At 64.0% G+C, this 54551-nt stretch carries 57 protein-coding genes (2 of these 57 only partly in view); 19 read left to right on the plus strand and 38 right to left on the minus strand.

Going from position 1 to position 54551, the window contains the following annotated elements:
* The 4 genes in view from A3AU_RS0119415 to A3AU_RS0119430 are tightly spaced (at most 25 nt apart) and all read right to left on the minus strand, a layout consistent with a single transcriptional unit that may run on beyond the window.
* Positions 1 to 882, minus strand: the 5' portion of a protein-coding gene (locus A3AU_RS0119415; protein WP_027054339.1) for an aldehyde dehydrogenase. 588 nt of this gene lie to the left of the window's left edge; 882 of the gene's 1470 nt are visible here — the first part of the coding sequence; the start codon lies at positions 880 to 882; its stop codon lies beyond the left edge, outside the window.
* Between the two features lie 25 nt (positions 883 to 907).
* Positions 908 to 1945, minus strand: coding sequence for an LLM class flavin-dependent oxidoreductase (locus A3AU_RS0119420; RefSeq protein WP_027054340.1), 1038 nt, complete (start codon positions 1943 to 1945; stop codon positions 908 to 910).
* The gene (locus tag A3AU_RS1000000140780; protein ID WP_027054341.1) at positions 1942 to 3744 is read right to left on the minus strand and encodes an alpha/beta fold hydrolase; all 1803 of its coding nucleotides are present in this window, start codon (positions 3742 to 3744) and stop codon (positions 1942 to 1944) included. Before A3AU_RS1000000140780 ends, A3AU_RS0119420 begins: the two co-directional genes overlap by 4 nt.
* Positions 3737 to 4324, minus strand: a complete 588-nt coding sequence (locus tag A3AU_RS0119430) for an amino acid synthesis family protein (protein WP_027054342.1) — start codon at positions 4322 to 4324, stop codon at positions 3737 to 3739. The genes A3AU_RS1000000140780 and A3AU_RS0119430 overlap by 8 nt, the downstream gene beginning before the upstream one ends.
* A 134-nt stretch (positions 4325 to 4458) precedes the next feature.
* Between A3AU_RS0119430 and A3AU_RS0119435 the strand changes: the two genes are divergently transcribed.
* The gene (locus A3AU_RS0119435; protein WP_027054343.1) at positions 4459 to 5133 is read left to right on the plus strand and encodes a GntR family transcriptional regulator; all 675 of its coding nucleotides are present in this window, start codon (positions 4459 to 4461) and stop codon (positions 5131 to 5133) included.
* 6 nt (positions 5134 to 5139) lie between these two features.
* Here the strand turns inward: A3AU_RS0119435 and A3AU_RS0119440 are convergent, their stop codons facing one another.
* Both A3AU_RS0119440 and A3AU_RS0119445 read right to left on the minus strand, forming a co-directional pair.
* Entirely contained in the window at positions 5140 to 6585 is a 1446-nt protein-coding gene (locus A3AU_RS0119440) for an ROK family protein (RefSeq protein ID WP_027054344.1), read from the minus strand.
* Between the two features lie 134 nt (positions 6586 to 6719).
* Positions 6720 to 7628, minus strand: coding sequence for a tagatose-bisphosphate aldolase (locus A3AU_RS0119445; RefSeq protein WP_027054345.1), 909 nt, complete (start codon positions 7626 to 7628; stop codon positions 6720 to 6722).
* A gap of 278 nt (positions 7629 to 7906) precedes the next feature.
* Between A3AU_RS0119445 and A3AU_RS0119455 the strand changes: the two genes are divergently transcribed.
* The 4 genes from A3AU_RS0119455 (at position 7907) to A3AU_RS0119470 (ending at position 12122) form a co-directional block, all read left to right on the plus strand.
* Positions 7907 to 8806 carry a sugar-binding transcriptional regulator gene (locus A3AU_RS0119455; RefSeq protein ID WP_027054346.1) on the plus strand — a complete coding sequence of 300 codons (900 nt, stop codon included), beginning with the start codon at positions 7907 to 7909 and terminating at the stop codon, positions 8804 to 8806.
* 434 nt (positions 8807 to 9240) lie between these two features.
* Complete coding sequence (locus tag A3AU_RS0119460; protein ID WP_027054347.1) at positions 9241 to 10218, plus strand: ABC transporter substrate-binding protein; 978 nt, start codon at positions 9241 to 9243, stop codon at positions 10216 to 10218.
* A gap of 94 nt (positions 10219 to 10312) precedes the next feature.
* On the plus strand, positions 10313 to 11374 hold the full coding sequence (locus A3AU_RS0119465) for an ABC transporter permease subunit (protein WP_027054348.1): 1062 nt from the start codon (positions 10313 to 10315) through the stop codon (positions 11372 to 11374).
* Positions 11367 to 12122, plus strand: coding sequence for an ATP-binding cassette domain-containing protein (locus tag A3AU_RS0119470; protein WP_027054349.1), 756 nt, complete (start codon positions 11367 to 11369; stop codon positions 12120 to 12122). Before A3AU_RS0119465 ends, A3AU_RS0119470 begins: the two co-directional genes overlap by 8 nt.
* 14 nt (positions 12123 to 12136) lie before the next feature.
* On the opposite strand, the gene A3AU_RS0119475 is transcribed toward A3AU_RS0119470, so the two are convergent.
* The 5 genes from A3AU_RS0119475 to A3AU_RS0119495 all read right to left on the minus strand — a co-directional run bounded on the left by A3AU_RS0119475 (position 12137) and on the right by A3AU_RS0119495 (position 17316).
* Complete coding sequence (locus A3AU_RS0119475) at positions 12137 to 12925, minus strand: ATP-binding cassette domain-containing protein (RefSeq protein WP_027054350.1); 789 nt, start codon at positions 12923 to 12925, stop codon at positions 12137 to 12139.
* Positions 12922 to 13716, minus strand: a complete 795-nt coding sequence (locus A3AU_RS0119480; protein WP_027054351.1) for an ABC transporter ATP-binding protein — start codon at positions 13714 to 13716, stop codon at positions 12922 to 12924. The genes A3AU_RS0119475 and A3AU_RS0119480 overlap by 4 nt, the downstream gene beginning before the upstream one ends.
* A complete protein-coding gene (locus A3AU_RS0119485; RefSeq protein WP_027054352.1) occupies positions 13713 to 14543 on the minus strand; it encodes an ABC transporter permease in 831 nt (276 codons plus the stop codon). The genes A3AU_RS0119480 and A3AU_RS0119485 overlap by 4 nt, the downstream gene beginning before the upstream one ends.
* Complete coding sequence (locus A3AU_RS0119490) at positions 14540 to 15526, minus strand: ABC transporter permease (protein ID WP_027054353.1); 987 nt, start codon at positions 15524 to 15526, stop codon at positions 14540 to 14542. Before A3AU_RS0119490 ends, A3AU_RS0119485 begins: the two co-directional genes overlap by 4 nt.
* 179 nt (positions 15527 to 15705) lie before the next feature.
* Complete coding sequence (locus A3AU_RS0119495) at positions 15706 to 17316, minus strand: ABC transporter substrate-binding protein (RefSeq protein ID WP_027054354.1); 1611 nt, start codon at positions 17314 to 17316, stop codon at positions 15706 to 15708.
* A 363-nt stretch (positions 17317 to 17679) separates the two neighbouring features.
* On the opposite strand from A3AU_RS0119495, the gene A3AU_RS0119500 reads away from it, so the two are divergent.
* Positions 17680 to 18870, plus strand: a complete 1191-nt coding sequence (locus A3AU_RS0119500; RefSeq protein WP_027054355.1) for a M24 family metallopeptidase — start codon at positions 17680 to 17682, stop codon at positions 18868 to 18870.
* A gap of 105 nt (positions 18871 to 18975) precedes the next feature.
* On the opposite strand, the gene A3AU_RS0119505 is transcribed toward A3AU_RS0119500, so the two are convergent.
* The 3 genes from A3AU_RS0119505 to A3AU_RS0119515 are packed head-to-tail and all read right to left on the minus strand — an operon-like array spanning position 18976 to position 21469.
* Positions 18976 to 19392 (minus strand): cupin domain-containing protein, encoded by a 417-nt coding sequence (locus A3AU_RS0119505; RefSeq protein WP_027054356.1) that lies wholly within the window; start codon positions 19390 to 19392, stop codon positions 18976 to 18978.
* 3 nt (positions 19393 to 19395) lie between these two features.
* Complete coding sequence (locus A3AU_RS0119510) at positions 19396 to 20262, minus strand: phosphoenolpyruvate hydrolase family protein (protein ID WP_027054357.1); 867 nt, start codon at positions 20260 to 20262, stop codon at positions 19396 to 19398.
* A 10-nt stretch (positions 20263 to 20272) separates the two neighbouring features.
* Positions 20273 to 21469, minus strand: coding sequence for a Tm-1-like ATP-binding domain-containing protein (locus A3AU_RS0119515; protein ID WP_027054358.1), 1197 nt, complete (start codon positions 21467 to 21469; stop codon positions 20273 to 20275).
* Positions 21470 to 21520: 51 nt separating this feature from the next.
* Between A3AU_RS0119515 and A3AU_RS0119520 the strand changes: the two genes are divergently transcribed.
* The 7 genes from A3AU_RS0119520 (at position 21521) to A3AU_RS0119550 (ending at position 28338) form a co-directional block, all read left to right on the plus strand.
* Positions 21521 to 22216 carry a TetR/AcrR family transcriptional regulator gene (locus tag A3AU_RS0119520; protein WP_027054359.1) on the plus strand — a complete coding sequence of 232 codons (696 nt, stop codon included), beginning with the start codon at positions 21521 to 21523 and terminating at the stop codon, positions 22214 to 22216.
* Between the two features lie 358 nt (positions 22217 to 22574).
* Positions 22575 to 23891, plus strand: coding sequence for an ABC transporter substrate-binding protein (locus A3AU_RS0119525; protein WP_027054360.1), 1317 nt, complete (start codon positions 22575 to 22577; stop codon positions 23889 to 23891).
* Between the two features lie 68 nt (positions 23892 to 23959).
* Entirely contained in the window at positions 23960 to 24865 is a 906-nt protein-coding gene (locus tag A3AU_RS0119530; protein ID WP_027054361.1) for a carbohydrate ABC transporter permease, read from the plus strand.
* 3 nt (positions 24866 to 24868) lie between these two features.
* Positions 24869 to 25825: a carbohydrate ABC transporter permease gene (locus tag A3AU_RS0119535; protein ID WP_027054362.1), complete on the plus strand. Its 957-nt coding sequence runs from the start codon at positions 24869 to 24871 to the stop codon at positions 25823 to 25825.
* Positions 25822 to 26046, plus strand: a complete 225-nt coding sequence (locus A3AU_RS0119540; RefSeq protein ID WP_027054363.1) for a hypothetical protein — start codon at positions 25822 to 25824, stop codon at positions 26044 to 26046. Before A3AU_RS0119535 ends, A3AU_RS0119540 begins: the two co-directional genes overlap by 4 nt.
* Positions 26043 to 27146 (plus strand): ABC transporter ATP-binding protein, encoded by a 1104-nt coding sequence (locus A3AU_RS0119545; protein ID WP_027054364.1) that lies wholly within the window; start codon positions 26043 to 26045, stop codon positions 27144 to 27146. The genes A3AU_RS0119540 and A3AU_RS0119545 overlap by 4 nt, the downstream gene beginning before the upstream one ends.
* Positions 27147 to 27252: 106 nt before the next feature.
* The gene (locus tag A3AU_RS0119550; RefSeq protein ID WP_027054365.1) at positions 27253 to 28338 is read left to right on the plus strand and encodes an ABC transporter ATP-binding protein; all 1086 of its coding nucleotides are present in this window, start codon (positions 27253 to 27255) and stop codon (positions 28336 to 28338) included.
* Between the two features lie 12 nt (positions 28339 to 28350).
* Here A3AU_RS0119550 and A3AU_RS0119555 read toward each other — a convergent pair whose 3' ends face one another.
* The 4 genes from A3AU_RS0119555 to A3AU_RS0119570 all read right to left on the minus strand — a co-directional run bounded on the left by A3AU_RS0119555 (position 28351) and on the right by A3AU_RS0119570 (position 30825).
* Positions 28351 to 28782: a DUF4437 domain-containing protein gene (locus A3AU_RS0119555; protein ID WP_027054366.1), complete on the minus strand. Its 432-nt coding sequence runs from the start codon at positions 28780 to 28782 to the stop codon at positions 28351 to 28353.
* Between the two features lie 150 nt (positions 28783 to 28932).
* Positions 28933 to 29904 carry an AraC family transcriptional regulator gene (locus tag A3AU_RS0119560; protein WP_027054367.1) on the minus strand — a complete coding sequence of 324 codons (972 nt, stop codon included), beginning with the start codon at positions 29902 to 29904 and terminating at the stop codon, positions 28933 to 28935.
* 71 nt (positions 29905 to 29975) lie between these two features.
* Positions 29976 to 30083, minus strand: a complete 108-nt coding sequence (locus tag A3AU_RS1000000140425; protein WP_418001072.1) for a helix-turn-helix domain-containing protein — start codon at positions 30081 to 30083, stop codon at positions 29976 to 29978.
* A 163-nt stretch (positions 30084 to 30246) separates the two neighbouring features.
* Positions 30247 to 30825: a TetR/AcrR family transcriptional regulator gene (locus A3AU_RS0119570; RefSeq protein ID WP_027054368.1), complete on the minus strand. Its 579-nt coding sequence runs from the start codon at positions 30823 to 30825 to the stop codon at positions 30247 to 30249.
* A gap of 97 nt (positions 30826 to 30922) precedes the next feature.
* Here A3AU_RS0119570 and A3AU_RS0119575 point away from each other — a divergent pair, with 97 nt between their 5' ends.
* Positions 30923 to 31831, plus strand: a complete 909-nt coding sequence (locus A3AU_RS0119575; protein ID WP_027054369.1) for an SDR family oxidoreductase — start codon at positions 30923 to 30925, stop codon at positions 31829 to 31831.
* A 16-nt stretch (positions 31832 to 31847) separates the two neighbouring features.
* Here the strand turns inward: A3AU_RS0119575 and A3AU_RS0119580 are convergent, their stop codons facing one another.
* Positions 31848 to 32195 (minus strand): GFA family protein, encoded by a 348-nt coding sequence (locus A3AU_RS0119580; protein ID WP_027054370.1) that lies wholly within the window; start codon positions 32193 to 32195, stop codon positions 31848 to 31850.
* Between the two features lie 115 nt (positions 32196 to 32310).
* Between A3AU_RS0119580 and A3AU_RS0119585 the strand changes: the two genes are divergently transcribed.
* Entirely contained in the window at positions 32311 to 33624 is a 1314-nt protein-coding gene (locus A3AU_RS0119585) for an amidase (protein ID WP_027054371.1), read from the plus strand.
* On the opposite strand, the gene A3AU_RS0119590 is transcribed toward A3AU_RS0119585, so the two are convergent.
* The 5 genes from A3AU_RS0119590 to A3AU_RS0119610 are packed head-to-tail and all read right to left on the minus strand — an operon-like array spanning position 33625 to position 37882.
* The gene (locus A3AU_RS0119590; RefSeq protein ID WP_027054372.1) at positions 33625 to 34014 is read right to left on the minus strand and encodes a hypothetical protein; all 390 of its coding nucleotides are present in this window, start codon (positions 34012 to 34014) and stop codon (positions 33625 to 33627) included.
* 40 nt (positions 34015 to 34054) lie between these two features.
* Positions 34055 to 35041, minus strand: coding sequence for a hydroxyacid dehydrogenase (locus A3AU_RS0119595; RefSeq protein ID WP_027054373.1), 987 nt, complete (start codon positions 35039 to 35041; stop codon positions 34055 to 34057).
* Between the two features lie 2 nt (positions 35042 to 35043).
* Positions 35044 to 35763: a FadR/GntR family transcriptional regulator gene (locus A3AU_RS0119600; RefSeq protein ID WP_027054374.1), complete on the minus strand. Its 720-nt coding sequence runs from the start codon at positions 35761 to 35763 to the stop codon at positions 35044 to 35046.
* A gap of 2 nt (positions 35764 to 35765) precedes the next feature.
* Positions 35766 to 36935 (minus strand): mandelate racemase/muconate lactonizing enzyme family protein, encoded by a 1170-nt coding sequence (locus A3AU_RS0119605; protein WP_027054375.1) that lies wholly within the window; start codon positions 36933 to 36935, stop codon positions 35766 to 35768.
* 59 nt (positions 36936 to 36994) lie between these two features.
* Positions 36995 to 37882 carry a sugar phosphate isomerase/epimerase family protein gene (locus A3AU_RS0119610; RefSeq protein ID WP_027054376.1) on the minus strand — a complete coding sequence of 296 codons (888 nt, stop codon included), beginning with the start codon at positions 37880 to 37882 and terminating at the stop codon, positions 36995 to 36997.
* 401 nt (positions 37883 to 38283) lie between these two features.
* Here A3AU_RS0119610 and A3AU_RS0119615 point away from each other — a divergent pair, with 401 nt between their 5' ends.
* From A3AU_RS0119615 to A3AU_RS0119625, 3 genes are all read left to right on the plus strand, one after another.
* Positions 38284 to 39339 (plus strand): sugar phosphate isomerase/epimerase family protein, encoded by a 1056-nt coding sequence (locus tag A3AU_RS0119615; RefSeq protein ID WP_027054377.1) that lies wholly within the window; start codon positions 38284 to 38286, stop codon positions 39337 to 39339.
* A 147-nt stretch (positions 39340 to 39486) separates the two neighbouring features.
* The gene (locus A3AU_RS0119620) at positions 39487 to 40674 is read left to right on the plus strand and encodes a Gfo/Idh/MocA family protein (protein ID WP_027054378.1); all 1188 of its coding nucleotides are present in this window, start codon (positions 39487 to 39489) and stop codon (positions 40672 to 40674) included.
* Positions 40675 to 40868: 194 nt separating this feature from the next.
* A complete protein-coding gene (locus tag A3AU_RS0119625) occupies positions 40869 to 41720 on the plus strand; it encodes a sugar phosphate isomerase/epimerase family protein (protein ID WP_027054379.1) in 852 nt (283 codons plus the stop codon).
* 88 nt (positions 41721 to 41808) lie between these two features.
* Here A3AU_RS0119625 and phnE (A3AU_RS0119630) read toward each other — a convergent pair whose 3' ends face one another.
* From phnE (A3AU_RS0119630) to phnG, 13 genes are all read right to left on the minus strand, one after another.
* Positions 41809 to 43176 (minus strand): phosphonate ABC transporter, permease protein PhnE, encoded by a 1368-nt coding sequence (gene phnE, locus A3AU_RS0119630; RefSeq protein WP_027054380.1) that lies wholly within the window; start codon positions 43174 to 43176, stop codon positions 41809 to 41811.
* Between the two features lie 110 nt (positions 43177 to 43286).
* Positions 43287 to 44258 (minus strand): phosphonate ABC transporter, permease protein PhnE, encoded by a 972-nt coding sequence (phnE, locus tag A3AU_RS0119635; protein WP_027054381.1) that lies wholly within the window; start codon positions 44256 to 44258, stop codon positions 43287 to 43289.
* Between the two features lie 159 nt (positions 44259 to 44417).
* Positions 44418 to 45326, minus strand: coding sequence for a phosphonate ABC transporter substrate-binding protein (gene phnD / locus A3AU_RS0119640; protein ID WP_027054382.1), 909 nt, complete (start codon positions 45324 to 45326; stop codon positions 44418 to 44420).
* A gap of 102 nt (positions 45327 to 45428) precedes the next feature.
* Positions 45429 to 46286 carry a phosphonate ABC transporter ATP-binding protein gene (gene phnC, locus A3AU_RS0119645; protein WP_027054383.1) on the minus strand — a complete coding sequence of 286 codons (858 nt, stop codon included), beginning with the start codon at positions 46284 to 46286 and terminating at the stop codon, positions 45429 to 45431.
* A gap of 129 nt (positions 46287 to 46415) precedes the next feature.
* On the minus strand, positions 46416 to 47126 hold the full coding sequence (locus tag A3AU_RS0119650) for a DUF1868 domain-containing protein (RefSeq protein WP_027054384.1): 711 nt from the start codon (positions 47124 to 47126) through the stop codon (positions 46416 to 46418).
* 86 nt (positions 47127 to 47212) lie between these two features.
* On the minus strand, positions 47213 to 47830 hold the full coding sequence (locus A3AU_RS0119655) for a DapH/DapD/GlmU-related protein (protein WP_027054385.1): 618 nt from the start codon (positions 47828 to 47830) through the stop codon (positions 47213 to 47215).
* Positions 47827 to 48534 (minus strand): phosphonate C-P lyase system protein PhnL, encoded by a 708-nt coding sequence (gene phnL / locus A3AU_RS0119660; protein WP_027054386.1) that lies wholly within the window; start codon positions 48532 to 48534, stop codon positions 47827 to 47829. The genes A3AU_RS0119655 and phnL overlap by 4 nt, the downstream gene beginning before the upstream one ends.
* Positions 48535 to 48602: 68 nt before the next feature.
* Positions 48603 to 49379: a phosphonate C-P lyase system protein PhnK gene (gene phnK / locus A3AU_RS0119665; protein ID WP_027054387.1), complete on the minus strand. Its 777-nt coding sequence runs from the start codon at positions 49377 to 49379 to the stop codon at positions 48603 to 48605.
* Positions 49376 to 50293, minus strand: a complete 918-nt coding sequence (locus tag A3AU_RS0119670) for an alpha-D-ribose 1-methylphosphonate 5-phosphate C-P-lyase PhnJ (RefSeq protein WP_027054388.1) — start codon at positions 50291 to 50293, stop codon at positions 49376 to 49378. Before A3AU_RS0119670 ends, phnK begins: the two co-directional genes overlap by 4 nt.
* Positions 50290 to 50709 carry a FosX/FosE/FosI family fosfomycin resistance hydrolase gene (gene fosX, locus A3AU_RS0119675; RefSeq protein WP_027054389.1) on the minus strand — a complete coding sequence of 140 codons (420 nt, stop codon included), beginning with the start codon at positions 50707 to 50709 and terminating at the stop codon, positions 50290 to 50292. The genes A3AU_RS0119670 and fosX overlap by 4 nt, the downstream gene beginning before the upstream one ends.
* Positions 50706 to 51818 carry a carbon-phosphorus lyase complex subunit gene (locus tag A3AU_RS0119680; protein WP_027054390.1) on the minus strand — a complete coding sequence of 371 codons (1113 nt, stop codon included), beginning with the start codon at positions 51816 to 51818 and terminating at the stop codon, positions 50706 to 50708. Before A3AU_RS0119680 ends, fosX begins: the two co-directional genes overlap by 4 nt.
* 1 nt (position 51819) lies before the next feature.
* On the minus strand, positions 51820 to 52431 hold the full coding sequence (gene phnH, locus A3AU_RS0119685; protein WP_027054391.1) for a phosphonate C-P lyase system protein PhnH: 612 nt from the start codon (positions 52429 to 52431) through the stop codon (positions 51820 to 51822).
* Positions 52431 to 52892, minus strand: a complete 462-nt coding sequence (phnG, locus tag A3AU_RS0119690) for a phosphonate C-P lyase system protein PhnG (RefSeq protein ID WP_027054392.1) — start codon at positions 52890 to 52892, stop codon at positions 52431 to 52433. Before phnG ends, phnH begins: the two co-directional genes overlap by 1 nt.
* Positions 52893 to 53012: 120 nt before the next feature.
* Between phnG and phnF the strand changes: the two genes are divergently transcribed.
* Entirely contained in the window at positions 53013 to 53765 is a 753-nt protein-coding gene (gene phnF / locus A3AU_RS0119695) for a phosphonate metabolism transcriptional regulator PhnF (RefSeq protein ID WP_027054393.1), read from the plus strand.
* A gap of 140 nt (positions 53766 to 53905) precedes the next feature.
* Here the strand turns inward: phnF and A3AU_RS0119700 are convergent, their stop codons facing one another.
* On the minus strand, positions 53906 to 54551 hold the 3' portion of the coding sequence (locus A3AU_RS0119700; RefSeq protein WP_027054394.1) for a zinc-binding alcohol dehydrogenase family protein. Its footprint extends 371 nt past the window's final position; the window shows 646 of its 1017 coding nt (coding positions 372-1017); its start codon lies off the right edge, out of view; it ends in the stop codon at positions 53906 to 53908.

The following is a 54551-nucleotide window of genomic DNA, read 5'->3' on the forward strand; positions in this document are numbered from 1 at the left end:
ACGTTCGACCAGCAGCCGCGAGCCGGCGACGCAACTCTGGCCGGTCGCCGCGAAAATGCCGGCGATCACCGCATTGGCGGCGCTGTCGAGGTCGGCGTCGGCAAAGACGACGACCGGGCTTTTGCCGCCGAGCTCGAGCGTGGTGTAGGCGAGGTTCTCCGCCGTGTTCCTGACGATGGCGCGCGCCGTCGACGGACCGCCGGTGAAGGCGACGCGGGAGACCAACGGATGGCTGGTCAGGCGCCGGCCGCACTCGTGGCCGAAGCCGGTGAGGATGTTGACGACGCCCGGGGGAAAGCCGGCTTCCCGCACGAGCTCGGCAAAGGCGAGCAATGGCGCCGGGCCATCCTCGGAGGCCTTGAGCACGACCGTGCAGCCGGCGGCGAGCGCCGGGCCGAGCTTGACGGCGGACAGGAAGAGCTGCGAATTCCAGGGTACCACGGCGGCGACGACGCCGATCGGTTCGCGGCGGATGGTGACGTCGAGATCCGGCTTGTCGATCGGCACGTGCGCGCCTTCGTGCTTGTCGGCGAGCCCGCCATAATAACGGTAGTAGTCGCCGACATAGGTGATCTGGGCGCGGGTCTCGCGGATGATCTTGCCGGTGTCGCGCGTCTCGAGTTCGGCCAGGCGTCCGGCATTGGCGGCGACGAGGTCACCGAGCTTGACCAGCAGCTTTCCACGCGCCGTTGCGGTTGTCGTTCGCCACGGTCCCGACTGCAGCGCACGGTGCGCGGCCTCGACGGCGCGGTCGACATCGGCTTCGCTCGCCGCCGGCAGTTTCGCCCAGGCCGTCCCGGTCGACGGGTCGATGCTGTCGAAGGTGGCCGATGGCTCGTCGAAGCGGCCATCGATAAAATTTCTGAATGCAGCGTCGGTCATTGGCTCGTCAGTCAAGGGCTCGCGATCAGAGGAAGGCCGGCATCACCCGGTCGATGAACAGTTGCAGCGATTTTTTCTTGCGCTCATGCGAAAGGCCACTGTCGATCCAGATCGAATACTGGTCGTAGCCGAGTGCCTCATAGGCCTTCAGCCGGGCGACGACCTCGTCCGGCTCGCCGATCACCAGGTTCTGCCGGATCTTGTCCGGCGCGTATTGCGGCATGGCCGCGATCTCGTCCGGGGTGAGCGGCTCCAATATGCCCTGATGCACCGGCTTCTTGTTCTGGAACCAGGCGCCGAACTGGCAGTAGAAATTCGACAGGTCCTGCGTGAGGCGATCGGCATCGGCCGCGTCCTCGGCGACGAATGTGTGCATCAAAAGCATGATTTCCGGTCGTTCGATGTCCGGGTGCGCGGCGCAGGCGGCGTTGAAGCGCTGCATCAGGCTTTTCACCTCGTCGTCGCCGGATGCCAGCGGCGTCACCTGAACCTTGCAGCCATTGGCGACGGCGAAATCGTGCGAGTTCGGGTCGCGCGCCGCCACCCAGACCGGCGGGTAGGGTTTCTGCAGCGGCTTTGGCGAGGAGGTGGTCGAGGGGAACTGCCAGAATTCGCCGGAAAGCTCGAAGTCGCCGTCCCAGAGGCCACGGATCGCCGGGATGATCTCGCGCATGCGCTGGCCGGCGCCCCAAGCGTCGAGCCCCGGGAAGACGCGTTGATATTCATAGCTGTAGGCGCCGCGCGCGATGCCGATGTCGAGCCGTCCGCCGCTGATGACGTCGGCCATCGCCGCCTCGCCGGCAAGCTTGATCGGGTGCCAGAAGGGGGCGATCACCGTTCCGGTGCCGAGGCGGATGCGGCTGGTCCTGGCCGAGAGATAGGCGATGTTGATGAAGGGATTGGGCGAGATGGTGAATTCCATCCCGTGATGTTCGCCGATCCAGGCGGTTTCGAAACCGGATCGCTCGGCCATCAGCACCAGCTCTTCGAGCTCGGCTACAAGCTCGGAATGCGGCTTGGCCAGATCCGACCGTTCCATGTGCACGAAGAGCGAGAACTTCATTCCTGGTCACCTGTGTTGGCGGCGGAGAGGGCGGTCTGGGCGAGTGGCCTGACCTCACCTTCGACCTCGTTGCCGACATAAACGCCGAATGCGTCTTCCCTGCATTCCTTGATGTAGCGGGCAAGCATCGAACGAACCGCCGGATCGGCGATCTTCAGCTGTTGGATCGCATCGATGTCGATGAGGCGGATGCCGCGATCACTGGAGGCGGGCACATCGAAAGTGCCGCGATAATAGACATGTGTGCGCGCGACATTGCCGGCGTCGTCCCAGACGGCGAAGAGGAAACCGAGCTGCGCCTCGATGGCTTTCGCTGCAAGAAGCCCTTTGAGGCTTTTGCCGTCGCTTGGCGAGCCAAGCCCGCGGCCGCGTGGCAATTCGTAGAAGCCGGCAGCCGTTTCGAGGAAAAGGACCCTGCCGCCATTCTCGAGGACAGCGCCGACATCGGTGCCGGGCTGGGCCGCGGCGAGTGCCTCCTGGCTGAGGCCGGGTGTGACATAGGCGCCGCGGCAGTAGCCGAGAGGCTGCGCGGCGTTGTGCGCGAAATCGCGGACGCGGCCGATCAGGATGGAATGATCGCCGGCATCGACCAGCCGCTCCATGTCGCAGTCGAAGGATGCGACCGAGCCGTCGAGCACCGGGCTGCCGGTCCGGCCCGGCTGCCAGGCGACGGCGGCGAATTTGTCCGTCGCCTTCGAGGCGAAGATGCCCGAGGCAGCCTTCTGATCCTCGTTGAGCACGTTGATGGCAAAGCTCTTGGCGGTGGCGAAGACGGGATGGCCAAGCGCCTTGTGGGCGATGCAGACCAGCACCAGCGGCGGGTCGAGCGAGACGGAAGTGAAGGAGTTGGCGGTGAAGCCGCGCGGCTCGCCTTCCGGGCCGATCGTGGTGACGATGGTGACGCCGGTGAGGAAGGAACCCAGCGCGCGGCGGAACTCGCTGCTGTCGAAACCGGTTTCCGAGCCGTTGCCCTGCCGAGCTGCTTCGCTTTCCCCAAGAAAATCGACGATATGGCGCGTTGTCAGATCGGGGGCCGCCACGGCCATCATGTGTTTCTCGCCCGGCAACACCGTGCAGCGGCCACGCAGCGCCAGGCGTGCCATGGCGGCCGACATTGCCGGCGAAGAATTCCTGTCCTCGGAGCCGGTCATGAACAGCGCCGGGACGGCCAGCGTCGGCAGGCGCTCCGCTTGATCGCCGTCGGCACGGGCGAACAGGCGATAGGTGCGGGCGTAGCCTTCCGGGTCGACCGCACTCAGTGCGGATGCCGTCTTCCGAGCCGCCGTTTCCAGCTCGGCCGGCACCGGATCTCCGAACCAGCGCGCGATGGTCTGCGCGGCACCGGCAGCGTCGCCACGGCCGTCGAGAGCGGCCGCGCGTTCGCGAACCGCCTCGGCCAACTCAGGCGGGCGACGGAACACGGCATTCAGGGACACGATGCGGCGGACGCGCTCCGGTGCGCGCAGCGCGAGCTCCTGGGCAACAAGCGCACCCATGGAATGGCCGACGGCGGACACCTGGTCGAGGCCGAGATGATCGAGTAGGCGAATGGCTTGATCGGCGTAGTCGGCCAGTTCCGGGTGCCGCGGCGGCAACGGCGACTGGCCATGGCCGAGCATGTCGATGGCGATCACGTCGAAACGGTCGGCCATCCGCTCGATCTGCGGCTGCCAGATCGCGGCGTTCATGCCGACGCCGTGGATGAACAGCACCGGCATGCCCGCGCCGGCGCGGATGAAGCTGGTCCCGTCGGGGGCCTTGCCCTGTCGAGCCCATGCCGATGCCGAAGCGTCAGTCATGCAGGCCCCCGAGTTCCTTGAGGTCCTGGTAGCGATCGCCGATCCGGTGGTGCGGGCGGCCGCCGATCGATGCTCCAAGCGCCACCACCAGTTCGTCCGGCGCCGGCGCGTCGCCGATCTGAAAGTGCACCGTCAGGTAATGCGAGCGCCGCCCCTCGTCATTCTTGTCCATCAGCGGGATCATGATCGGGGTGTTCGGCCCGCCGCGCAGATTGGTGAAGGCGAGATAGGTCTTGGCGCCGACGGCACGGCGAAAATGATTACCGAAATGCAGGGTGTGGATCAGTGCCGAAGCGTGCTCGATCTCGCCCGATGTGCCGCAGAGGGCGGCCTTGCCGTAGCCCTCGATCGCCTCGCCTGAACCGGCGATGGCAATGATCTCGCGGGTCAGGATTTCGCCGAGCACCGGCGCACAGGCGCGGATCTCTGGCGACAAATCCTCGGTGAAGCCGCGTCCTGCCCAGGGGTTGGTCAGCACCGCGGCGACGCCGATCAGGCGCAGTGGCCGGGGTGCGGCCTTGCCGCCTTCGATCAGCGTGTTCTCGGTATAAGTCACAATCTTGCGAATGGCAGGCTGCATGGAAATCCTCGATCGGCGACGTTACAGGGCTGTGCAATCCCTGCATCATCTTATGGTATACCATGCTATGGAGTGCCAAGTGCCTTGTCAACCGGGTATCGAATCTGTTTTCGTGACGGCGCAGGAGACGACACATGCCAGACGACACGCTTCGCATCGACCGCAGCGCCAAGACCTTGAGGACTCTGGCGCTGGAGCGCATGCGCGAAGCGATCATGGATTTTCATTTCCAACCCGGCGAAAGGCTGGTCGAGCGGCCGCTCTGCGACCAGCTTGGCGTCAGCCGTTCCGTCGTGCGCGAGGTTCTGCGGCAGTTGGAGGCCGAGGGGCTGGTGCAGATGATCCCTGGGCATGGGCCGGCGGTGGCCAGGCCCGATCTCGGCCGCACCGACGAGATATACGAGCTGAGGGCCTTGCTGGAAGGCATCGCGGCGCGCGCCTGTGCGCTGTCGGCCACCGGTGAACAATTGGCGACGCTTGAACGCGCCCTGGGCGACCTGTTCGCGGCGTGGGCGTCGGGGATGCCCCCGGCGGTGATGCGGGCGACGACGAAATTCTACGAGGCACTGTTCGAGGCCGCCGACAAGCGTGTGGCTTGGGAAATCGTCAGCGGGCTGAATGTCCGCATCAACCAGCTCCGTTCGATGACCATTGCCTCGGCCAAGCGGCGCGAAGCGGCGATCGCGGAGATGAACGAGATCATGGATGCGATCCGCGCACGCAAGCCGGAAGAGGCGGAAGCCGCGGCGCGGCGCCACGTCGAATCCGCCTGGCAGATCGCCCGCACCGCGCTGCGGCCCCCGGCGTGAATTCGCCTATGCACCGCCAGCCATGACCGACCGCAGCCAGGCGGTGATGGCATCGAAGTCGATTGGTTTGGCCGTGTCGACGTCGAAGAGTGGTCCGCGCCGCAACGGCTCGGCACGCCTGGCGAGTTCGATCAATTCGGGGATATAGGCGGCGCCGGGATGGCCGGCGGGACGCTGGTCGAGCCGGGCTCCATAGCGCTCTGCGAGCACTTCGCCGGGCGCGTGGCACCAGATTTCCACAGTCTGTTCGACCCCAGCTTTTCGCAGATGATCCTCCAGAACCTCGCGCGGCTGGAAGCCGAACCAGGCGTCGACGATGACGGTCGTACCGGCGGGGGCTTCGCCGACGACCGACCATATCGCCTGGTAGCTGGCGCGGCCGAGTGTGCGGTTGAACAAGCGGTCGCCGCCGCCGAGCACTTCGAGGAACGGGTTCTTGATCGTGTCGAGCGCTAGCAACGGCCAGCCCATGCGGTCGGCAACGCCGCGCGAGACCGTGCTCTTTCCGCTGGCGGGAATGCCGTTGACGAGCACGGCGCGCCTGACGTGGCCGGACTGGGCCAAGGGCGCAACCGTTCCGGCATCCGGCTCTGCCGCCAGTGCCTGCAGGCCGGCGCCGATCACGCCCGCGTCGTCGCCAAGCTGCGCGGCTTCGACCTGGCACTGATACCAAGGTGCCATCGCCGGCGCGCGGCCGAGGGCCGCTTGTGCAGCCCGGCCAAGACCGCCTCCAAGCAGCACCAGATCAGGAGCAAGCACGGCAACGGCTGTGTCGATGGCGGCCCGCAACGGCCTCGCCCAGGCGTCCAGTATGTCGCGTGCCTGGATGTCGCCGGCCGCATCACGGGCAAAGAGCTGATCGACCGAAATCTCGGCGCCGAGCCCGGCGCGTGCAATGTGCCGGCCGAGCGCCGTGCCCGAACTGGTGGTCTCGACGCAGCCGCGCCGGCCGCAGGCGCAGACCTCGCCATTGACGTCGACGGTGATGTGACCGAGCTGGCCAGCCGTTGCCGAGCCTCGCGTGATCCGCCTGTCTTGAGCGACGGCGCCGCCAATGCCGGTGCCGATGGTGAACATCACGATGTTGCCGTGGCCGCGCCCGGCGCCGAGCGCCATCTCGGCGGCCAGCGCCATGTTGCAGTCATTGTCGATGACGACAGCCTTGCCTGTCATGTCTTCCAGGCGTTGCGCCAGCGCAACCGAGGCGAGGTTGACATAGCCGCCCGACAGGACCGCGCCACGCCGCGCGTCGACGCGGCCGGGAACGCCGACGCCGATGGCTTTCACATCCGGCGTGTCGAGAAGGCGCACCATGTCGGCGATCCGGCCGAGCACCAGCTCCGGATCGGGCGCGCTTCTTTCGAAAACACGCTTGAGGATTTCACCGGTCTCGGAGATGCGTGCGGCACGCAGATTTGTGCCGCCGATGTCGATTCCTATGCTGAGAGGCATGGCGTCCTGCGCGTGATCCAAATTAAAGCGCGTTGCGCTGAAACGGATTCAGGCGACGCGCTTCAAGTTCCTGTTTTGATACATGTCGTTGTCCCGGAACCGCTCCACACTTCTGGGCGACATGCATTAGATTATCAGGCGGCGGCTTTCTGCCGATAGTGCCCGATCACGGCCTGGATCTCACGCAATCGCGGCACTGCGATGGTCTTAAGCCTTTCGCGCTGGATGTCACGGTCGAGTGAGATGCAGTCCTTCCACAGCGAACGGCCGGCGATGACGCCAGAGGCGCCGTTCTGCATGGCGATCTCGACCTGGCCAAGGAAGGTCGCGTGGTTGACGCCGGCCGAAAGCACCGCCCACGGCACGTCGCCGGCCATTTCAGTGATGTTGGCGCAGGCCTGCGGGGTTCCCGGGTAGGGAAGCTTCAGCACCTTGGCCCCGCACTCCAGCGAGATCCTGGTGCCTTCCTCGACAAGCCATGGCGTCTTGGCCGCATAATCCTCGGGGCTTTCCCCATCGAGCTGATAGGTCAGGAACTCGACGACCAGCAGCAGGTCCTCTTGCCCGAAATCGGCGATGCACTGGCGCAGGATGGCGATGTTGTGGTCATTGGCTTCAGGCTTGTCGGCCCGCAGATACACCATGATCTTGCCGCCCGTGCCGCCGAGCTCGCGAACGCGGCGCGCGTCGACGCCGGGAACCAGCCGTGACAGGCGGTAGCCCTCGGGCGAGACGTCGAAACCGGAAGCGTCGAGGCCGATGAGCAGCGCCGTATCGCGGTTCAAGACACCCTCGTCGACAATGCGCGGCACCGCGCAGAGCGGGTCGAGCAACACGCAAGACGCCGCACTGGCGAGGTAGCGGGTGATATCGGCCTTGGTGTCGCCGAGCATGTCGTTGGTGATCTTGGCCTGTTCCGCGGGGTCGGACGCCAGCAAGGTCCGCATACCGCCGCGCTGGTCGCAGGCGATGGCCACCATGGCCCCATCCTTGCCGCATATCTGCTGATAGCCGCGCAGCTCGGCGGTGGTCATTTTCGTCATGGTCTCAATCCGATGTTGGCGCCTCTCACGAAGGGGCGCGGATCCAGTGGAAACAACGATGTTCAGTTCTGCCTGCCTTGCCGGCAGGACGCCGTGATCCGCGCTTCGCCCTCGAAGAAAGCCGCCTCGTCGACCTCGCGGCCAGGGAGCCGCCGCACGTTGCGAGTTGGCTGGATTTGCGCGATAACTCCCATCGGCATATACGTGTGTAACACGTTGCTGAAAGGAATTGCAAGCTGTCTGTTTCCCCCATACAGGACGCGACCGCATCACGGACGATGCTGCACACCGTGGCCAAGCTGCACTACGTGGAAGAGATGTCGCAGGTCGACATCGCCCGGCGGCTTGGTGTCTCCACCGCAACGATTTCGCGCTTGCTGCAGCGGGCGCGGGCCGAGGGCATTGTCCGCATCGAGGTTCTCGACCTGGCAACGCCGGAGGACATCACCAGGCAGCTGATCGAAGGTTTGAAATTGCGGGATGCCGCCGTGGTCGAGACACCGGCGGCGGGCACGCTGGCCGCGCTCGCGGCGCCGCTTGGCGGTCTGCTCAGGCAGGCGCAGTTGGTGGCCGGCTCCGTCGTCGCCATAGGCTGGGGACGCGCCGTGCGCGAGGTGATTCGAGCCGGCTTGCCGCGCATCCCCGGCGTGCTGACCGTGGCCGCCACAGGCGGCATGCAGCAGCAGGCGGCGCATTTTCAGGTCAACGAATTCGTGCGGCTCGCCGCCGAGGAGTTCGGCGGCACCCCGCATTTCATCCATGCGCCCTATCTGCCCTCCACCGAGTTGCGCGAGGTTTTCCTGCGCGACGCCGCCATCCGCGATGCCGTGGCCTTGTGGGAGAGGACCGATGTCGCGATCGTCGGCATCGGCCTGCCGCATGCCATCAATGCCCCCGAAGCAAGTGCCGCGACGCCGAGCGAGCAAGCGCTGGTTCATGCCGCCGGCGACGTGCTTCGCCATTATTTCGACGCCGAGGGGACACTGATCGCCTGGGAAGGGGAGAGCCGGATGATCGCCATGTCGCCGGCGCAGTTGCGTGCCGTGCCGCTTGTCATCGGCCTTGCAGCATCGCCGGAAAAGGCGACGGCAATCATTGCCGCCGTTCGCGCCGGGCTCATCAACACGCTGGTGACGGATACCAAGACAGCGCAGGCCATCCTCGCCGCGCTCGCATAGCACTGCCGCGATTGGCGGCTCTCGGCGGAGCCCCTTGGCGCAGCCACGAAAACCAGTTGTGCCGCCGAAAGCCACGGGCGATAGTTGACCGGGGCTCCGCGGAGCAGTCGTATGTTGTACGGTGTGAAAAACCCGGCGCTGCCAGCTCGGAAAAACCGAGTTGCAATTTATTTCTGCAAAGTGTTACAAGTTCGAACGCCCGCCTGCACGGCGAGGCGTCGGGCATAGTTGGCCGGGCTTCGCGGAGGCGGAAGAACCGGGCTGTGGCCAGGTGCGCCGGTCGGTTGACCGGCTGACATATCGACTGGAGGGCGCTTGGGAGGAGCTGCCCACGAAAGGCAAACAGGCGTTCCCGGCCGTCGGCATCCGAAACGGATGACGGCCATTCCAATGTCACTTGCAACGGCAGATCTGCCAACAATGAGGAGGATGTCATGAAGAAGATTGTTGCCGCGCTCGCGGCGCTTGCCGTCAGTGCGACGGTGCTGATCGCGCCAGCGCAGGCGCAGGACAAGAAATACACCATTGCGCTCATTCCGGGCCTGACCACCGACGGCTTCTACATCACCATGCGCAAGGGCGCCCAGGCGGCCGCCGACGCGCTCGGCGTGACCCTGGTCTTCCAGGGTGCGCCGGACTTCAACCCGGTCACACAGGTGCCGGTGCTCGACGCGGTCATCGCCAAGAAGCCAGATGCGATCCTGATCGCGCCGACCGACAAGGTCCAACTGGTCGAGCCGCTGCGCAAGGCCAATGATGCCGGCATTCCGGTCATCACCGTCGACACGTTCATCGGCAGCGGCGTCTATCAGACCGGGGCCGGCGATGCCGATTTCCCGCTGGCCTACATCGCCTCGGACAACGTGCTCGGCGGCGAGATCGCGGCGCGGGCCCTGGCGACGTCCATCGGCGACAAGGGCAAGGTCTACGTCTCCAACGTCAAGCCCGGCATCTCGACCACCGATCAGCGCGAGGAGGGCTTCAAGAAGGAGATGGCCAAGCATCCGGGCATTACAGTGCTGGAGACCCAGTTCAATGACGACGACGCCAACAAGGCGGCCTCGCAGCTGCAGGCGGTGTTCGCCCGCAATCCCGACCTGGTCGGCGTGTTCGGCGCCAATCTGTTCTCCGCGCTGGGCGCGGCCAATGGCGTCAAGCAGGCGGGGCAGACAGGCACCGTCAAGGTTGTGGCTTTCGACGCCCCGACCAGCATCGTCGACAACATCAACACCGGCCTGGTCGACGTGGCGATCGCCCAGCATCCGGCCGAGATCGGCTATTACGGCGTCGTCTCGGCCTATGCCCATCTGACCGGCCATTCGATCCCGGTCACCATCGGCACCGGCTTCACGATCATGAACAAGTCCAACATCGCGGATCCGAACATCTCGAAGTATCTCTACTCCGAGTAAGTCCAGACCGGCTTGGCTCCTCCCGGTCCACCGGGAGGAGCCTGCACCGGGTCCTCGCCAATCGAGACCTGTTTGAAGGCGCCGCGGAGTATCCATGACCTCGACATCACCAGCCCAGCCTGCCGAGAAGCATGTCGCCCCTCAGGCTGATCACGGCGATCCGGCCAGGAGCCTGGTCGCGCGTATCGCCGAAGGGCGTGCCTGGCTGTTCCTGGCCGGGCTGCTCATCTGTTTCGAGGTCTGGTCGCGGCTCGCCTTCGGCGCGACTTTCGTGCTCAATCCATTCAACCTGCAGTCCATTGCGATCTTCGCGGTCGCGCCGCTGCTTCTGGCGACCGGCCAGACTTTCGTCATCATTTCGGGCGGCATCGATCTGTCGCTCGGCTTCATCATGGGCCTTGCCGCCGTCATCGCCGCGCACGCCACCAACATGGCGGGCGCCGCCATTCCCCTGCCGTTGGCCATGCTGGCGGGCATCCTCGCCTCGGTGATCGTTGCCGGCGTGCCGGGCGTCATCAACGGCCTGCTGATCTCACGCCTCAGGGTGCCGCCCTTTATCGGCACGCTCGGCATGTTCGGCGTCGCGCGTGGCGCCGCCTTCCTGCTTGCCGGCGGCACCACGGTGCCGGTACAGAATTCCTGGTTCGCGCTGCTCGGCAACGGCAAGTTCTATGGCGTGCCCTATCTGGTGCTCATCACCGCGATCTTCGTCATCGTGATGCACTATCTGCTCAGCCAAACCCGGTTCGGCCAGCACAATTATGCCATCGGCGCCAATGTGCAGGCGGCGCGTCGCGCCGGCATCGACATCAGGGGCCACATCCTGCGGCTCTATGTGTTGTCGGCAATGTGCGCCGGTCTCGGCGGCGCGCTCTACGCCGCGCGCTTCACAGCGGGTGCCGCGCAAGCCGGCGAGCCGCTGCTGCTCGACAGCGTCGCTGCGGTGGTCATCGGCGGCGCCAGCCTGTTCGGCGGCTCCGGCACCATCTTCGGCACCGTCGCCGGCGCGCTGGTGATCGCGGTCATCCAATACGGGCTGGTCTTCGTCAATGTCGAGCCGTTCTGGCAGTTCATCGCCGTCGGCGTCGTCATCATCATTTCCGTCCTTATCGACCAGGCGCAGCGCCGGTTCAGTGGAGCCCGTCAGGATGAATAGCACCAACCAGAACGGCCCCCTGCTGGAAGTCCGCAACCTGTCGAAACATTTCGGCGCCGTGCGTGCGCTCAACGACTTCTCCATGGCCGTGCGGCCGGGCGAAGTGGTGGCGCTTGCCGGCGACAATGGCGCCGGCAAGACGACGCTGATCAAAGCGATCTCGGGCGTGTTCCAGCCGACCGGCGGCGAAATCCTGCTCAGGGGGCAGCCGGTGACGTTCGCGACGCCGCAAGAGGCGCGCGAGAAGGGCATCGAGACGATCTACCAGGATCTCGCGCTCGCCGACAATCTGTCGATCGGCGCCAACATCTTCCTTGGCCGCGAACCGATGCGCAAGGCGTTCGGCTTCCTGCCGGTGCTTGACCGCAAGGCGATGGCAGAAGCGGCAAAGCAGACGATGGGTCGGCTGGACTTCCATGTCAGCCGGCTCGAGGCTCCGGTCAGCAATTTCTCCGGCGGCCAGCGCCAGGCGGTCGCCATCGGCCGCGCCGTCTACTGGGATGCGCAGATTCTGATCATGGACGAACCGACCGCCGCCCTTGGTGTGCCGGAACAGCGCAAGGTGATCTCGCTGATCCATCAGCTCAAGGCGCAAGGGCGCGGCGTGATCTTCATCTCGCACAATCTGCAGGACATCTTCGCGGTCTCGGACCGCATCGTCGTACTGCGGCGCGGCGTCCAGGCCGGCGAGCGCAAGATCTCGGAGACCAACCATGATGAAGTCGTCAAGCTGATGGTCGGCGGCTAGCTCTCGCGAGCTGATCACGGTGCGTTGTGCCGGATACTCCGATCCAATCTCGGCGCTGCCGCCACCAATGCCTTGCCGATGGCCGATCGCGGCGCGTCGACGACGGCACGGGCTTCACCGCTCTCGGCAATCCGCCCGGCATCGAGAAGGATGATGCGGTGGGCGACGGCGCGCACGACGCCGAGATCATGGGAAATGAAGAGATAGGCGATCTTCTGCTCGCGTTGCAGGTCGAGAAGAAGCTCGAGGATCTGTCCGCGCACAGAGACATCGAGCGCTGACACCGCTTCGTCGAGCACAATCAGCGACGGTTTGGTGGCGATGGCGCGGGCGATGGCCACGCGCTGCCGCTGGCCGCCGGAGATTTCGTGGACGGCGCGCGATGCGAGATCAGCCGGCAGACCGACACGCTCCAGCAATTCGGCGATGCGGCGCGGACGCTCGCCACGGGAGGCGATGCCGTGGATGCGCAAGGGATCGTCGAGCGCGCGCGCCACCGTGGCGCGCGGGTTGAATGCGGCCAGCGGGTCCTGGAACACCATTTGCAGGCGGGCGCGGCGTGCTCTGAGCGTTGCACCGCGCAAGGCCAGGAAGTCACCGCCCTCGAATTCGATGCGCCCGGCGTCCGGCTCGATCAGGCGGAGCGCCAGCCGGGCGATCGTCGACTTGCCACTGCCGGATGGGCCGGCCAGCGCCAGTGTTTCGCCGGGCTCGATATGAAAAGAGACATCGTCGACTGCGATGACGGTCTTGCCGCCGCGACGGTAGCGTTTGGTGAGGTTGGATGCCGCGAGCAGGCTCATGAGCGCAGCCCGGCCCGGTCCAGCAATGGCGCTGCGTCGAGGCCGATATGGGCGTCGAGCAGCATGCGTGTGTAGGCTTGAGTTGGGGCGCCGACAATCCGCGCCGTCGGGCCAAGTTCGACCAGCCGGCCGTGGCGGAACACGGCGATGCGCTCGGCGAGTTCGGCCGCCAGCGCGATGTCGTGGCTGATGAACAGCAACGTCATGCCGTCCTCGGCCACCAGCCGCCGGATCAAGGCGACGATCTCGGCCTGCACGATGGTGTCGAGCGCGCTGGTTGCCTCGTCGGCGATCAGCAGTTTTGGACCTGCCGCGATGGCCGCGGCGATCGCCACACGCTGCTTCTGGCCGCCGGAGAGCTGATGCGGGAAAGCCTGCAGGGCCGAGTCCGGGTCGGGCAGACGGATGCGTTCGAGCAGGGTCCTTGCCTTCGCGTATGCCTGCGACCAGGTAAGGCCGAGATGCGCGCGCGCGACTTCGGCGATCTGTTTGCCGATGGTCATGACCGGATCGAGGCTGGCGGACGGATCCTGGAAGACGAAGCCGATGTCGCGGCCGAGAAGGGGTGTGCGGCCAAGGCCGGGCCATTCAATCCTTCCGTCCGCCGACGACGACGGCAACAGCTCCGCGATCGCCAGCGCCAGCGTGCTTTTGCCGGAGCCGCTTTCGCCGATTATGGCGAGACGTTCGCCAGCCATGATATCGAGGCTAACGCTCCTCAGCGCCGTCACCTCACCGCCGTCGCGGCGGTAGGTCACCGTCAACTCGCCGATCGACGCCAGCACGGTCACGACAGGCCTCTCCTGACGGCCGTCGTCTCGACGATGCCTTCACCAGCGAGATAGACGCCGAGCACGGTCAGCACCAGCGCCATGCCCGGGACGATCGACAGGAAGGGTGCGGTGCGCAAAACAGTGCGGCCCTCGGCGATCATGCCGCCCCAGGTGACCCGGTTGGGGTCGCCGAGGCCAAGGAAGGACAGCGCCGCCTCGGTGAGGATGGCGGCGGCGACGATCACCGACGACATCGCCAGCACCGGCGGCAAGGCGTTGGGCAGGACCTCGCGAAAGGCGATCTCCAGCGGATGCATGCCGATGGCGCGGGCGCTGGCAACATAGTCGCGTTCGCGGATGGAGAGAACTTCGGCGCGGGCGATGCGAGCGGGTCCTGTCCATGTGCCGAGCGCGATAGCAATCACGACGGCGCCGAGCGACGGCCCGACGACACTGACGAAAGCCAATGCCAGCAGGAAACCAGGCACGGTCTGGAAGGCGTCGGTGATGCGCATCAGCACCTCGTCGACAAGACCGCCGGCAAAGCCGGCTAGCGTGCCGACCACCGCGCCGATGGCAAGTGATGCCGCCGCCGCCGCGAGGCCAACAGCCAACGAGGTGCGGGCGCCGTGGAACAGTTCGGCCAGCACGTCGCGGCCAAGCCGATCGGTGCCGAGCGGCAGCGACCAATCCTGGAAGGGCGGCAGCAGCGCCGGCCCGGCAATGGCTTGCGGATCGCTGGGAAACAACAGCGAGGCTGACAGGGCCATCGCCATCAGTGCGGACAGAAGGATGGCGCCGGCGACCGCCTCGGGCGCGCGCAGAAAGCGTCGCAGCGGGCTCATGCGCCGGCCTCGCCAGCGCCGACGCGAGGGTCGAGGAAGGCATAGGCGATGTCGACGAGAAGATTGATGAGGATGACAAGGACGGCGCTGGTGAGAATGATGCCGAGCAGCAGCGGCGTGTCGCGCGCGCTCACCGCTTCCTGCGCTAGCCGGCCGAGGCCGGGAACGGAAAACACGCTCTCGATGACGACGCTGCCGCCGAGCATCTGCGCCGATTGGAGGCCGAGCATGGTGACCAGCGGCAGCAGCGCGTTGCGGGCGATATGGGAAAGCACGATGCGCCGGCGCGAAAGCCCCCTGGCGCGGGCGGCCAGCACGAAATCCTGGCGCCAGGCCTCGGCCATGCCGGCGCGCATCATGCGCAGATAAAGCGCCAGATAGATGAAGCCCAGCGCGGAAACCGGCAGGACGAGGTGAACGGCGATGTCGACGGCGCGGTCGCGGCCGGTCTTGTCCGAAGCGAGTGTCTCGATGCCGCCGATTGGCAGCCAGCGGAGATCGACGGCAAAGATGACGATCAGCACAAGGCCGAGCCAGAAACCCGGCACGGCATAGAGCGCCAGCGAGCCGATCGAGAGGAATCGGTCGCGGAAACTGCCGGGGCGGGCGCCGGCATAGATACCGAGAGCGGAACCGAGCCCGAAGGACAACGCGGTGGCGCTGACCATCAGCAACAGCGTGTTGGGCAGGCGCTCCAGGATGACGTCGCGGATCGGCCTGGAAAAGGTCACCGACTGGCCGAGATCAAGATGCAGCAGCGCCCAAAGATAGTTGGCCAACCGCGTCAGCTCCGACTGGTCGAGGCCCCAGCGATGGCGCAGCAATTCGATCATGCCGGCGTCGCCGCCGGTGGAGACGATATAGGCATCGACGGCATCGCCGGGGGCTGCTTCGAGGAGCAGAAAGGTGCCGATCACGACAATCAGCAGCACGAAGATGCTGCCGACGAGACGGCGGCGAATGAGGGTGAGGGCGCGGGTCATGACGAAGCCCGGCTGAGGCCATGCCACGAACGTAGCGCTCTACGGCGCCCCCCTCTGCCCTGCCCGTCCTCCGCAGCAGCTGCGCTGCAGCTGCGGAGGGTCGGGCAGGGCAGAGGGGGGCGCGAAGGAACTCTCATTCTCAAAGCTGAGCACCCCGAAAAGCAATCCGCAAGGAAAGATCAGCCAGCCAGATACGTGTCCGCCCAGTTCGACACCGCCCAGCGCGGATTGTTGGCGATGTTGCCGAGCTTGTCACTCGCCACGCTAATGAAACTCCATTCGGCGACGTTGATCAGCGGCAGGTCTGCCGCGACCTCTTTTTGGAACTCCTTGTAGAGGTCGGTGCGGGCCGTGGTGTCGAGCGTCTCGGAGGCCTTGGCGATCAGCGCGTCGAGCGCGTCGTTCTTGTAGCCGCCCTGGTTGGAGAACGGCACGCCGTCGGCAATGCCGCTCTGCACCAGGATGGTGGTCGAGATCGCCGGGTCGCCGCGGAACACCGGCGGGCCGACGGCGAGGTCGAAGGCATGGTCGGTGTAGACGGCCTTGATGTGGGCGGCGGAGTCGTTGTTGACCAGTTCCGCGTCGATGCCTATTGCCGCCAGCGCCTGGCGCAGATAGTCGCCGAACTGCTTGGTCTCGTTGAAATAGGGCGCCGGCAAAAGTTTGAGCGTGAAGCGCTTGCCGTCCGGGCCTTTCTTATAGCCGGCCTCGTCGAGCAAAGCGTTGGCTTTGGCGACATCGAATGGATAGGTCGGCACGTCGGCGGTGTAGAATTGCGGATCGTTCTTCGGCACCGGGCCGGTGGCGGTCGCGGCATAGCCGAGGAACACCGTCTTGACGACGAAATCCTTGTCGATGGCATGCGCGATGGCCTGGCGAACTTTCACGTCGGCCAGTTCCTTGCGGCGATGGTTGATCTCAACGACGAGCTGGTAGGTCAGCCCTTCGTAGCCCTTGGAGATCACCCTCAGTCCCGGCACCTTGGAGATGCGGCCGAGGTCGGCCAGCGGCACGGCGGAGAAGGCGGCGAGCTGGATTTCCCCGGCTTCCAGCGCGTTCGCGGCCGACGTGCGGTCGGGCAGCACCTGGTAGATGATCTCGTCGAGCCAGGGTTCGTCCTTGCCCCAGTAATCGGTGTTCTTCGTCAGTCGGTAGTATTGGCCGGCCTTGTACTCGCCGAATTTGAACGGACCGGTGCCGATGGGAGCGTTGTTGGCCGGATTGTCCTCGATCTTGCCGACCTCGTAGATGTGCTTCGGCACGACGCTCGACAGCGCCGGCAGGGCATTGCGGATCAGCTGGAACGGCGTCGGCTTGGCGAATTTGAACACGGCGGTGAGATCGTCCGGCGTGTCGACGGCGGCCAGATCCTTGAACACGGTGCGGCCGAGATTCTGCAGCGGCTTCCAGATCTGTAGCGCCGAGAAGGCGACGTCGGCCGAGGTGAACGGCTTGCCGTCATGCCATTTGACGCCGTCGCGCAGTTTGAACGTTACCGAGAGGCCATCGGCGGCACCCTCCCAGCCCAGCGCCAGCCTGGGGGCAAGCCCGTCCTTGCCGTCGAAGGAGGCTTCGGCCAGCGTTTCGACGATCTTGCTGGAGATGAAGAAGACGCCGTTGGAAGCGACGATCGCCGGATTGAGGTTGCGCGGTTCTGAATCAGCGGCAAGGACCAGGCGTCCACCCTTCTTCGGCGTCTGCGCCCGGCCAAGTGTCGGCATGGCGGTGGAGGCGAGCAGCATCGCTGAACCGGCAAGCATTTTGCGCCTTGAAATCGTGAAACCTGACATGATCGAACTCCGTCCTCTCCGCACCCGATCCGGCGCGACAACACCCCTCGAATGCCGGCATCGGCATCCTTGCGGCGCGATTATGGGCCTTGCCGAGGGTTTCGCCAGAGACGGAATTGGCGCATCCTGGCTTGGCTTTGAAATTTTCGTCCGCTGGACCAGTTCTGGAGATCGGTTCAATTCACCATATCTGGTAGGACCAGATCTGGTGAACGGGCTACGGATGACGACCTGGTGACCGCAAATCCGCGCACGCCATGCATTTCTGGCTAGACCAGAATGGGAAAAATGGTGCAGATTTGATCGACAGCCACGGATCCGGCGCGCAACAGCGTTGATCCCAGGCAATTCAGGGAGAGAGACATGAACATCGCGCCGGGCAAGAATGCCGTCAGCACTATCCCGTTCGACCAGGCAAGGGTCGATCGGTTGATGGAGGAGGCCGGCATCGATGTGCTGCTCGCCACCTCCAAGCACAACACGCAATATCTGTTGGGCGGCTACAAGTTCATCTTCTTCGCCGCCATGGATGCAATCGGCCACAGCCGTTACCTGCCAATCGTCGTCTATGAGAAGGGCGGGCCGGACCATGCCGCCTATATCGGCAACCGCATGGAAGGCGGCGAGCACCAGAACAATCCGTTCTGGACGCCGACGCTGCATGCCGCCTGCTGGGGCACGCTGGATGCCGCCAACCTTGCCGTCGAGCATTTGCGCAAGATCGGTAAAGCGGATGCGCGCATCGGTATCGAGCCCGGCTTCCTGCCGTCGGATGCCTGCATGCTGATCCGCAAGGCGCTGCCGGACGCCAGGCTGGTCGACGCGACTGGCATGCTGGAGAACATGCGCGCCATCAAGACCGACGCGGAACTGGAGAAGCTGCGCACGGCCTCGGAACTGATCACCGATTCGATGCTGGCGACCATTGCCTGGGCGCGCGAAGGCACGACCAAAGCCGAGATGATCGAGCAGACCAGGCGCGAGGAGACCAATCGCGGCGCGCATTTCGAATATTGCCTGCTGACGCTGGGCTCCAGCCACAACCGTGCCGCTTCGAGCCAAGCCTGGAAGAAGGGCGAGGTGCTGTCGATCGATTCCGGCGGTAATTATCACGGCTATATCGGCGATCTCTGCCGCATGGGCATTCTGGGGGAACCGGATGCCGAACTGGAAGATTTGCTGGCCGAGGTGGAGACGGTGCAGCAGGCGGCGTTCTCGAAGGTCCGGGCGGGCACGCTGGGCGGCGACATGATTTCACATGCCGAGGGCGTGCTGAAGAAATCCAAGGTCGCGGCCTATACGGATTTCTTCGCCCACGGCATGGGCCTGATCACACATGAAGCGCCGTTCCTGATGACAAACCATCCGGTGGCCTATGAAGGCACCTACGCGGCCAAGCCGCTGGAAGAAGATATGGTGCTGTCGGTGGAAACGACCATGCTTCACCCGACACGCGGCTTCATCAAGCTGGAAGATACGCTGGCCGTGACGGATATCGGCTATGTGATGTTCGGGGACCGGGGCCGGGGTTGGAACAGGGGTGGCACTCTATAGAGGCGAAGGCTGGCGCCGCCCCTCATCTGCCTGCCGGCATCTTCTCCCCGTGGAACGGGGAGAAGGGTGCAGCGTCGATGGCAGCGCTACCCTGGAACAAGTTGATCACTTCCCAGCCGGCAATAACCTGAAATCCGGAAGCTCCCTTAGCACCAACTCCGGACCCGCCGGCGAATAGACGACAAACAGCTGCATCGGCCCGTCGCCGGTGTTCAGCGTCGAGTGAAAACGGCTTTCCGGAACATAGATGGTGCAGCCTGGCCCGACCTTCTCGATCACCGGATTGCCCTTCTCGTCCTCGACCATCTGTTCGCCATTGCCCGAGATGACGAAGATAATTTCCTCGGCGCCGGGATGGTTGTGGCGCGTATGGCCCTTGCCCGACGGCAGGTCGACGACGCCGCCGGAAAAGCGCGTCGCGCCGTTCACTTCCGGGGCCACTGTCAGCGCCAGTCTGCCCCAGTCGAAGCCGAAGGCGCTGACGTCCTTCGGATAGACAAACACCTTGCTCTTGTCGGTCATCTCTCATCCCTTCTTTTTCTTCGTGGTCGCTTTGTCGCCGCCCGGCGTGACGGCCTTGAAATCGGCCGTCTGCTTGGCGATCGCGGCTTCCGCCGGCAATCGCTCCATCGAGCTCGCGCCATAGAAGCCATGCAGCCCCTTACAGCGGTCGAGAATGTAGCGGGCGTCATCCGGCATCGAGATCGGGCCGCCATGGCAAAGCAGGATGACTTCCTTGCGCACCGAGCGGGCAGCCTCGGCGATGGCATCGATGGCGACCACGCAGTCGTCGAGCGACTTCGCCGATGTGGCGCCGATAGAGCCGCCTGTGGTCACGCCCATATGGGCGACGACGATGTCGGCGCCGGCCTTGGTCATGGCGCGCGCCTCGTCGGGGTTGAAGACATAGGGCGTGGTCAACAGGTCGAGCTTGCGTGCCTCGGCGATCATGTCGACCTCGAGCCCGAAGCCCATTCCCGTCTCCTCGAAGCTCTGCCGCATGCTGCCGTCGAACAGGCCGATGGTCGGGAAATTCTGTACCCCGGAAAAGCCCATCGTCTTCAACTCAGCTAGAAGCAGCGGCATGATGACGAACGGGTCGGTGCCGTTGACGCCGGCCAGCACCGGCGTGTGTCTGACCACCGGCAACACCTCATAGGCCATCTCCTTGACGATCTCGTTGGCATTGCCATAGGCGAGCAGGCCGGCGGCCGAGCCGCGCCCGGCCATGCGGTAGCGGCCGGAATTGTAGATAATGATGAGGTCGATGCCGCCGGCTTCCTCGGCCTTGGCCGACAGGCCGGTGCCGGCGCCGCCGCCGACGATCGACATACCCTTGTCGATCATCCCCCGGAATTTCTTCAGTATGTCCTTGCGCGGTATTGCGGGCATTTTCTGGATCTCACTGTCTGGCGATGTCGAGAAAGGCAGCGGTCGCGGCCTTGGCGAATTCGGGGTCGTTGATGTGCAGCGGCAGGCGTGTGACGCGGCGTGTGACAGTCGGCTGTATGGTGCGCTCGATGGCTTCGAACAGGACGGCGTCGGCTTCCGGGTCAAAGAAAGCGCCGCCCTCGATGTCGAGCGCCGAGACGCCCTTTTCCGGGATGAGAAAATGTACCGGCCCATCGCAAAGGGCGAGCCTGCCGCCGATCCACTCGCCGATCGCGCGACATTCGTCGGCGGTGGTGCGCATCAGCGTGACGTTGGGATTGTGCTCGTAGAACAGTCTTCCCCGATACTGTTCGGGAATGGTCGCGGGTGCCCAGAAATTGACCATGTCGAGCGCGCCGACCGAGCCGACATAGGGCAGCCGAGTGCGAGCGATCGCGCCGAAGCGATCCTGCGTCGCCGGCAGCACGCCGCCGAACAGCAGATCGCAGACCTCGGTCGTGGTGATGTCGATGACGCCGGACAGCAGGCCGCTGTCGGCCAGCTTTTCCATGCTGCGGCCGCCGGTACCGGTGGCGTGGAAGACCATGCAGTCATATTCAGTGCGGAGCTGATCAGCGATCGCGGTCACGCAAGGCGTGGTGACACCGAACATGGTCAGTCCGATCGACGGCTTGCCGTCGGGCGCCGGCGCGGGCCTCGCCGCCATGCCCGATATCGCCTGGGCGGCATTGTGCAGCACGACGCGGGAGAGCCGGTTCAGGCCGGCCATGTCGGTCACCGATGGCATCATGATGATGTCGGAGACGTCGACATAGGGAGCCGTGTCACCCGAGGCGAGCGTCGAGACCATGATCTTCGGCAGACCGAGCGGCAGGGCGCGCATGCCCGCGGTGATGATCGAAGTGCCGCCGCCGCCGCCTATCCCGATCAAGGCGGCAATGTCGTTTCGCGATTGAATGAAGCCGGTGAAGGCGACGCCCATGGCGGCAACCGCGGCGCCACGGTCATCGCCGCCGAGTACAGCGGCGCTGCCGCCAGGATGATAGGGGGCAATTTCCTTCGCCGGGATGTCTACGGGAACGGTGGCGTCGCGTGTTCCGACATCGACGCGGCAAACGCCGGCGCCGGTGGCGGCGATGGCATCGGCCAGGAAGGCGAGTTCCTCGCCCTTGGTGTCGGCGGTGCCCACGACGTAAATGCGCTTCATGGGCGGTTCCCGGGTCATTGCAAATTTTTGAGACGCGCGTATCATATTGATATGGATATCTCACGTCAACGATCCACTGCAAGCGGCCGCACCGAACTGGGAAGCGGCGAGACCGCCGAGCGTGGACCGCGGGCGCGGACAAAACGGCTGATGCTGGAGACGGCGACACGGCTGATGCAGGCGGGCGTCACGCCGTCGGTCAGCGAGGTGGCGGAGGCGGCCGAAGTTTCCCGTGCCACCGCCTATCGCTATTTCCCGAGCCAGGCGGCGCTTGTGCAGGCCGTCGTCGACGAGGGGCTGGGCCCAATCCTCACATGGCAATCGACCGCGGCGGACGCCGAGCGCCGGGTGGCGGAACTGTTCGACACGGCGATGCCGCGCATCGAGGCTTTTGAAGCGACGTTCAAGGCGGCGCTGAAGCTGTCGCTCGATCAATGGGCGCGGCGCCAGGCCGGCACGCTGGGCGGCGAACCGGCCTTCACGCGCGGTCATCGTATCGACTTGCTGCAGGAGGCGATCGCACCGCTCAAGGGGCAGTTGCCGCCGCGCGATTTCAAGCGCCTGGCGCAGGCCCTGTCGCTGATTTTCGGCGTCGAGGTGCTGATAGTGCTCAAGGATATATGGGGGTTGGACAGCCGCAGGACGCGGTCTGTCGCGCAATGGGCGGCAGCCGCACTGGTGCGCGCGGCTGTGGCCGAATCGAGCGGTGAAGGAGGCGGCGACGATTCAAGAGTGGCCGTGGAGTAGGCCCTATCTGGTTCGACCAGATTTGCATGCCGACTATCAATATTACCCCTGGCGCTCAGGGCTGCACAACGCCTCTGCGTATCACTGAGTAGGAAAATCGTTGGAAAACAGGCGGATAAAGCTTGAATTCCGCTGGAATGGCCAAGTCCCCGTCCCAAGAAAAGGCTTGACGTCGACGCTAAATTGGTAATACCAGATTAGAAAAGAAAAGTGGGTCAAAAGTGAGGGCTGCGATCCATTTTCCGGCAGGGCGAGGAGGCCCGGAACCGGAAAGGTGCGATCACGGGAGGAACTACCGGAGCCGGCCCCGTTGCCGGTTCTCATGACAGGTAGAATGCGCACAAGGGAGGAAATCATTATGCGCAAGATAGTGACCAGCGTGATCGCTGGTATCGGCTTGGCGCTTGCCTGCGGGACATCTGTCCGCGCGCAAGACAAGGAACTCACCATCTTATGGGCGGAATGGGATCCCGCAAACTATCTGCAGGAACTCGTCAATGACTACACGGCCGAAACCGGCGTCAAGGTCACGGTGCAGACCACGCCGTGGCCCGACTTCCAGACCAAAGCCTTCACCGAATTCAACGCGCATGGCGACGCCTACGATTTGGTCGTCGGTGACTCGCAATGGCTGGGCGCAGGTTCGACGCAAGGGCACTATGTCGACCTGACCGACTTCTTCAACAAGCACAAGCTCAACGACGTGATGGCGCCCGCGACCATCAAATACTACGCCGAATACCCAGGCGGCTCCGGCAAGTACTGGGCGATCCCGCTGGAAGGCGATGCGATCGGCTGGTCCTATCGCAAGGACTGGTTCGAGGATCCGAAGGAGAAGGAAGCCTTCAAGGCGAAATACGGCTACGACCTCGATGTTCCGAAGACCTATGCGCAACTGCGCGACATCGCCGAATTCTTCCAGCGTCCAGACCAGAAGAAGTACGGCGTCGCCATCTACACCGACAACTCCTATGACGCGATGGCGATGGGCGTCGAAAGCGCCATCTTCAGCTATGGCGGCGATCTCGGCGACTACGCAACCTACAAGGTCGAAGGCATCACCAATTCCAAGCAGGCCGCCGCCGGCCTCGACATGTACAAGCAACTCTACAAGTTCACGCCTCCGGGCTGGGGCAAGACCTTCTTCGTGGAAGACAATCAGGCGATCACCGGCGGCCTCGCCGCAATGAGCATGAACTTCTTCGCCTTCTTCCCGCCCCTGGTGAACAAGGCCACCAACCCCTATGCCGACGTCACCGGGTTCTTTGCCAACCCGGCCGGCCCTGACGGCAAGCGCTTCGCCGCCCTCGGTGGCCAGGGCGTCTCCGTCGTCTCGTACTCGAAGAACAAGGACGAGGCGATGAAGTTCCTCGAATGGTTCATCAAGGACGAGACCCAGAAGAAGTGGGCCGCGCTCGGCGGCTACACCTGCAGCCAGGCCGTGCTGAAGTCGGAAGCCTTCCAGAGCGCCACGCCTTACAACAAGGCGTTCTACGACACGATGTTCATGGTCAAGGACTTCTGGGCGACGCCCGAATACGCCGAAGTGCTCGATCAGCTGAACCAGAACATCTATCCGTTCGTGGTCGGCGGCAAGGGCACGGCCCAGGAAGCGCTCGACAAGACCGTCACCGACTGGAAGGCGACGTTCACCAAGTACAATCGCTACAAGTAAGCATCGCAGTCAGAATGCCGGAGGAGGAGGGTTCCCCTTCCGGCATTCTCGTTTCAGGGAGATATTCGTTGGCTTCGGTTGCCCTTACCAATCTTGATCCTGCTTCCAGGGCCGCCGCGCGCGGCTGGTCGGATCTGACCATCCGCAACATGTTCATCATCCCGACGCTGGCCTTCCTAATCGTCTTCAACATCTTTCCGCTGATTTATTCGCTTGGCTACTCCTTCACGAACTTCGCTGCCAATCGCAGCGAGCCTTGGCAGTTCGTCGGGTTGCAGAACTATCGTGAACTGCTCAGCGACGATCACATTTGGTCGAACTTCATCATCACGGCGAAATACGTCATCGTTTCCGTGGCCGGCCAGATGATCGTGGGTTTCGGTCTAGCGCTCCTGCTCAACCGCAGCTTTCCGATGAAGGGCCTGATAACCACGCTGCTGCTTTTGCCGATGATGATGTCGGCGGCAGTCGTCGGCTTGTTCTGGCAATTGCTGTACAGTCCGTCCTGGGGGCCTATCAACTATGCGTTCGGCCTCGGCGATTTCGCCTGGCTCTCCAATCCCGACAGTGCGCTCTACGCCGTCGCGATCACCGACATCTGGATGTGGTCGCCCTTCGTCATGCTGCTCTCGCTCGCGGGCCTCTCGGCTGTGCCGCAACATCTCTACGAGGCCGCGGCGATTGATCGCGCCGGCCGCTGGTACACCTTCACCCGCATCACCTTGCCGCTGGTTTCGCCGATCCTTTTGATCGCCTTGATCTTCCGCACCATGGAAGCCTTCAAGACCTTCGATATCGCCTACACGATGACCACCCAGCCGACCGCTGAACTCCTTGCGATCCGTCTTTACAAGCAGGCCTTCCAGCAGTGGGACACCGGCAAGTCCTGCGCGCTCGCCTATATCGTACTGATCATGGTGCTGGCGATCACCAACCTCTACGTGAAATATCTCAACAGGGTGAAGGAACGCTAGCCGATGGCCGCTGTCCGTACCACGGGCGAAGTCGCGCTCAACCGTATTGCCGTCGTCGCTGTGCTGATTGCGACGCTAATCTTCCTCGCGCCGATCTACTGGATCGCTTCGACGGCATTCAAACCGAAGGAATTGGCGGTTACCGTGCCCCCGACGGTCCTTTTCCAGCCTGAGGTGACGCCGTTCATCCGCCTCTTCACCAAGCGCGTACAGATGCAGAAGCCCGTCGACCCGCAGGTATACGAGGCTGCGCCGTGGTGGGAAAAGCGCGTCTACGACGGCGGTGAGCGTGTGCTCAAGGTCGGCAACGACGTGCAACTTTCGCAATATCCCAACCGGTTCATGAACAGCCTTATCGTGGCGGTTATCAGCACAGTGCTTGCCGTCGGAATGGGGACATTCACCGCCTACGGCTTCTCGCGCTTCAAGATGGCGGGTGAAGCGGACCTTCTCTTCTTTATTCTGTCGACGCGCATGCTGCCGCCGGTGGTGGTCGCCATTCCGATGTTCCTGATGTACCGGATAGTCGGACTCAACGATTCGCATATCGGCCTGATCATCCTCTACGTCGCCTTCAACCTGTCCTTCTCGGTCTGGCTGATGAAGGGCTTCATGGACGAGATTCCGAAGGAGTACGAAGAGGCGGCGCTCGTCGACGGTTACACGCGCATGCAGGCCTTCTTCAAAATCGTGCTTCCGGAAGCCGCAACCGGCATCGCCGCCACTGCTGTGTTCTGCTTCATCACGGCGTGGAACGAATATGCCTTCGCGTTGATCATGACCAATCGCCGTGCGCAGACGGCACCGCCCTTCATCCCGTCTCAGATCGGCTCCGGCCTGCCCGACTGGACCACGATCGCGGCGGGAACCTTCCTGTTTCTGCTGCCGGTCGCCATCTTCACCTTCCTGCTCCGCAATCATCTGTTGCGCGGCATGTCCTTCGGAGCGATCCGCAAATGAGCTTTCGCGCCATCAATCAGAAATATCTGGAGCCCGGTTCGCAGGTGCTCATGGTGCTCGGCATCGTAGCGCTCTGCCAGCCGTGGAACATGCTGCTGCACACATATGGCCTGACCATCATCCTGATCGGGTTGATCGGCTTCAACATCACCTCGAAGATCGCGCCTGAGCAAGAGGCCGGCACCGGCCACGCCGCGCGAAATCCGGGAGCACAGCATTGACCCAGATCGAGCTTCGCGGCGTCCAGAAATTCTTCGGCGCCGTCCAGGTCATCAAGGACCTCAACCTCAAGATATCAGACAACGAGTTCATCGTGCTGCTTGGCCAATCGGGCTGCGGCAAGACGACGACGTTGCGCGCCATCGCCGGGCTGGAGACGATCGACGAGGGTGACATCCTCATCGACGGCAAGCCGGTCCAGCATCTGAAGGCCGCCGACCGCGACATCGCCATGGTGTTCCAGTCGTTCTCGCTCTACCCGCATATGAGCGTTTACGAGAACATCGCCTTCCCCTTGCGCGCCACGCGCAAGAGCAAGGCGGAGATCGACAGCGAGGTGCGCTCGGTCGCCAAGACGCTGCAGATATCGGATCTGCTTGGCAAGAAGCCGTCGGCGCTGTCGGGCGGCGACATGCAGCGCGTCGCCATCGGCCGGGCGCTGGTGCGGCGTCCCAAGGCGATGCTGATGGACGAGCCGATCGGCGCGCTCGACGCCAAGCTGCGGGAGGAGATGCGGGCAGAGATCAAGCGGCTGCATATCAAGCAGGGCTCTACCACCATCTATGTCACGCATGACCAGATCGAGGCGATGAGCCTCGCCGACCGCATCGTCATCATGCACGAAGGCGTGCTGCAGCAGGTGGGCACGCCGGACGAGGTCTATTCGCGCCCGGCCAATCTGTTCGTGGCGCAATTCGTCGGCAGCCCGGTGATGAATGTCACTGATGCGGCGGTGGCCGAGAAAGCCTCGTCCGTATCGGTGACCGTCGGCGACGCGGCCACCGGCTTCGAGTTCCCAAGCACGTTGCTGTCAAAACTCAACGTCCACGCCGGCGGCGGGCTTGCGCTCGGCATACGGCCGGAGGGCGTGCTCATTCGCCGTGAGGCGGCCGACGGGTTCATGGCCGTCGAAACGCAAATCGTCGAACCGCTCGGCTCCTTCGATATCGTCGATCTGAAAGTGGGTTCCAACATGCTGCGGGCCCGCACCAAGAGCGGCTTCATCTCAGGTCCCGGCGAGAAGGTTTTCGCCAGGATCGATCCGACGCAGGCGCATTTCTTCGACAAGGCAAGCGGCAAGTCGCTGGAAGTGAGATTGTGATGGTCGAAGGACAGGAAAGGCCAACGATTTGGCCTTTCGAACCTTTGAACGCCCGGAGCCATAGCGGAGGGCAGGCGCCCTCGAAAAAGAAATCGAGACGGTAGACATGGCCCATATCCAGCTCAAGAACATCTCGAAGACATTTGGCAACCACACGGCCTTGACCGGGCTCGATCTCGACATCGCCGATGGCGAGTTCTTCGTGCTGCTCGGCGAGACAGGCGCCGGCAAGACGACGACGCTGCGGCTGATCGCGGGCCTCGAGAAGCCCAGTGAGGGGCAGGTCCTGATCGACGGCGTCGATGTTGCCGACTGGGGCGCTGCCGAACGCGACGTGGCGCTGGTGCTGCAACAATATTCGCTCTATCCGCGCTATACGGTGCGGGAGAACCTCGAATTCCCGCTGAAGCCGAAGATCCGCCGGTTGCCCGACGCCGAGATCAAGGACCGCGTCGACCGCGCCGCCCGCACGCTGCGAATCGAGCATCTGCTTGACCGCAAGACAGACCGGCTATCGGGCGGCGAGATGCAGCGCGTCTCCATCGGCCGCGCCATCGTGCGCAAGCCGCGCGTGTTCCTGATGGACGAGCCACTGTCGGCCCTTGACGCCAAGCTGCGCGAGGCGCTGCGGACGGAACTGAAGAACCTGCAGATCCAACTCGGTGCCACCTTCCTGTTCGTCACCCACGACCAGATCGAGGCAATGTCGATGGGAGACAAGGTAGGCGTCTTGAACCACGGCCGCATCGTGCAGACCGGCACGCCGCACGAGATCTACAACAATCCGCGCGACACCTATGTGGCGAGCTTCGTAGGCTCGCCGCCGATGAACCTCATCGACGGCAAGGTGGTGAACGGCCGCGCGGTGATGGCGCCGCTGAATTTCGAACTGCCCTTTTCAGGGAGAGCCGGGACGGGTGGTGCGACCGACGGTCGCCCGCTCGTCTTCGGCATCCGCCCGGAGGATGTCTATCTGGAAAGCGGCGCGCCGGTCGAGGCGCGCGTCCATGATGTCGAGAACCATGGCGTGGAAAAGATCCTGACGCTGCGGGTCGGCGATACGACACTGCGCGCCACTGTGCCGGCCAGGACCGATGTCGCGATCGAACAGCCGGTGCGCTTTGCCTGGAACCCGGACAAGGTGGTGCTGTTCGACAAGGGCAGTGGTGTCAGCTTGCGGCACGCGTCATGACCGCCCCCGCGCTTATTTCGGCAGGTAGGTCTCGTAGGGCGTGTCGTTGATCAGCAGGATCACGCACTCCGTGTCGGACAGGCAAGCGTCGTCATGCATCTCATTAGCCTTTTGGGTCCAGTAGGATCCCGGAGGCAACTCCACCTTGGTTGCTTCGCCACCTGCCATCTGCCAATGCGCCCATAGACCCTGGATAACCACGGCGCGATAGTCGGCTGTATGCGCGTGAACAGGCGCCCGCCATTTGCCTGGAACTTTCAGCAACGTTCCCGCCGGGCCCGTGGCCCGTTCTCCCCAAAGTGGTCCAAGGCGCTGTGGCTGGTCCGGTGCTTCGGAAACATAGGGAATCTTGCTGGCCGGCAGGTAGCTGTCCTCCAGGGCAAAGGCGCGCCCGGGGACGACGAGCATGGTGGCGACCGCCAGGACCTTCAGATGATTCATCATGAATTCTCTCCTTGAGACGACGTGCCGCCGGCCCCTCATTGCTGACAACGGCAGGCTATTGCATGCAGTCGACCCTGCAATGACATTGCGTCCGGAAGACGTGGCAATTCATCCAGATCCGGCAAGTACCTCTGCAAGCCTGGGATGGCCTCAGCGTTCTTCGGAGGCGCCGTCGACCGGGCGCAAATGGCTGGGCGCCTTGCCGACGATCCGCTTGAACGCGCGGCTGAACGATGCTTCGGACTCGTAGCCCAGTCTGGCGGCCACCACCGATACGCGCATTCGGTCTTCGATCAGCCACCGTCGCGCCTGGTGCATGCGCACGCTGGCGACATATCGGGCCGGTGTCTCGCCGACGACGGCGGTGAACCGTCCGGCGAAGGCCGAACGCGAGGCTCCCATTTCGCGGGCGAGGGATTCGACGGTCCAGTTCCTGTCGGGCTGGCGATGAATAGCCACCAGCACGCGGCCGACGTCCCGATCCCTGATCGCCGCGGTCCAGCCGGTGGTGCCGCCGCCACCGTTCTCTACCCAAGAGCGGATGATGCTTGCGGCCAACACGTCTGCCAGCCGCGCCAGCATGCCGCCGGCGCCAGCGCGATTGCTGGTCACTTCGCTGGCCATGGCGTCCAGAAGGTGCGGAATGCCCGGCTCACCCGTCATCAATTCCCGCGCGCGCATCATTGCCGGCATCATGGCGAGCACAGGATGCGATCCACCCAGATCGAAGCGCATACTGCCGCAAAACAGCAGGGTTTTCTGGCCATCGCCGCCGTTCGAGACGTCATAGACGTTGTCCTCCAACGGCTTGACGCTGTAGCTCTCGATCGGCACGGCAGGGACGCCCGGCGCGCTGGCGAGACTGTGCTCGGCGCCGCGTGGCAACAGGAGCGCATCGCCGGCCTTCAGCTCCAGCCATTGCCTAGATGGCGAAAACAGCCAGCATCCATGCCGGCCGATGAAGTGAAACCGCGCCGCCGCCTGGGCTGGAAAGAACACGGCCCACGGCTCGCCAAGTTCGCAGCGGCCGTAATCGACGCCGTCAAGCCGTAATCCACGCAGCATTTCGGTCAGCGGACCGTCCGAAGCCGGCAAGACACTCTCGGATGACGTGAAATCCATACCGGTTTTCTAGCGTGGAATCGCCGGTCAGTCACGGCCAGGACGCGTTACCCGGCCTGGCCGATGTCGGCCTATTCCTCGGCGCGCAGATTGCTGGGCGGCGAGCCGATGACGCGCTTGAAGGCGCGGCTGAAGGCGGCATCCGATTCATAGCCGAGGCGCGCGGCAACGACCGAAATCTCGCTCCACCGTCACTTCGCGCGCCATGGACTCCAGCAGGTGTGGAAGGCCGGGCTCGTAGGCTTCTGCTCGCTTCGTGCCCGGCTTAGCACTTGGCGACTTCCGGGCAACGTCGGCGGCGATGGCGATGCGGCTGATGCCGCGCGCTCGGCCCGGGAACCATCATGGTCCCCCGGCCGTCGCCGTCGTGACGGCGGCGACGAAGCGGTCGAGACTATCATCGACATAGACGGCCACCGCGATCGTCGGATCGAAACTCCACCACAGCAACGATCCCTGCCAATGCGACGCCATCAGGAGGCCGATATCAGGTGGCGAGTTCGGCGTTCGCGCGAAGCAAGCCGCGATTGCATTGCACAGGGTTGTCTTCCAGGCCGCGCCGCGCGCCCTGAGCAGCGGATCACGCAGATCTTCGCGCAGAACGAGCAGACCTTCGGCATAAGATTCGATGCCGCCATAGCTTTGCGACAGCGCGACCAGCAATTCGATCGCACCAGCCGGAGTTTTGGCGACGCTGGCCGCCAGCGTCCTGGTCTTGTCGTCAAGATCATCCCAGGCATGCAGCAGGGTCCGCTGCTTCAACCGCGCCTTGTTGCCAAAGCGCTGCACCAGGGTTGCACCGGAGAGGCCACAGGTTCTTGCGAGGCGCTCGAAGGTGAGCGCCTCGGGGCCATGCTCGTGGATCAATCGCAAGGCAGCTTCCAGCACCTGCTCATCGGACTGCGTTTTGGGTCGGGTCACCTTGACATCCTGATATAACCGAATGATCATTTATATATGATGCGAGTGACGCAAGCCAGCTCGGATTTCATCGATGGTGCCGTTTTGGGAGAGTTCAATGACGTTGCAAGGAAAAGTTGCCCTGGTCGCCGGCGGAACACGAGGCGCCGGCCGCGGCATAGCGGTCGAGCTCGGCGCCGCCGGCGCCACGGTCTATGTCACGGGACGGAGCACGCGTGCCCAGCAATCCGAATACGCCCGGCCCGAAACCATCGAGGAGACGGCGGAAATGGTCACGGCGAACGGTGGCACGGGCATCGCCGTCCAGGTCGACCATCTTGTGCCTGACGACGTGCGGAGTCTGGTCGAGCGCATCCGTGCCGAGCAGGGCCATCTCGACATCCTCGTCAACGATATCTGGGGCGGTGAAAAGCTGTTCGAATGGGACAAGCCGGTCTGGGAGCACAATCTGGAGAATGGTTTGCGCATGCTGCGTCTGGCCATCGATACGCATCTGATCACCGCTCATCATGCGCTGCCCCTCATGATCAGGCAGCCGGGCGCACTGCTGGTCGAAGTCACGGATGGCACCGCCGAATACAATGCCGAGCACTACCGCCTGTCGCCCTTCTACGACCTTGCCAAGGTCGCGGTGAACCGCATGGCGTGGGCTCACGCAAAGGACCTGGCGAAACACGATGCCACGTCCGTCTCGCTGACGCCCGGCTGGATGCGCTCGGAAATAATGCTGGATACTTTTGGAGTGCGCGAGGAGAATTGGCGCGATGCTACGACAACGGTACCGCATTTCGTGATTTCGGAGACGCCGCGCTTTGTTGGGCGCGCGGTTGCCGCGCTGGCGGCGGACACGGGTCGCTCGCGATGGAACGGCCAGTCCCTGTCCAGCGGCGGACTGGCGCAGGTCTATGGCTTTAGCGATCTCGACGGTTCGCGGCCCGATGCCTGGCGCTACGTGCCGGAGGTGCAGGACGCCGGCAAGCCCGCCGACGCGACGGGTTACCGGTAAGGCAATCTAGAGTCGCTCAGGCCGAACGCCCGTCGAAATCGAAGACTGACAAGGTGGAAGGGTCGACATCGGCAACGCAGTTGAGGTTGATATAGGCGTTGCGCTCACCATCTTCGCGGACGTCCTCGGCGAAAGGGTGGATGCCGCAACCGCGGCAGAAGCGATGCGCGATCTTCGCCTCGCCGAATGTGTAGCGGCCAAGATCGTCGCCCCAGGCGACGAGGGTAAGCCTGTCATGCGGCACGGCCCACAGCAGCGCACCTTTGCGGGCGCAGATCGAGCAATTGCAGCGCACAGCGCCGCCAAGCTCGCCCTCGACCTCGAATGCGACCTTGCCGCAATGACAGCTGCCCTTATACAGCATCAGTATCTTCCTATCGCTGGCAGGTGCAAAGGCACGCTGGCCGGGTTATCCCTTCCGCAGGCCGAACGGCTGCTTGCCTTAAAGACGTTGCATCCTGACGGAGTCCGACATCGACATGCAATCCATCCGCGACCGTCTCGAAATCATCCTGTCACGTCTTGCCAATCGTGCGGCCGACGAGAAGGTCTTCACCAGGCTCTATGTCGAACCCGCACGGGCCGCGGCTGATGCCAGTGACGCCCGCAGCCGAGCCGGCGTGACGCTCGGACCGCTCGACGGCACCCTGGTCTCGATCAAGGATCTGTTCGATGTCGCCGGCGAGGCGACGACGGCCGGCTCACTGATGCGCAAGACCGCCGCACCGGCCGTGCGCGATGCCACCATCGTCAGCCGGCTTCGTCAGGCCGGCGCGGTGATCGTCGGCAGGACCAACATGACCGAATTCGCCTTCACGGCGATCGGTGACAACATGCACTACGGCACGCCAGGCAATGCCGCCGACGCCGGCCATATTCCTGGCGGTTCGTCCTCGGGCGCCGGCGTCTCGGTTGGCGAGGGCACGAGCGACGTCTCGATCGGCTCCGACACCGGCGGATCGATCCGCATTCCGGCGGCGCTCAATGGCGTCGTCGGCTTCAAACCGACGGCGCGGCGCGTGCCGCTGGCCGGTGCATTTCCACTGTCGGGTACCTTGGACTCGATCGGGCCGCTTGCCCGAACCGTCGCGCAATGCGCGGCAACGGACGCGGTGATGGCCGGCGAGGCACCAAGCGAACTGGCGGCCATTCCGCTCTCGGGACTTCGCATTGGCATCCCACGCGGCGTTCTTTTCGGTAATATGGAAGGCAAGGTTGCGGCGACCTTCGAGCATTGTCTCGGCAAGATCGAACAGGCTGGCGCGCGCATTACGGATCTATCGATCGACGATATGATCGCGGAGTTGCGCGCGGCCACCAAGCGGGGTTCGATCGCCGCCATGGAAGGAGCCGAGATTCATGCCGACTGGCTGGCGACGGGTGCATCGGTGCCGGTCGACCCGCACGTCAGCAGCCCCTTGTCGCGGGCGGCAATGCTGCCGACGCCGGTCTATATCAGGGCCTTGCGCCGCCGCGCTGCCCTGGCAGCCGCCATGGACGAACGGTTGGCATCGTTGGACGTGCTGGCTCTGCCGACCACGCCGGTGACGGCACCGACCATTGTTTCCCTGGCCGGGGATACCGAATTGCGCGACCATGTCGAAGGCCTGCTGCTGCGCAACACGCAGGTTGCCAACCAGTTCGACCTCTGCGCGATCTCGCTGCCGATGCCCGGTATGGCGCTGCCGGCGGGACTGATGCTGGTCGCGCGCAATGGCCACGACCGGCATCTGCTGCGGATTGCCGCTGAAGTGGAGAGGCTGCTGGGTGGCTCATCGGCAATTGGCGGATAATCAGGGCGACGAACAGTGCTTGCGTTCGTTAGCCGTGGTGGTGCGCACGATGCGGGTCGCGACCAGCCATGGCAGGCTGTAGTCCTTGCCGGTGAAGGTCTGGGTGCGATGCTCTATCGAAGCCCTGACGACGATCTTTCCGCCGTAAAGCACGTCGGACTGATCCGTTATAGCCTTGTCCGCTTGCGGCAATCCGCTCGTGTCGATTGACACACCCTTGATGATTGCGCCGGTGACAAGGTCGAGCGCGCTGTTCGAGGGGCATGGCGCCTTGAAGCAGCGCAGTCCGTTGTCGAAGTAGACATAGCTGCTCTCGGCCGTGGCGAATGCCGACAGGGTGCAGATCGACGAAGCGACAACAGTCAGAAATGCGAGGCGAAGACCGGACATGGCCGCAACGTCGCGGAGAATTGGGACGAAACCGCGATTGCTATATGTCGAGCGGAAACCGCCTGCGGTAATGGTCGACCACTTCGGGATTGCGCAGATTGACCGGCAGTTTGCCGGCCAACACCAGCAAGGCTTCTCCTGCCGCGCCGACGCCCATGCGCATCATCGATTCCTCGGTGATGCCTGCCATATGCGGGGTGATGATGACGTTGTCGAAGCCGAAATAAGGATGATCTGACGGCAGCGGCTGTGTCGAAAACACGTCGAGCGCCGCACCGCCGATGCGGCGTTCCCGCAAGGCGTCGATCAGGGCGTCGTCATCGACGACCGGCCCGCGCGACACGTTGATCAACAGCGCGGTGGGCTTCATGCGGGCGATGCGCTCGCGGCTGATCAGGCCGCGCGTTTCCGGCGTCAGTGGGCAGCAGAGCACGATAATGTCGCTCTGCTCGACCAGCGCGTCGATCGACAGGAAGCCGACTTTTTCAGGCGCCGGCTGCATGCTGCGCGTCGTTGCCACCACTTTCAGGTCGAAACCGTGCGCGGCGATATGGCCGACGGCTTGTCCGACGGCGCCGAGGCCGACAATGCCGATGGTCTTGCCGGCGAGCTCGGTATTGGCGTTGGCATGCTCGCGCCCGGCAAGCCAGCCCCGGGCGCGCAGGTCGCGGTCGACCCGGCGGAATTGCCGCAGCAGCGCGAGTGCGGCGAACATGACGTGTTCCGCGACCGAGCGTGCATTGACCGCCGGCACATTGGCCACCAGCACGCCGGCTGCTGCTGCTGCTTCCATCGGGATCATGTCGAGCCCGGCGCCATGGCGGATGGCAGCCCTCAGCTTCCAGGCGCCCTCGAACAGTGCCGGCGGCAGCGGCGCGCGCACGATGACGATGTCGGCATCCCTGGCTTCCCTGGTCAGGGTGGCAGGGTCAAGCGCCGATGCGATCACAAGCTGGCCGGCGCCGGCGAGCTTGGCCGACGCGCGCGGGTGCAGCGGATGGGTCGACAGGATCTTTGGCTGGTCCACGGTCAGGCCTTTTCGAGCGCCGGGCTTGGTGGCGCAACCGCCTTGTCGCCCTCGATCAGACCCTTCCAGTAGCTCTCCGCCCCTTGCAGGTGAGCGCTCATCAGCGCCTGGGCTAGATTGCCGTCGCGACGAAGCAGCGCCTCGTAGATCTGCACGTGCTCGGCGTGCGAGCGCACCGAGCGTTCGGGGTCGTTGAAGTAGATCGGCAGGCGCTGCTCGCCCATCAGATAGTAGACGCTGCAGATATTGTGGAAGACGCTGTTCTTGGTGGCGCGCACGATTTCGAGGTGAAACTCCCGGTCTTCCTTGGCCAGGCCCTCGCCGGCGGCGATGCGTTCCTCGGAAGCCTTGAGGATTTCGCGCAGCCGTTCGAAATTCTCTTCGGTGGCTCGCGAGCAGGCAAGCTCGGCTGCCTTGATCTCGTGGATCTTGCGCAATTCGACCGTCTCGTAAATCTGCAAGGGATCGAGCGGCAGGCCCGCGCGGGCGAAAAGCGCCAGCGCTTCGACGCTTGCCTGCTTGGTGTCGATGTAGATGCCTGACTTGGCGCGGCGCTCGACGATGCGCATGGCTTCGAGGATGGCCAGCGCCTCGCGGATCTGGCCACGGCTGACGCCGAAATGCTCCGCCAGCTCACGCTCCGACGGCGTACGCCCGGTCTCGCTGTCCGAGTGGGAGAATAGATAGGCGGCGAGTTCCGCGAGAAGGTTCTTTTCTTTCATCGTCAATTGCGTTGCGCGTGCGCCTCCAGGAATCGCTGCGAAATGGTGAATCCCAATCCGGGCTTTTCCGGGATCGCTATCATACCGTCCGTTGCTTCGACAGTCTCTTCGATCAGATCGTGGATCATCGGGTTGGCGCCGAGCGAATATTCGATGGTGAAACTCGATGGCGAGGCGGCGCAGACATGCAGGCCGGCGAAGAAACAAGGGGCGCCGGCCCACAGATGCGGCGCGAAGCGCAGATTGAAGGCGCTGGCGATGGTGCCGATCTTCATCGCCTCGCTGATGCCGCCGCAGAAGGCGGGATCGGGCTGGAAGATATCGGCGGCCTTGAGCATGGCGAGGTCGCGGAAGGCATAGCGTGTCGCCTCGCTTTCGCCGGTGGCGATGGGCACGGCGCCGGAGGCGCGCACTTCCGCCATCCCCGGCTTGTCGTCGGCGATCACAGGTTCCTCGAACCAGGCGAGATCGAGGTCGTTGACGAGATGGATGAAGCGCTTGGCTTCCGCCACCGTATAGGTGCCGTGGGCGTCGACCATCAGCTCGACATCAGGGCCGAGCGCCTGGCGCGCGGCGCGCACGCGGGCGGCTGAAATGTGCGCGGCGCCATCCATGGAGCCGACGCGCATCTTCAGCGCCTTGAAGCCGCCCCTGGCAATGTAGGATTTCAGTTGTTCGCCGATCGCATCGGCGGACGCCCAGCCTCCGGAGGCATAGGCCTGGATGCGATCAGCCTTGCGCCCGCCAAGCAGCCGCCAGACCGGCTGGCCCAGCGACTTCCCCAAAATATCCCAGAGCGCGATGTCGACGGCGCTGATGGCGGCGATGCTCATGCCGCGCCGCGCCAGTTGCGGCATGGCGTGGCCGGCGCGTGCGGCGCTGTCGTGGCGCACGCCATTGTAGAGCATTTCCCAGATGATGCCGATGTCGGCCGGGTCGCGGCCGATCAACTGCGGCCCGACCTCTTGGTTCAGCATGTGGACAAGGGCGCCGTAGCTGCCGGCGCTGCCGGCGGCGTTCTTGCCTTCGCCCCAGCCGACCAGCCCGTCATCGGTTTCGATGCGCAGGATGGCGGCGTCGAAGGTCGTCACCTGGCCGAAGTCGCTGCGATGTTGCTTCGCGGCTTCGATCGGGATGCGGACCCACCAGGCTTGGACGGTCTTGATGCGCATGTCTTTCCCCAACCCTGCCGCCGGTCGGGCGGAAGGGCAAATTTCCCGGAAGCAGTCGACTACTTGATCAGCGGCAGCAGCGTTTCGGCGGTGATGCGCATCTGGTCGGTGTAGAATTTTTCGGTGAGCACGCTGGAGCCGTGGTCCTGGATGAACTTCAGTTGCTCAGGCGAAATATCGACCGGGTGGCGCTCGACCATATCCGGATACGGCGCCGCCGGCGTGCGGTCGACCGGGGCGACGAACTCGTTGGTCAGCGCGCCGTCGTAGCCGACCTCCTTCAAGGTGGCGACGATCCTGGGCCAGTCGATCTGGCCAAGGCCGGCGGCGAAGCGGTTGTTGTCGGCGACGTGGAAGTCGAACAGGCGCTTTCCGACCTGACGGATCGCGTCATGGACGTTAAATTCCTCCATGTGGATGTGGTAGGCGTCGAGGCAGACGCCGCATTCGGGGCTGACCGCGTCGGCCAGCGCCAGCGCCTGGGCGCCACGGTTGAACAGATAGGTCTCGAACCGATTGAGCGGCTCGACGGCGATCTTGACGCCGACCTTCTTGGCATGGGTGAAGCACTCTCGGGTCGCGTCGACCACCCACTTCCATTCCTCTTCCTCGGTACCGTCCGGCACCACCTTGCCGACCGTCGCGGGGACGAGCGTGATAATCTCGCCATCAAGCTCGCTGACCATGGTCAGCACGTCCTTGACGTATTGAACGGAGCGCTCGCGCTGACCCTGGTTCCTGGCGGCAAGATTGCGTTCACCCAGCATTAGGGTCACCGCGCCCCAGCAGCGGATGCCGTGCTCCTTCAACAGCGCGCGCGTCTCCTTGGTCTTGTACTGCTCGGGCTCGCCGGAAATCTCGATCGACTCATAGCCGAATTTCTTGATGCGCTTCAGCGTCGTCTCCAACGGTTCCGCGCGCATCCAGTTGTGCGTCGAAAGATGCATGGTCTGTCCTTCCCAAATTCGTCCGTATGGTTTGCCTGCGACATGCATCGCCGAAAGGCGACGCAAGAGTTCCTCCCCAAGGCATCCCCAGCCTTTTTCCTACAACTGGTTCGACCAATTGGGCCTTAAGTGAGGTCTACAGCAAATTCCGAGGAACGGCAAGAAGCGCGGCAATGCAACTTTTTGTAAGAATTATTGCATTGATTATATTGCGATTTATGCCAATAATCTGGATATGCCGAGGGTTTTGCCGAACCATTGTCAGGCTTGACCAAATTCCGCTATTTGGTAATACCAGAATGGCAGTGCCACCGAAGCGCCTGCTGCGAAAAGACCAAAATGGCTGGCCCTGTTTCCAATCGGCGCTATGCTTGGTCGCGACACAATGAGGGAGGATGCCGATGCCGACGACAATGAAGGGCCCTGGACTGTTTCTGGCGCAGTTCGCGGGTGACGCGGCGCCATTCAATTCGCTGGCCTCGATCACCAAATGGGCCGCCGGTCTCGGCTACAAGGGCGTGCAGATCCCGACCTGGGACGCGCGCCTGTTCGACCTCGAGAAGGCGGCCTCGTCCAAGACCTATTGCGACGAGGTGAAGGGCATCTGCGCCGATGCCGGCGTCGAGATCACCGAACTGTCGACGCATCTGCAGGGGCAGCTGGTGGCGGTGCATCCGGCCTATGACGCGCAGATGGATGGTTTCGCGCCGCCTTCGGTGCACAACAATCCGAAGGCACGGCAGAAGTGGGCGGTCGAGCAGATGAAATTCGGCGCCAAGGCATCGCGCAATCTCGGGCTGAATGCCTCGGTGTCGTTCACCGGCTCGCTGGCTTTCCCTTACCTTTATCCCTTCCCGCAGCGGCCGGCCGGGCTGATCGAGGAAGCCTTCGGCGAACTCGGCAAACGCTGGAAGCCGATCCTCGATGTCTATGAGGACAATGGGGTCGATGTCGGCTACGAAATCCATCCCTCGGAAGACGTGTTCGACGGCGCGACGTTCGAGATGTTCCTCGATGCGGTCGGCGGCCACAAGCGCTGCAACATCAACTACGACCCGTCGCACTTCCTGTTGCAGCAGCTCGACTATCTCGAATTCATCGACATCTACCACGAGCGGATCAAGGCCTTCCACGTCAAGGACGCCGAGTTCAACCCGACCGGGCGGCAGGGCGTCTATTCCGGCTATCAGAGCTGGACCAATCGTGCTGGCCGCTTCCGCTCGCTCGGCGACGGGCAGGTGGATTTCGGCGGCATCTTCTCCAAGCTGACGCAGTACAATTATGATTCCTGGGCGGTGCTGGAATGGGAGTGTTGCCTGAAGCATCCCGAGGATGGCGCGGCGGAGGGCGCGCCCTTCATCCAGCACCACATCATCCGAGTGACCGAGAGGGCATTCGACGATTTCGCCAGCGGTACGACCGACAAGAAGTTGCTGCGGGCCATGATGGGAATCTAAAAACGTTTCCCTCCCCCTCGAGGGGAGGGTGGCCCGAAGGGCCGGGTGGGGTCGGTTGATGCCGAGCTCTACGCCCGGCGACCCCACCCGATCCGCTGCGCGGATCGACCTCCCCTCAAGGGGGAGGTGAACAACCAGGAGAACAAAATGGTCGGCGCATCGAAATCGGAGACGGGAGGCGGCCCGATCCGCTACGGCATGGTTGGCGGCGGGCAAGGCGCCTTCATCGGCGCGGTGCATCGCATCGCGGCGCGCATGGACAATGAGTTCGTGCTGGTGGCCGGCGCGCTGTCGGCCAATGCCGAGCGCGCCAAGGCATCGGCCGCCGAACTCGGCCTCGATGCCGAGCGCAGCTACGCCTCCTATGCCGAGATGGCGAAGGCCGAGGCCAAGCGCCCCGACGGCATCGAGGCAGTGGCCATCGTCACCCCGAACAATGTCCATGTGCCGGCTGCCAAGGCCTTTCTCGAGGCCGGCATCCACGTGATCTGCGACAAGCCGCTGGCAACGACGTTGGCCGAAGCGAAGAAGCTCGCGGCGATCGTCGAGAAGACCGGCAAGGTGTTCGTGCTGACCCACAACTACACTGCCTATCCGATGGTGCGGCAGGCGCGCGAGATGGTGGCCAAGGGCGTGCTCGGCGACATCCGCATCGTGCAGTCGGAATATCCGCAGGACTGGCTGACCGAAGACCTCGCCGCCACCGGCCAGAAACAGGCTTCATGGCGCGGCGATCCGAAACAGGCGGGGGCGGGCGGTGCGCTGGGCGACATCGGCACCCACGCCTACAATCTGGCCCGCTTCGTCTCCGGGCTGGAACTCGATTCGCTCTCGGCCGACCTCGACGCCTTCGTGCCGGGGCGGCTGCTCGATGACAATGTCAACGTCATGCTGCGCTTCAAGCCCACCGGCAAGACGCATCCGGCCAAGGGTATGATCTGGGCTAGTCAGGTAGCGCCCGGCCATGAGAACGGGCTGAAGCTGCGCATCTATGGCTCGAAGGGCGGGCTGGAATGGGTACAGGCCGATCCGAACTATCTCTGGTACACGCCCTTCGGCCAGCCGAAGCAGTTGATCACCCGCAACGGTGCCGGCTCCCTGCCGGTGGCGGGCCGTGTCAGCCGCGTGCCGCCGGGCCATCCCGAGGGTTATCTCGAAGGTTTCGCCAACATTTACCAGGAGGCGGCACGCGCCATCCGCGCGGCGCGCAGGAAAGGTGGCAAGCCGGCAAAGGATGTCGTCTTCCCGACCATCCAGGATGGCGTCGAGGGCATGGCCTTCATCGAGGCCTGCGTGAAGTCGTCGAGGAAGAACGGGGCGTGGACGAAGCTTTAGGGGTGACGATCTTCAGGTGATGCCGGCCTGCAAACGATGGCTTTCCGCTCTTCCCCGTTCTACTGCGTCGCAGTAGAACTGAGCTCACGTACCCGAAAGTACGCTCCGCTCGGGTTCTCGGAATCCACCGTTTGCGGCTCTGCCTGACCTGAATCTCGACACCCCTTGGCCGAAGGTGATGGGGGAGGGCGTCGATGAAAATCGGCATGTGCATGTTCTTGTGGACGACAGCGGTGTCGAAGAAGCACGAGCCGCTGCTTCGCGACATCAAGGCGACGGGCTTCGACGGTGTCGAGATACCGATCTTTGTCGGGGTACCTGACGATTACAAAAAGCTAGGCGACCTGCTCGATCGCATCGGGCTGGAGCGCACAGCGGTCTCGGCGATGGGCGATCCCTCGATGAACCTGATCTCGGCCGATGCGGCAACGCGCAAGGCCGGTGTCGAGTACATGAAATGGGCCGTCGATTGCGCCGATGCGCTTGGCGCGAGGACGCTGAGCGGACCGTTGCATTCGACGCTTGGCGCCTTCTCCGGCAGCGGGCCGACACCCGCCGAGAAGAACCGTTCCCTCGCCTCGCAACGCGCCATCGGCGACCATGCCGGCAAGCGCAACGTCACCATCGGGCTGGAGGCGCTGAACCGCTTCGAATGTTATCTTTTCAACACCATGGCGGACCTGTCCGAGCACATCGACGCCGTCGGCCGGCCGCACATCAAGGCGATGTACGACACTTTTCATGCCAATATCGAGGAGGCCGACCCGATCGGCGCCTATACGAAACATCGCAGGAATGTCGTTCATATCCACATATCGGAGAATGATCGTGGCGTGCCGGGGCGCGGCAACATTCCGTGGAAAGAGACTTTCGCGGCCATCCGCAAGAGCGGCTATGACGACTGGCTGACGATCGAGGCCTTCGGCCGCTCGCTGAAGGATCTGGCGGCGGCGACCAAGGTTTGGCGCGATTTTTCCGAAACGCCGGAAGCGGTTTATCGGGAGGGGTATAAGCATATCAAGAACGGCTGGAAAAAGGCGGCTTAAGCCCGCTCGTCCTTCGTCATCCTCGGCTCGGCGTCGCGTCGCTTCGTCCTTGGATGGCGAAGGCAGTGAGGCGCTGACATTGCGCCGGCTAACCCTGCTCTGCCTGAAGCCTGTTGTAGTCATGGATGGTGCGGCTGAGCCTCCGGCGCAGGAAATTCGAGATGTTGTCGAAGATGAAGACAACCAGCAGGATCAACAGCACCATGTAGAAGACGTTGGCCCAGTTGGAGTTGGTGCGCATCGCTTCCCAAAGCTTCAGGCCAATGCCGCCAGCACCGACGGCGCCGATGATGGTGGCACCGCGAGTGTTGGATTCCCACTGGTAGAGCGTCTGGCTGATGAAGACGGGTATGACTTCCGGCATCACGCCGTAGCGCTGCACCAGCAGGCCGTTGGCGCCGGTCGACAGCACGCCCTCGCGCGGCTTGTCGTCGATGTTTTCCAGCGCCTCGGAATAGGTTTTGCCGAGCGTGCCGATCTCGGTGAAGAAGATCGCGGCACTGCCGGCCAGCGGGCCGGGACCGAAGGCGCGGGTGAAGAACAGCGCCCAGATCAGCATGTCGACCGAGCGCATGAAGTCGAAGAAGCGCTTGAGCACCTGGCTGAGCACGCCGCTCGGCGTGATGTTGCGGGCGGCGAAGAAGGCAAGCGGGAAGGCGACGATGCCGCCGAGCAGCGTGCCCAGGAATGCCATGACGATGGTCTGCAAAAGCTTCGTCCAGACATCGCCGTGCTGCCACTGGGCGTTGTTCCAGATGTTGTCGCCGGCTAGCGCCAGATTGGATGTGCCGGGCTTGAGTTCAGGCCCTGAAACGATCAGCGAGACCACTTCTCCCGCCGATTTGCCGAAGAAGGGCGAACGTGTGTCGAAGACGAAGTTCGCCCAGCCGAGGAAGCGCTTGCGCACCTTGACGCGGTCGACGGTGACGCGCACCTCGCCGACGAAGCCCATCTTGGCGACGACCTCGTCGTCATGCACCGTGATCCAGTCCGGCACCGGACCCGCTACCACGGGCTTGCCGCTGGTCAGCGACATCGGCACCGTCTGGCCGTTGGCCACGATCGTTGCCAGCGCCTTGTCGAAGGTGACGGATTTTGCCGCGCCGTCGATCAGCACGGTGAAGCTGCCGTCCGGGTTCCTGATCACCCAGTCAGGGTTCGGGTTTTCGCCAAGCGCTGAAAAGCGCGGGTATCTGGGCGTGATCTCGGGCTGGTCGAGGCGGAACTCCGGCTGCAGATCATAGCTGATCCATTGTGTCAGGAAGAGCGGCAGACGCTCCCAATGCGATTCCCGCAGCACTTGCGGCAGGCTGAAGAACCACAGGACATAGACGAGGTAAGTCAGGATGCCGACGAACAGGAAGAGCGGAGCAAAGCGCTTGTACAGCGGCCGCCGGAACACCTGGGGATAGCGCTCCTCGATCGACAGCATCTCCTGCGCGGTCATGGTCGCCATGTTTTGTCTTTCCATTTGACCATGACCTCTTGGACAAAACAGTTCCCATTTGTCCGAGAACCCCGGATGCCACTTTTCGCTAACGTGGTCTTTCGATTCGGGGTCATGGTCTAAGCCCCCATCATAAAGGCCTGTTCGCCGACCAGCTTGCGGCGCAGCCAGGCGGAAAACTGGTCGATGATGAAGATGGTGGTGAACAGGAGCAGCACCAGCGCCAGCGTCTTGGCGCCGAATCCGCGCGAGATGGATAGCTTCAGTTCTTCGCCGATGCCGCCGCCGCCGACGGCGCCGATGATGGTCGAGGCGCGCACATTGATCTCGACGCGCAGCAGCGTGTAGGACATGAAATTGGGCAGCACCTGCGGCAGGTCGGCGAAGCGCACCCGCTCGAACCAATTGCCTCCGACCGCGCGAAGGCCTTCCTCGGCACGCATGTCGATGTTCTCGTTGATTTCGTAGAACAGCTTGCCGAGCGCGCCGATCGAATGCAGGCCGATTGCGATGATGGCGGCGATCGGGCCGGTCGAGACGATGGCCGCGAAGAGACCGGCGATGACGATTTCCGGAAAGGCGCGCAGCAGCTCCATGAAGCGCTTGACGACCAGCCTCAAAGCGGGGTGGGGCGTCAGGTTGCGCGCCGCGATAAAGGAAAAGGGTACCGCGAAGACGAAGCCGACGAAGGTCGAGACCAGTGCCACATTGACCGTCGTGATCATGAGCTCGAAATATTCGGGAATGTAGAATCCGCCCCAGACATAGACGCGGCCGAGCGGAAAGTTGAATTCTTGCGTGCCGGTGTCATGCGGCGAGGCAACGTCGAACAGCGCCCGCCAGACGTCGTTCCAGTCCTTCGGGATGAGCCAGCTCAGGAAATCCAGGATGTGCGGCAGCCGGTCGAAGAAATGACCGGCATTGGCTTCGTCGGCGAACCACATGCTGGCGAACATGGCGACGAGGAGCAGTCCGACGCCGAGCACCGTGTAGAACCGGCGCAGCGACGTCTGGCGTCGCCAGGCATCGGCCATCTGGCGGGTGGCGGCAGAAGGCGTTGTCAAAGAGGGTGCTGTCACGGACAGGGTCATGATCGGAGATGCAAAAAGGGCGGTGCCGCCGCATCGGCCCGAAAATCGAAGTCCGATTTTCGGAAAGTCCGATGCGGCAATCCTAGCTGCTAAAGCGTACTTTGTGCGTCCAAGTGGACGCACGTCGCTTTAGTAACGCCACCCTTTCCGATTTCGCCGTTAGCCGCCGATGGCCGCCTTACGGGCTTCGACGATGACGTTGTAGAAGTCCGGCTTCACCGGAACGTAGCCGGTGAAATCGCCACCTTCGACGCCCTCGAAGCAAGCTTTGTCCTTCTTGGGGAGGTCGGTGAAGAAGGCGGCGAGCTTGGCGGTCATCTCGTCGCCGAGCGCGGCGCGCACGACCAGCGGGCCGTTCGGGATCAGGCCCGAGCGCCAGACTTCGACGAAGTCGTTGGGGTCGACGGCGCCCTTGGCGACTTCCTTATGGAAGGTGCCGGAGGTGTAGCCGTTCTTGAAGTCGCCAATGCCGGAGGAATCGTCCACCGCGACATCGACCTTCCCGTCGCGCACGGCCAGGACGTTGTTCTCGTGGCCGCCATTGAACTGGGTCGAGGCGAAATAGGTCTCGTTCGAGGCGCCGGTGGTCTTCGGAATCTGGGTCAACGGGATCAGATAGCCGGAGGTCGAATCCGGATCGGCGTAACCGAGCTTCTTGCCCTTGGCCGACTTGATGTCGGTGATGCCGGAGGACTTCAGCGCCAGGCCGATCGAATAATAGCCCGTGGCGCCGTCGGTCTGCTGCGTTGTGAGGATCGGGGTGACGGCCTTCGGGTCCTTGATGTAGACGCTGGCATAGCCGGAGGCGCCGAGTTCGGCGAAGTCGAGCGTGCCGCCGAGCAGGCCCTGGATGACGCCGTCATAGTCGGCGGCGGGGAACAGCGAGACCTTCTCGAAGCCGAATTCGGCCTTCAGATGGTCGGCCAGGCACTGATAGTTGCGCAGCCGGTCGGTTTCGTTTTCACCGCCGAGAATGCCGACCCGGAATTCCTTCATGTCGGCGGCGTGGGCCATGTTGGTTGCCATGGCGAGCACCGAAACGGCGCTGAAAACCATCTTCCTGAACATCTGTCATTTCTCCTGTAGGCTCCGGCCCCGCGCCGGCAGCGTTCTTGATCTCAACAAGTGCCCTTGACGCGGGCGGACGATCCAGGCCGCTCTTGCTTGAACTCAGTAACCTGGGAATGCAGGTTCGAGCGGTCCGGCGGATGCTGCAATCTTGTGCTTGAAGGCAACGCTGGTGGAGGTGATTGCCTCGGAGATTTCGCTGCCACTGGCGTCGGCGCCATAGACGAGACGCACCGCCTCGCGGTTGAGTTCTTCGGGCGGGCCGTCGAAGACGACCTTGCCGGCGGACATGCCGATGATGCGGTTGCAATAGGCGCGGGCGGTATCCAGCGTATGCAGATTGGTGACGACGGTAATGCCTTCGCGCAGATTGATGTCCTGCAGCGAATCCATCACCACCTTGGCGTTGAGCGGGTCGAGCGAGGCGATCGGCTCGTCGGCGAGGATCACTTTTGGCTGCTGCATCAGGGCACGGGCGATGGCGACGCGCTGCTGCTGGCCGCCAGACAGCGTGCCGGCGGGCTGAAGTGCGGTGCGGGCGATGTCGAGCCGCTCGAGGGCCGCGACGGCCTCGGCACATTCGGCGCGCGAGAACATGCCGAGAAGGTTCGACAGGGTCGAGCGGTGGTTCAACTTGCCAAGCAGCACGTTGGTCAGCACGTCGAGGCGCGGCACCAGGTTGAACTGCTGGAAGATCATGGCGCAGTCGCGTTGCCAGCGCCGCAGCGGCGAGCCTCGCAACTGGGAGACCTCGGCGCCGTCAAAAAAAATTGACCCCTGGCTGGGGTCGACGAGACGGTTGATCATGCGAAGAAGGGTCGATTTGCCGGCGCCCGAACGGCCGATGACGCCGACCATCTGGCCCTGCGGAATCGAGATGTTGACGTCGCTGACGGCGGTGTTCTTGCCAAATCGTCGGCTGACGCCGCGGATTTCGAGCGTGGCAGAGCTTGCTGACATGAGCAGGTTCCAGTGCGGACCATATTGATCGTCAGGCTCTCGCCTAACGCAGGCACATGAACCTGCCATGTCGCCACCATGTCAGTTTTGTTACGCTCCACAGGCGTGAGGGCTGAAGCGGGTCGCGCTTCAGCCGAGCACCAGCAATTCCTCGAAATGCTTCATGTCGCGGAAGGCGCAGAAGGCAGGCGACTTGATCTCGATCACCGGAGCCTGCCTTGCGAACAGTGCCAGGCAATCGTTGAACAGGGCCTGCCACGCGCCGGCCCTGTCGTCGGCCAGACGCTGGATCTGATAGGCGAAGGTGATGTGGAAGACGTAGGCGTCGTGATCGGGGTGCCGATAGCCGAACGGTGCCGCCAGCGCATCGCGCCATTGACGCATGACGCGCACGTCGTCGTCTGTCGCGCCGGAGACGGTAAGGCCCGTGGGCACGATTTCGACCACCTTGATGTTGAATGGGCCGGCACCCTGGAAGCCTTTCAGGCGCTCCAGATAGAGGCGGGTCATGGCATCGATGCTGGTGTCGAGCGGGACGTCCTGCGGCCAGTAGGGCAGGCGGCGGCGATATTCGATGATGCCCTGGAACAGCGTCATATGCAGGCTGGAGACGGGGGTGAAGGCGAGCCGGTCGGCGTCGGGCAGGGCCAGCATCTTCTCGCGTACAGCAAGCACCACGGCTTCGGAGGGCGAGCCGCCGACCAGATGGCTGACGACGGTGTTGCCGGGCTCGGTCAGGAAATTGCCTGATGTGTCGTAGCGTGTGCCGAGATGCACCGGGGTGGTGGGGTTCGAGCCGGCAAAGAATCCGGCGAGCGAGGGTCTGACGGTGTCGAGCATGGCAATCTCCTTGGGGAGATGGCGTCCTGTCCGAGTCCTGTGTCAAGGATATGAACGGGCCTCTACTATGACGGCGATGTGAGAGACTATCCCTCGTATTTCTCCAGAAACGCCCCGGCCGACAGTTCGCGAAAATCGTTCAGTGACGCGCGCAGCCTGGCATGGTCCCAGTCCCACCAGGCGAGCGCCTGGTAGCGCTCGGCGGTGCGGCGGTCGAAGCGCTCGCGGATCGGCTTGGCCGGCACGCCGGCGACGATCGTGTAGGGTGCGACATCCTTTGAAACCACCGCACCGGCGCCGACCGCCGCGCCATCACCAATGGTGACGCCGGGCAGCACCGTCGAGCCGTGGCCGAGCCAGGTGTCATGGCCGATGGTGACGCGCTTGGCGCGGCGCTCCGCGAAAAATTCGCTCTCATGCTCGGCGTCGTCCCAATAGTCCGAGGCGCGGTAGGTGAAATGGTGCAGTGTCGGCCGCCAGGTTGGGTGGTTGGTGGCATTGAGGCGCACGCTTGCCGCGATGTTGGCAAACTTGCCGATCGTCGCACACCAGACGGCGCAATCCTGCATCATGTAGGAATAGTCGCCGAGCTCGCTCTCCGAAACTCGGCTGCGGTCGGCGATCTCGGTCCAGCGGCCGAGCGTCGAGTTGTGCACTTCCGCGGTCGAGTGGACCAGCGGCGTCTCCGACAGTTTTCTGCTCATGCGGCGAGTTTTCCCGGCGCGAAAGCGGTGACGTCGATGATGCGGTCGGCCACCGCTTCGCGCACATCGTGGTCGTGGAAGATGCCGAGCAGGGCAACGTGAGCCGTCTTCTTGGCGGCGATGAGTTCGATGACCACGTCGCGGTTTTTGGCGTCGAGCGAGGCGGTCGGCTCGTCGAGCAGCAGGATCGGATGCTCGGTGATGAAGCCGCGCGCGATGTTGACGCGCTGCTGCTCGCCGCCGGAGAAAGTCGCCGGCGGCAGCGCCCAGAGCTTTTCCGGCAAGTTGAGCTGCGCCAACAGCGCGCGTGCCTTGCCCCTGGCCGCCTCGCGGTCCTCGCCGCGTTCGACCAGCGGCTCGGCGACGACATCGAGCGCCGACACGCGCGGCACGGTGCGCAGAAACTGGCTGACATAACCGATCGTTTGCCGGCGTATGGAAAGCACGGTGCGCGGGCTGGCATGGGCGAGGTCGATCAGTCCGCCCTCGTGATTGACGATGATCTGGCCTTCATCGACGGCATAATTGCCGTAGAGCATTTTCAGGATCGAGCTCTTGCCGGCACCGGAGGGGCCGCCGAGCACGGTGCATTCGCCAGCCTTGATGGAGAAGGAAACCCCCGCGACAACGGGCAGTTTGATGCCATCGCGCAAATGCATGGTGAAGCTCTTGGCGACGTCGGAAACAACGAGCGGGGTTGGCATGTCAAAGTCCTTTGCTTTGCCGCATGATCTGATCCGAGAACCGGCTTCCACTTTTCGGGATCATGCGGCTACACCTGCAAAATCGATGAAACGAGAAGCTGCGTGTAAGGCGCGCGCGGGTCGTCGAGCACGCGGTCGGTGAGGCCGCTTTCGACGACGCGGCCGTCTTTCATCACCATCATGCGCTGCGACAGAAGGCGCGCCACGGCGAGGTCGTGGGTGACGACGACGGCCGCGAGGCCGAGGTCGGTGACCAGCCCGCGCAGGAGGTCGAGCAGGCGTGCCTGCACCGAGACGTCGAGGCCGCCGGTCGGCTCATCCATGAAGACCAGCCGCGGGCCGGTGACGAGATTGCGGGCGATCTGCAGGCGCTGGCGCATGCCGCCGGAAAAGGCGCGCGGCTCGTCGTCGATACGGTCTTGCTCGATCTCGACGCGCGACAGCCAGTCGACGGCAGTGGCGCGGATCTTGCCGTAGTGACGGTCGCCGACCGCCATCAGACGTTCGCCGACATTGGCGCCGGCCGACACCGTCATGCGCAGGCCGTCGGCCGGGTTCTGGTGGACAAAGCCCCAGTCGGTTCGCATCAGGAAGCGGCGCTCGGCCTCGCTCATGCGGTAGAGCTCGCGGAACTGGCCGTCGCGCATGCGGTAGCTGGCGGTGCCGGAGCTTGGCAGCAGCCGCGTCGACAGGCAGTTGAGCAGCGTCGTCTTGCCGGAGCCGGATTCACCGACGACAGCCAGGACTTCGCCCGGCCACAGGTCGAAGGAGACGTTGTCGCAGCCAACGCGCGAGCCGTAGAATTTGGACAGCGCCGAGACGCGCAGCAGCGGTTCGTCGGTCATTGGGCCGGCTCCAATTCTTCTGAAGCAGAATGGGCTTCCGAGGCAAAATGGGTTTCCGGGGCAAGGTGGCCGCGATGGCCCTCTTCACGCCGCTTCTCGCAGTGGTCGGTGTCGGAGCAGACGAACATGTGGCCGCCATGATCGTCGAGGATGACCTCGTCGAGATAGACATTCTCGGCCGCGCACAGCGCGCAGGGCTGGTCGAAGGTCTGCACCTCGAACGGATGATCCTCGAAGTCGAGGCTGACGACATCGGTGAAGGGCGGCACCGCATAGATGCGCTTTTCGCGGCCGGCGCCGAACAGCTGCAGGGCCGGCGAGCGATGCATCTTGGGATTGTCGAATTTCGGCGTCGGCGAGGGGTCCATGACATAGCGCCCCTCGACCTTGACCGGATAGGCATAGGTGGTGGCGATGCGGCCGTGCTTGGCGATGTCCTCGTAGAGCTTCACATGCATGAGGCCGTATTCCTCCAGCGCATGCATTTTTCGCGTTTCGGTCTCACGCGGTTCGAGGAAGCGCAGCGGCTCGGGGATCGGCACCTGGTAGACCAGCACCTGGCCGGCGGTCGGCGGATGCTCCGGAATGCGGTGGCGGGTCTGGATGATGGTGGCGCTGGCGGTGTCGGTGGTGACAGCGACATTGGCGACCTTCTTGAAGAAGGCACGGATGGAGACGGCGTTGGTGGTGTCGTCGGCGCCCTGGTCGATGACCTTCAGCACGTCGTCAGGGCCGATGATTGAGGCGGTGACCTGGACGCCGCCGGTGCCCCAGCCATAGGGCATCGGCATTTCGCGCGAGGCGAACGGCACCTGATAGCCGGGGATGGCGATGCCCTTGAGGATCGCCCGGCGGATCATCCTTTTGGTCTGTTCGTCGAGGTAGGCGAAGTTGTAGGTGGCGATGTCGGTCATGATGCGACCTCAAGTTCCTTGGCGTAGCGCTTCAGCCGCTCGGCTAGCGTGCCGGTGTGCAGTTCGAACATGTGGTTGTCGTCGTCGTAGAAATAGATCGAGCGACCTTCACCCTCGACGCGCGGACGCGGCGGGCGCATGTCGAGGCCTAGCTTGGCGACACGCTCGGCGTAGCGGTCGAAATCGGTGTCACCGATCTTGAAGGCGATGTGGTTGTAGCTGCGCTCCGGCAGCTTTTCGCCTTCCATGATGGCGATCCAAAGGTCGCCGATCAGGAAGAATTTTTCGCGCGACAGCGAGAACTGCTCGGCGTCGCTGGCATAGACCTCGCGGGCGTCGAAAATTCCGGTCAGGATTTCAGTCATCCGGCCGAGATCCCTGGCGATGAAAGTGATGTGGGAGAGGCCCTCGATCATTCCGCGGCCTCCCGCTTCTCTTCCGCCTTGGCCGGGTTCTCCCGCGCCTCGTATTCGGCGCGCATGCGGCGCACGAGGTCAAGCTCGGCCTGGAAGTCCACATAGTGCGGCAGCTTCAGATGCTCGACGAAGCCGGTTGCCTGGACATTGTCGGAGTGTGAGATGACGAACTCCTCGTCTTGGGCGGCGGCGACAATGTCCTCGCCGAGTTCGGAGGCGCGCAACGCGCGGTCGCAGAGCGCCATGGCCATCGCCTTGCGCTCGCTCTGGCCGAAGACGAGGCCGTAGCCGCGGGTGAATTGCGGCGGCGCCTTGGCCGAGCCCTTGAACTGGTTGACCATCTGGCATTCGGTGACCCGCACCGTGCCGAGCGGCGCGGCGAAAGGCAGTTCGGGCACGTCGAGTTCCAGCTCGACCTCGCCGATGCGGATTTCGCCAACGAAAGGATGGTTGCGGGCATAGCCGCGCTGGGTCGAATAGCCGAGCGCCAGGAGAAAACCCTCGTCGCCGCGCGACAGCGCCTGCAGGCGGATGTCGCGGGCCATCGGGAATTCCAGCGGCTCGCGGGTGATGTCGCCGGGGACATGGTCCCCAGGCATCTCGCCATCCGGTTCGATCAGGCCTTCGCGGGCGAGGATCGCCGAAACGCGCGGCATGGCCTGCGCTTCCGTCTCGCGCTGCAACGGCTCCGCGACATCGGCGCCGGCGGCAAGCTCGGGATCGAGCAGGCGGTGCGTGTAGTCGAAGGTCGGGCCGAGCAACTGGCCGCCGGGCAGATCCTTGTAGGTTGCCGAGACCCGCCGCTCGACCAGCATGGTGCCGGTGTCGATCGGCTCGCTGTAGCCGAAGCGCGGCAGCGTGGTGCGATAGGCGCGCACCAGGAAGATCGCCTCGATCATGTCGCCGCGTGCCTGGACGATGGCGAGCGCTGCCAGTTCCCTGTCGTAGAGCGAGCCTTCGCTCATCACCCGGTCGACGCCGAGCGCCAGCTGCTCGACAATCTGGTCGAGGCGCAGTGCCGGAACCGAACGGTCGCCGCGCCGGCGATCGGCGAGCAGGCCGTGGGCGTTGGCGATTGCGGCCTCGCCGCCTTTTACCGCGACATACATCTCAAGCCTCCATCGTCTTGATGCGCGTGGTGCGCGGCAGACAGGCTATGCCGTCCGCGGTGGCGAGGATGATGTCGACGCCGCGCGGGAAGCGTTTCATGTTCTGCTTCCACTGCTCGATGAAATGACGCGGCATCTGCGCCGGCGCGATCTTGGCGCTGGTTTCGATGCCGGGGCCTTCGAGCAGCAGCGGAGCGCCTGAGGTCAGGTCGCCGACTTGCAGGATCAGCGTGGTCGAACGGTCGGGATAATCCTGCGTGCCTTGCGAAAAGCCGTCGAGCGCCATCATCTCGGCCGGCGCGGCGACAAAGGCGAAATGCGCATCGGCCGCCGTGTTGGCCAGCGGTGCGCCGGTGTGGAAGCCAAGCCAGGAGACGATCGCGGCGGAGGCGTGCAAGGCCGGGTCGAGCCAAAGCGGCGTGTCGTTGTCGCAGAGCGCCAGTGCCACGGCGCCGGCGGTTCCCGAGAGCGGCGAAGGTGGGCGGGCCAGGGCGGGCAGAGGCTGCACGCTGCCCGGCCGCGCCATCGCGTCCATGATCGCGCGAAAAACGGTCTGAGCATTGAAGACCGGATCGGCGAAACCGCCCTCGATCGATTGTGCCGCGATATCCATCAGTCTTCTCCGCGAACCATGGTGAAGAAATCCACCTTCGTCGCCGCCGTCTCGGCGCGGCGTTTTTCATGGGCAGTGGCGAGCGCCGACCTCAAAGGCGCGATCAGCCTGATCTCGACCTCGGCGCGGCGGGCAGGGTCCTGCCAGAGCGCGTCGGCGATCGCCGCCAGCTTCGCCTTCTGCTTGTCGCGGCCAAGCGCGTAGCAATGGCCGACCTGTCCGGATGGCAGCCGGACAGTGGCGCGCGTGACGGTCGCCTCGCCGACATTGAACGGCGCGCCGCCGCCGCCGATGCGGCCGCGCAGCGTCACCAGCCCGGTCTCGGGACCGCGCAGCAATTCGGCTTGCGAGGGCAGGCCGGCCTCGTTCCAGAGCCGGACGATGTCGTCGCCGCTCGATTGCGCCAGCGTCGCCATGGCGGCCTTGCGCTCGGCCTGGTCGCGGGCTTCCTGTCCTCGCATCGGCTGCATTCCTCTTCGCTAAATTTGTCTATTGATATAGACAACTATACAAATTATACATAATACCTAACGCGAGTCCATGACGGGTGGATGACATCTCAGGGAAGGCGGGGGCAATCCATGATCGAACGACAGCAAGCCGACAGCATCGAGCGGCGCAGTGGGGTCTCGCTGTGGCGGCAGATCGCCGACAGGATCCTGCATGGAATTTCGGTGGGCGACTTCACCGAGAATGCCGCGCTGCCGCCGGAGGTGGCACTGGCCGAGCGCTATGGCGTCAACCGTCACACGGTGCGCAGCGCCATATCGGCGCTTGTCCAGGAAGGGGTGCTGCGGGCCGAGCAGGGACGCGGCACCTTCGTCCTGTCGCGCAAGCGGCTGTCCTATCCGATCGGCGCGCGCACGCGCTTTTCGACGGGCCTGCAAGGGCAGACGTCGGAACGGCACATCGTGCTGCTCGCCTCGTCGGTCGAGCCGGCCAGCCAGCGTGTCGCCGAGGGTCTTGGGCTGGGCAGGGGGGCCGAAGTGATCAGGCTCGAGACGCGTGGTGAAGCTGATAAGCGGCCGGTGTCACGCGCTGCCGGCTGGTTCGAGGCCAGGCGTTTTGCCGGCATCGACAAGGCGATGGCCGAGACCGGCTCGATCACCGCGTCGCTGGCGCGCTTCGGTGTCGAGGACTATCTCAGGCAATCGACCGTTCTGTCGGCGCGCCACGCCGATGCGGCTGATCTTGCCGACCTCGACCTGCAGCCGGGTGCCATCGTGCTGGTCACTGTGGCCGTCAACGTCACACCGGACGGCCAGCCGATCCAGTTTTCGGAATCGCGCTTTCCGGCCGAGCGGGTGGAGCTCAAATTGTCGGCGAACAGCTAGCCCTGACGTCGTCATCCTTGGGCGAAGCAGGAGCGTAGCTCCGTCGCGGAGACCCAAGAATCCATGCCGCGATCGCCGCCGAGGGACGCAATGGAGCAGAATTCTGCACCGTTGCAACGCTTCAACGTCATGCCGGCCTGCTACCTCACTTCGATCACAGCCTTGATCAGCCCGGATTTCTCGTGCACCCAGCGGGCGAGATCGCGCGGCGTGTCTTCCAACGTGGTGCGGTGGGTGACGAGCTTGGTCAATGGCACGGCGCCGTTGCGGATCGAGGCGGCGACGTGGTCGAAGTCGGCCTTCAGCGCATTGCGGCTGCCGATCAGCGTCATTTCGCGTTTGTGGAATTCCGGATCGGAAAAGACGATGTCGTCCTTGACGACGCTGACCAGCACCAGCGCGCCGCCATGCGCGACATGGGCGAAGGCCGACTGGACCGAGGCCGTATTGCCGGTGGCGTCGAAGACGACGTCGAAACCTTCACCGCCGGTCGCGTCGCGAACCAACTCGGCGCCCGTTTTCGTCGAGCCGTCGAGCGTGGCGAAGCCTAGCTCGCTTTCGGCAAAGCCGAGCCGCTCGCTGCTCATGTCGAGCAGGCTCACATCGAGCCCGGCGATGCGGGCGAAGATGGCGGTGCCTAACCCGATCGGGCCGGCGCCGATGACCAGCGTGCGGGCGCCGGTTTCGGCCTTGGCACGGCGCACGGCATGGGCGCCGATGGCGAGGAACTCCACCGCCGCGGCGTCGGCCAGCGACAGGCCCTTGGCCGGATAGAGGTTTTGTGCC

It is taken from the genome of Mesorhizobium erdmanii USDA 3471 (assembly GCF_000472705.1).
In the GTDB taxonomy this organism is placed as follows: domain Bacteria; phylum Pseudomonadota; class Alphaproteobacteria; order Rhizobiales; family Rhizobiaceae; genus Mesorhizobium; species Mesorhizobium erdmanii.

What these genes read in the sequence shown, in the direction of transcription:
- A3AU_RS0119650 (WP_027054384.1), bottom strand. Translation starts at nt 47,126, where the DNA reads ATGCTCGACACCGTCAGACCCTCGCTCGCCGGATTCTTTGCCGGCTCG.
- A3AU_RS0119510 (WP_027054357.1), bottom strand. Translation starts at nt 20,262, where the DNA reads ATGCCCGCAATACCGCGCAAGGACATACTGAAGAAATTCCGGGGGATG.
- A3AU_RS0119615 (WP_027054377.1), top strand. Translation starts at nt 38,284, where the DNA reads ATGCCGACGACAATGAAGGGCCCTGGACTGTTTCTGGCGCAGTTCGCG.
- phnE (WP_027054381.1), bottom strand. Translation starts at nt 44,258, where the DNA reads ATGACCCTGTCCGTGACAGCACCCTCTTTGACAACGCCTTCTGCCGCC.
- A3AU_RS0119505 (WP_027054356.1), bottom strand. Translation starts at nt 19,392, where the DNA reads ATGACCGACAAGAGCAAGGTGTTTGTCTATCCGAAGGACGTCAGCGCC.
- A3AU_RS0119515 (WP_027054358.1), bottom strand. Translation starts at nt 21,469, where the DNA reads ATGAAGCGCATTTACGTCGTGGGCACCGCCGACACCAAGGGCGAGGAA.
- A3AU_RS0119535 (WP_027054362.1), top strand. Translation starts at nt 24,869, where the DNA reads ATGGCCGCTGTCCGTACCACGGGCGAAGTCGCGCTCAACCGTATTGCC.
- A3AU_RS0119500 (WP_027054355.1), top strand. Translation starts at nt 17,680, where the DNA reads ATGAACATCGCGCCGGGCAAGAATGCCGTCAGCACTATCCCGTTCGAC.
- A3AU_RS0119435 (WP_027054343.1), top strand. Translation starts at nt 4,459, where the DNA reads ATGCCAGACGACACGCTTCGCATCGACCGCAGCGCCAAGACCTTGAGG.
- A3AU_RS0119490 (WP_027054353.1), bottom strand. Translation starts at nt 15,526, where the DNA reads ATGACCCGCGCCCTCACCCTCATTCGCCGCCGTCTCGTCGGCAGCATC.
- A3AU_RS0119670 (WP_027054388.1), bottom strand. Translation starts at nt 50,293, where the DNA reads ATGACCGACATCGCCACCTACAACTTCGCCTACCTCGACGAACAGACC.
- A3AU_RS0119495 (WP_027054354.1), bottom strand. Translation starts at nt 17,316, where the DNA reads ATGTCAGGTTTCACGATTTCAAGGCGCAAAATGCTTGCCGGTTCAGCG.
- A3AU_RS0119550 (WP_027054365.1), top strand. Translation starts at nt 27,253, where the DNA reads ATGGCCCATATCCAGCTCAAGAACATCTCGAAGACATTTGGCAACCAC.
- phnF (WP_027054393.1), top strand. Translation starts at nt 53,013, where the DNA reads ATGATCGAACGACAGCAAGCCGACAGCATCGAGCGGCGCAGTGGGGTC.
- fosX (WP_027054389.1), bottom strand. Translation starts at nt 50,709, where the DNA reads ATGATCGAGGGCCTCTCCCACATCACTTTCATCGCCAGGGATCTCGGC.
- phnH (WP_027054391.1), bottom strand. Translation starts at nt 52,431, where the DNA reads ATGGATATCGCGGCACAATCGATCGAGGGCGGTTTCGCCGATCCGGTC.
- A3AU_RS0119465 (WP_027054348.1), top strand. Translation starts at nt 10,313, where the DNA reads ATGACCTCGACATCACCAGCCCAGCCTGCCGAGAAGCATGTCGCCCCT.
- A3AU_RS0119420 (WP_027054340.1), bottom strand. Translation starts at nt 1,945, where the DNA reads ATGAAGTTCTCGCTCTTCGTGCACATGGAACGGTCGGATCTGGCCAAG.
- phnL (WP_027054386.1), bottom strand. Translation starts at nt 48,534, where the DNA reads ATGCCAACCCCGCTCGTTGTTTCCGACGTCGCCAAGAGCTTCACCATG.
- A3AU_RS0119610 (WP_027054376.1), bottom strand. Translation starts at nt 37,882, where the DNA reads ATGCATCTTTCGACGCACAACTGGATGCGCGCGGAACCGTTGGAGACG.
- A3AU_RS0119470 (WP_027054349.1), top strand. Translation starts at nt 11,367, where the DNA reads ATGAATAGCACCAACCAGAACGGCCCCCTGCTGGAAGTCCGCAACCTG.
- A3AU_RS0119620 (WP_027054378.1), top strand. Translation starts at nt 39,487, where the DNA reads ATGGTCGGCGCATCGAAATCGGAGACGGGAGGCGGCCCGATCCGCTAC.
- A3AU_RS0119460 (WP_027054347.1), top strand. Translation starts at nt 9,241, where the DNA reads ATGAAGAAGATTGTTGCCGCGCTCGCGGCGCTTGCCGTCAGTGCGACG.
- phnK (WP_027054387.1), bottom strand. Translation starts at nt 49,379, where the DNA reads ATGACCGACGAACCGCTGCTGCGCGTCTCGGCGCTGTCCAAATTCTAC.
- A3AU_RS0119440 (WP_027054344.1), bottom strand. Translation starts at nt 6,585, where the DNA reads ATGCCTCTCAGCATAGGAATCGACATCGGCGGCACAAATCTGCGTGCC.
- A3AU_RS0119555 (WP_027054366.1), bottom strand. Translation starts at nt 28,782, where the DNA reads ATGATGAATCATCTGAAGGTCCTGGCGGTCGCCACCATGCTCGTCGTC.
- A3AU_RS0119585 (WP_027054371.1), top strand. Translation starts at nt 32,311, where the DNA reads ATGCAATCCATCCGCGACCGTCTCGAAATCATCCTGTCACGTCTTGCC.
- A3AU_RS0119655 (WP_027054385.1), bottom strand. Translation starts at nt 47,830, where the DNA reads ATGAGCAGAAAACTGTCGGAGACGCCGCTGGTCCACTCGACCGCGGAA.
- A3AU_RS0119680 (WP_027054390.1), bottom strand. Translation starts at nt 51,818, where the DNA reads ATGTATGTCGCGGTAAAAGGCGGCGAGGCCGCAATCGCCAACGCCCAC.
- A3AU_RS0119605 (WP_027054375.1), bottom strand. Translation starts at nt 36,935, where the DNA reads ATGCGCATCAAGACCGTCCAAGCCTGGTGGGTCCGCATCCCGATCGAA.
- A3AU_RS1000000140780 (WP_027054341.1), bottom strand. Translation starts at nt 3,744, where the DNA reads ATGACTGACGCTTCGGCATCGGCATGGGCTCGACAGGGCAAGGCCCCC.
- A3AU_RS0119600 (WP_027054374.1), bottom strand. Translation starts at nt 35,763, where the DNA reads ATGAAAGAAAAGAACCTTCTCGCGGAACTCGCCGCCTATCTATTCTCC.
- A3AU_RS0119540 (WP_027054363.1), top strand. Translation starts at nt 25,822, where the DNA reads ATGAGCTTTCGCGCCATCAATCAGAAATATCTGGAGCCCGGTTCGCAG.
- A3AU_RS0119455 (WP_027054346.1), top strand. Translation starts at nt 7,907, where the DNA reads ATGCTGCACACCGTGGCCAAGCTGCACTACGTGGAAGAGATGTCGCAG.
- A3AU_RS0119625 (WP_027054379.1), top strand. Translation starts at nt 40,869, where the DNA reads ATGAAAATCGGCATGTGCATGTTCTTGTGGACGACAGCGGTGTCGAAG.
- A3AU_RS0119590 (WP_027054372.1), bottom strand. Translation starts at nt 34,014, where the DNA reads ATGTCCGGTCTTCGCCTCGCATTTCTGACTGTTGTCGCTTCGTCGATC.
- A3AU_RS0119560 (WP_027054367.1), bottom strand. Translation starts at nt 29,904, where the DNA reads ATGGATTTCACGTCATCCGAGAGTGTCTTGCCGGCTTCGGACGGTCCG.
- A3AU_RS0119525 (WP_027054360.1), top strand. Translation starts at nt 22,575, where the DNA reads ATGCGCAAGATAGTGACCAGCGTGATCGCTGGTATCGGCTTGGCGCTT.
- phnE (WP_027054380.1), bottom strand. Translation starts at nt 43,176, where the DNA reads ATGGCGACCATGACCGCGCAGGAGATGCTGTCGATCGAGGAGCGCTAT.
- A3AU_RS0119485 (WP_027054352.1), bottom strand. Translation starts at nt 14,543, where the DNA reads ATGAGCCCGCTGCGACGCTTTCTGCGCGCGCCCGAGGCGGTCGCCGGC.
- A3AU_RS0119580 (WP_027054370.1), bottom strand. Translation starts at nt 32,195, where the DNA reads ATGCTGTATAAGGGCAGCTGTCATTGCGGCAAGGTCGCATTCGAGGTC.
- A3AU_RS0119575 (WP_027054369.1), top strand. Translation starts at nt 30,923, where the DNA reads ATGACGTTGCAAGGAAAAGTTGCCCTGGTCGCCGGCGGAACACGAGGC.
- phnD (WP_027054382.1), bottom strand. Translation starts at nt 45,326, where the DNA reads ATGTTCAGGAAGATGGTTTTCAGCGCCGTTTCGGTGCTCGCCATGGCA.
- A3AU_RS0119430 (WP_027054342.1), bottom strand. Translation starts at nt 4,324, where the DNA reads ATGCAGCCTGCCATTCGCAAGATTGTGACTTATACCGAGAACACGCTG.
- A3AU_RS0119475 (WP_027054350.1), bottom strand. Translation starts at nt 12,925, where the DNA reads ATGAGCCTGCTCGCGGCATCCAACCTCACCAAACGCTACCGTCGCGGC.
- phnG (WP_027054392.1), bottom strand. Translation starts at nt 52,892, where the DNA reads ATGCGAGGACAGGAAGCCCGCGACCAGGCCGAGCGCAAGGCCGCCATG.
- A3AU_RS0119520 (WP_027054359.1), top strand. Translation starts at nt 21,521, where the DNA reads ATGGATATCTCACGTCAACGATCCACTGCAAGCGGCCGCACCGAACTG.
- phnC (WP_027054383.1), bottom strand. Translation starts at nt 46,286, where the DNA reads ATGTCAGCAAGCTCTGCCACGCTCGAAATCCGCGGCGTCAGCCGACGA.
- A3AU_RS0119445 (WP_027054345.1), bottom strand. Translation starts at nt 7,628, where the DNA reads ATGACGAAAATGACCACCGCCGAGCTGCGCGGCTATCAGCAGATATGC.